The sequence below is a fragment of the Halorubrum distributum JCM 13561 genome (assembly GCF_000337395.1).
Lineage (GTDB): Archaea > Halobacteriota > Halobacteria > Halobacteriales > Haloferacaceae > Halorubrum > Halorubrum distributum.
The window spans coordinates 1-54412 of record NZ_AOJF01000019.1 but is presented as its reverse complement, the minus strand read 5'-3'; the positions used below and the strand labels follow the sequence as shown (position 1 = coordinate 54412).

The following is a 54412-nucleotide window of genomic DNA, read 5'->3' as shown; positions in this document are numbered from 1 at the left end:
GTGACGGAGTCAGCTGATTCCGAACCGAGAGAGGCCGGGGCAACCTATCAGTACTGAAACGGGGCGAGCCGGCTCAGTCGCCGGCGGCCGAGAGCGGTCCCTCGGCAGTCGCCGGCCGATCCTCGCGGATCAGGTCCGCCGCCCGCTCGGCGATCGCGATCGTCGGTGCGTTCGTGTTCCCGCCGACGAGCGTGGGCATCACGCTCGCGTCGACGACCCGGAGCCCCTCGACCCCGCGGACGCGGAGCTCGTCGTCCACCACCGCCGCCGGGTCGTCGCCCATCTTACACGTCCCGACGGGGTGGTACACGGTGTGACACTCCTCGCGGACGTGTCGAGCGATCTCCTCGTCGGTCTCGACGTCCCCGCCGGGCCACAGCTCGCGGCCGAGGTACTCCGAGAGGGCGTCCTGGTCGGCGATCTCGCGGGCGCGCTTGACGCCCTCGACGAGGGTTTCGAGGTCCGCACGTTCGTCGAGGTAGTTCGGATCGATGGCGGGCGCCTCGAACGGGTCGGCCGAGCTGAGCCTGACGCGGCCGCGGCTCTCCGGTCGGAGCTGCGTCGCGCCGATCGACAGCCCCCGCCCCTCCTCGGGGTTCGCGAGCCCGTGTTCCATGAAGTAGGAGGGCGCGAAGTGGAACTGGAGGTCCGGCCGGGGCTCGTCCGGGTCGGTGCGAACGAAGCCGCCGGCCTCGCCGACGTTGGAGGTGAGCTTCCCGCGCTTGCGGACGAACCAGTTGAACAGGTCCCGGAGGCTCCCGGCGTCGTCCAGCGTGCTGACGTCGTCGTCGGTCTCGTAGACGGTGAACGCGAACAGGTGGTCCTGGAGGTTCCGGCCGACGCCGGGCGAGGCCGCCTCCACGTCGACCCCGTGGTCCGCGAGGTGGTCGGGGTCGCCGATCCCCGAGAGCATGAGGATCTGCGGGGAGTTGACGGCGCCGGCGCTGACGAGGACCTCCTCGGTCGCGTCGACGGACCGGACCTCCCCGTCCCGACTGTACTTCACGCCCGTCGCTCGACCGTCTTCGACGGTGACCTCGGTCACCCGCGCGCCGGTCTCGGCGGTGAGGTTCGACCGATCGAGAGCCGGCTTGAGGTACGCGTCGGCCGCGCTGTGGCGTTTCCCGTTCTTCTGGGTGACGTGGTAGAGACCGACGCCGGCCTGCTCGGCCCCGTTGAAGTCGTCGTTGCGGTCGTGCCCGGCCTGCGCGGCCGCGCGGACGAACGCCTCGGAAGCGGGCCGCGGCGACGACTGGTCGGTGACGTTGAGCGGCCCCTCGTCGCCGTGGTAAGACGAGTCAGTCGGCTCGAAGGTCTCCGCGCGCCTGAAGTACTCCAGCATCGAGTCGTACCCCCACCCGTCGTTGCCCAGTTCGGCCCAGCCGTCGTAGTCCGAGGGGTGGCCCCGGATGTAGATCATCGCGTTGGTCGAGGAACATCCCCCGAGCGTCTTGCCGCGGGGCCAGTAGAGTTCCCGGCCGGCGCAGCCGTCCTGCGGCTCGGTGTAGTACTCCCAGTCCGCGTCGGTCTTGAACAGCTCCGGGAACGCCGCCGGGATCCGCATGTTCCGGTCGTCGTCGGGCGTGCCCGCCTCCAAGAGCAGGACGCTCGTCTCCCCGTCGGCGGTGAGTCGGTTCGCGAGGACGCAGCCCGCCGACCCGGCGCCGACCACGATATAATCGTATTCATCGCTTGTCATAGACAATCATGGGGTAGTGTAGCAATTAACTGCACTCATCCGTCGAAACACGAGAGGACACGCGGATCGACGCGCTCCGCCGGCGGGACGCCGTCCGACGACGTTTTCCCTCTCTGCCCGCGTTGGCACACGTGGAACCAAATTCCGTCCGAGAGTCGTGGGCGAACCGGGCGGGCGAATACTCGCCGGCGTACTACGCGCACTACGGACCGAACGAGACGAGCGAGCTGATCCGCGAGGCCCTCGACGCGCACCTCGACCGCGACGCGGCCGTCCTCGAACTGGGGTGCGGCTCGGGCCGGCACCTCGAACACCTCGCCGCCCACGGGTTCGAGGACCTCTCCGGGGTCGACATCAACGCGGAGGCGTTCGAGACGATGCGAGACGCCTACCCCGAACTCGCCGCGGACGGGACGTTCTACTGCGGCGCGATCGAGGACCTCCTGGAGGAGTTCGACGACGGCGCGTTCGACGCGGTGTACTCGGTCGAGACGCTGCAACACCTCCATCCGGACGTCGAGTCGGCCTTCGCGGAGATCGCGCGGATCACCGACGACGTCCTCGTCACGGCCGAGATCGAGGACCCGACGCGCGAGTCGGCGGCGGCGGACCCGGACGTGAACTACGTCGACGACGAGACGCCGCTGTACTACCGGGACTGGGGCGAGATATTCACCTCGCTGGGCCTCGTCGAGGTCGACGTCGTCCGCGGCGACAGGGACACGACGCGGACCTTCCGCGTCTCCGACTGATCGGCGGCCCCGGCGGAGCGGTACGGACCGGGGCGACCCGGCCTCCGCCCTCCCGCGCGACTTTTACCCGCGAGCGGACTACCCCGACCACATGGCGACTCGCGAGGCCCTCTGGGGGTACCGGAACCGGTTCGGCGACGCCTTCGGGCGCACCTACTTCCGTCGCTTCGGACCGGGCGTCGTCTCCAGCGTCGGGATCGGGACGTACCTCGGCGAGCCGACACCCGAAGTCGACGACGCCTCGCGCGAGTCGATCGGACTGGCGCTCCGGTCGGGGGTGAACCACGTCGACACCGCCGCGAACTACCGCTGCGGCCGCGCCGAGCGCGTCGTCGGCGAGGCGCTCCGGGACGCCCCCGTCGACCGCGAGTCGGTGGTCGTCGCGACGAAGGGGGGCTTCCTCCCGTTCGACGGCGAGCGCCCGGCCGACCCGAGCGCGTACGTCCGCGAGCGGTTCGTCGAACCCGGGATCGTCGAGCCCGACGACCTTGCGAACGGCGCGCACGCGATGACGCCGGCGTACCTGGAGTGGTCGCTGGACCGCTCGCTCGACCGGCTCGACCTCGATTCGGTCGACTGCTTCTACGTCCACAACCCCGAGACGCAGCTCGCCGCCCGGTCGCGAAACGAGGTGTACGACCAGATCGGCGCGGCCTTCGAGGCCCTCGAACGCCGGCGTGCGGCCGGAGATATCGGGGCGTACGGCGTCGCCACGTGGAGCGCGTTCCGGGTCCCGGCCGAGGCCGACGACCACCTCTCGCTCGGCGAGGTGCTCACGCGGGCCGAGGCCGCCGGCGAGGCGGTCGGCCCCGACGACGACCACGGGTTCGCGGCGATACAGCTCCCCTTCAACGTCGCGATGGCGGACGCGTTCACGCGGCGGAACCAGCCCGCGCCGCCGGGCGCCGACGCCGACGGCCCCGTCTCGACCCTCGAATTCGCCCACGAGGCCGGGCTCTCGGTGGTGACGAGCGCGAGCGTCGGACAGGGGGACCTGACCGCCGAGGGCGCGGTTCCCGCCGACGTCGACGCGACGCTCGCGGGGGAGACGCCGGCCCAGCGCGCGCTCAACTTCGCGCGGAGCGCGCCGGGGGTCACCTCGTCGCTCGTCGGGACGACCGACCCCGACCACGTCCGCGAGAACGTCGCGGCCGGCACCTTCGACCCGCTCGGCGCGTCGGCGTTCGACGCCGTCTTCGAGTGAGCCGGACGACGGCCGCGACGCCGCGGAGCCGGCACCAGCGGCCGGACCGGCGGCCACAAGACGTTTGTCGGGACCCGTCGAAACCCGTCACATGGCCCCCACGCGACGAGCCCTCCTCGGGAGCGCCGCTCTCGGCGTCGTCGGCGCGCTCGCGGGCTGTTCTGGCGCGAGCGACTCGGAAGCGGAGTCCGCCCGACCGCAGACGAGAGGCACGGAGACGGACCCGACGGTGGTAAAGCCGCGGAACCCGGCCGGCGAGAGCGTCCTCCTCGACGGGAGCGAAGCGACCGACGAGAACGAGCCAGCCCGGATCGGCCGCGAACTCGTCACGAGCGCGGACCGAGCTGACGAGCTGTTGGTCGCCGAGGGCGTCTCCGACGCGGACCGCGAGCGGGTCCGGTCGTTCCTCGACGAGACGGACTACGACGCGGAGACGGTGTACGTCTCGCCGGCCGGTATCCTGTCCTGCCAGCGGCTGGAGATCCACTCGGTCTCGTGGCAGCCCGGGCGCGTCGAGTACGAGTACTGCCGCGAGCTAAGGCCGCCCGATAAGGCGTGCGAGGCCGGCACCAGGGTCACGCTGGCCCTGATCTTCCGGCTTCCCGCGGTGCTCGACGACCGGCTCCGGGGGTCCGGCTCCAGCGGACGGTCGCCGTGTCGGACGACGGACACCGAGTACGCGGTGATCGACGGGAACGCGACCGTGACCGGGAACGCCACGGCCGCCGACGAGTGGGGTGACTTCTGATGCCGCGACGGCTCACCCGGCGCGACGTGCTCGCGGCCGCCGGCGCCGTCGCGCTCGGCTCGCTCGCCGGGTGCTCCGGCAGGGGGAGCGGGCCGCGGTTCTGGGACGACCCGCCGTCGCTCGACGTCGAGGGCGTCCCGCGGGAGTTCGACCGGCCCGTCCCCGACCCGCCGCGGATCGTCCCCGTCGACGTCGAGCCCGCGGTCGCGGCGGCGTTCGCCGACCGGGTCGACCGGCTTCTCTCCTCGATTCCGGAGCCGCTGACCGGGGGGACGCTCCCGAACGGCGCGATCCGCGAGCAGATCGAGACGGAGCGGGCGGGGGCCCGCGAGGCGCTCCCGGAGTCCGACGAGGCGCTCCCGCCGTTGGAGGCGGCGGAGCGGTACGCTACCGCGCGGGACCGCGCCGCGACCGCCGCCGGCACGTGGGCGGCCGTGACCGTCGAGGGCGACCCGGAAGCGGTGACCGCCGGCATCGGGACGGTTCGGAACCGGGCGTTCGAGACGCTGGAGGAGCTGCCTGGCCCGGCGGCCGACCCAGTGGCGGGCGCCGCCGTCTACGGCCCGATCGAGCGCTGGTACGACGAGGCACGGCGACGGACGCTGGTCGGCAGCGGCCCGGCCGACCAGGCGAACCCGCTCCGGACCGGGGACGCGGCCGGCGAGGTCGAGCGCGTCCAGTCGCTGGTCGAGTCGGGGCGGTACCTCCGGGACCGGTACGCGGCGTCGCTCGCCGACCCGGAAGCGGTCGCCGAGCCGCTGCGTCGCGAGATGAACCGGCTCGGCCGCACGGTGGGCGACCGGCTCCGCGAGCTCCACGGCGAGGGCGTCGAGGACCTCCGACAGAACCCGGGCACGGATGCGTTCGTCGACGACCGGGCGGTCGCGCGCGGCGCGCCGAGCGCCGCCCTGCTGTCGAGCGCCGTCTACCGGAGCTTCGACGACATGTGGTTCGACCCGGTCGCGTTCGACGACTACGAGCCCGACGACCCGGCGACCGGGCTGACGCGGACCGCGCTCGCGTGGACGCGGCTCCGGGCGCTCGGCGACGTCGCCGACCGGGTCGAGGCGGGCGAGACGATGTTCCCCGAGGACGCGGCCGCGGTCGGCGCGGCGCGGACCGCGGCGGTCGAGTCGGCGGCGGCGCTCGCGGGGAGCGAGAACCCGCTGGCCCGGTGGCTGGCGACGCAGTTCCTCCCGCTGTTCGCGGAGCCGGACGGGGCGCTCGCGGCGGGCGACCGGAACGCGCGGTCGACGGTCGAGGCGTACACCCGGTACCGGTGGATCGAGACCGTCACGGGCGAGGCGCGGACGGTGGCGGCGTCGGTCGAGGACTCGTTCGAGGCGAATTGAGCGCGGCCGACCAGCGACGAATCGACCGCGACGGAAGAGAGGAGAGAGGGCGACGACGGGGGGTGACGGCGTCAGCGAAGCTCCTTGAACCGCGCGCCGCACTCCGGACAGATGCGGACCGAGAACACCTCGTCGGGGTCGTTCTCCTTTTTCAGCACCTGCTCGCAGTCGGCGCAGTTCAGCCGCTCGTAGGTGTCCTTCATCAGGTCGCCGTCGCGGAGCCCCTTGCGCGTGGATTTCATACCCGGGGTTTGTCGCCGGGGCGCATAAAAACCCTGTACGACATCGGTCTGACGAGTTCGCCGAAAGCGACGCCAAGAAGGGCGAGATGGGCGTCGACGGCGGCGGGCGGAGTGTCGAGTCACTGCCACGCCGCTTTCGCAACGCTTGTGTCCGGGCGCGCGGAATCGCCGCCGTGTCACGGACCAGGCTGTTCGGATCGCTTTGCGCGCTGGTCTTCCTCGTCAACTTCGCTCGCGTCGTGTTCGCCCCCCTCGTGGGCGAGTTCATCGACGCGTTCGGGATCCGCGAGGGGACCGCCGGGCTCATCGTCACGCTCGCGTGGCTCGGCTCGGCCGCCCCGCGCCTCCCGGCCGGCTGGGCGCTCACGCGCTTCACGCGGCGCAGCGTGATCGTCGTCTCCGGCGCGATGCTGACCGCGGGCGCGCTCGGCGTCGCCCTCGCGCCGAGCGTGCTCGCGCTGATGGTCGCCGCCTTCGCGGTCGGCCTGGCCTCCGGCGTCTACTTCGTCGCCGCGAACCCGTTCATCTCGGAGCTGTTCCCGCAGCGCGTCGGGCGCGTGATGGGCGTCCACGGCATGGCCAGCCAGCTCTCCGCGGTGATCGCCGCGCCCGCGGTCACCGTCGCGCTGTGGTACGACTGGCGGTACGCCTTCTACGCGCTGGCGCTCGCGGCGGCGGCCAGCACGATCCTCTTCGTCGCGCTCGCGAAGCGGACCGACCTCCCCGACGCCGGCGCGAGCGACACGGACTTCCTCGCGGCCGCCCGCGGCGAGTGGAAGCTGATCCTCGCCGGCGTCGTGCTGATGGGGCTCACGAGCTTCGTCTGGCAGGGCCTGTTCAACTTCTACGAGCTGTACATGATCGACAAGGGACTGGGACGGGCGACCGCGCGGAACCTCCTGACCGTGATCTTCGCGGCGGGCGTGCCCGCGTTCCTCGTGTCCGGTGACCTCGCGGACCGGCTCCCCCACGTGCCGTACCTGCTCGGCATCGTCACGGCGTTCGTCGGCGGGGTCGTCCTCGTCGTCGTCGCGGAGGGGCTGGCGGCGGTGATCGCCGCGAGCGTCGTCGTCGGCTTCGCCATTCACATGCTGTTCCCGGCCGGCGACACGTACCTGCTGGCGTCGCTGCCAGACGAGTCGCGCGCGTCGGCGTACGCGATGTTCTCGGCCGGAATGATGTCCACGCAGGCGGCCGGCTCGTGGGTCGTCGGGGAGGCCATCGAGGCGGGCGCGGGGTACGACGCCGTCTTCCTCGCGCTCGCGGGCGGCTTAGTGGTCCTCGTCGCCGCGTACGCGGCCCTGTACCGCCTCGGGCGCGTCCCCGGCGGTGCGGCGGGGGCGACGCGAGCGGCGTGACGCGGGAACGGTGACGGACCCGGGGAGCGTTGGACCCGAGGAGCGTTGGACCCGGGAAGCGAGGACTCGCGAGGGGCGTCCCGATCCGGTTGGTGGTACCGCACCTGTTTTGGGCGTCGCTCCCGTGTGATCGGTAAATGGAGTACGTTCAGGAGCGCGTGACGACCCTCCACGCGTTGACCGACCACCGGCCCGACGCCCCCACGGACCGCGCGGCGGTCGTCGTGCCGATGACCGAGCGCGAGTACGGGACGCTCGCGGCCGAGCGCGTGCTCTCGACGCTGGAGACGGTCGACCCGGCCCGCGTGATCGTGCCGCTGCGGGCCGCCGCCGACCGCGCGGGCCCGTTCGCGGAGTGGCTGGACGGGTTCGACCTCGACGTCGAGACGCTGTGGTGCGACGGCCCCCGGCTCGCCTCGCTGCTGGAGGCGCGGGGGCTCGACGGCGAGCGGGGCAAGGGCCGCGACGTGTGGCTCGCCCTGGGCCGCGCGCTCGACGAGGAGTTCGTCGTCGTCCACGACGCCGACACGAAGACCTACTCGCCGGCGTTCGTCAACCGACTCTTGTTCCCGCTGGGACAGGGGTACCGGTTCTCGAAGGGGTACTACGCCCGCGTCGAGGACGGGGCGCTGTACGGGCGGCTGTTCCGGCTGTTCTTTCGCCCGCTGGTCCGCGCGCTCGGCGACGCCGCGCCCGGTCGGATGCCAGACGTCCTGGAGTACCTCTCCGCGTTCCGCTACGCGCTCGCCGGCGAGTTCGCGGCGACGAGCGACCTCGTCTCCCGGCTCCGCGTCCAGCGCGGCTGGGGGCTGGAGGTCGGGACGCTCGGCGAGGCGTTCGGCCACGCCGGCTTCGCGGACAGCGCGCAGGTCGACCTGGGCCGGTACGAGCACGACCACCGCTCCGTCGAGGGGCCGACCGGCCTCGCCGACATGAGCCGGGCGGTCGGCGATGCGACGCTGCGGGCGGTCGAAGACGCCGGCGTCGACGTCGACTACGACGGCCTCGCCGAGCGGTACCGCGACGCCGCGGAGACGCTGACCGACGGCTACGCCGCCGACGCGGCGTTCAACGGGCTCTCGTACGACGCGGACGACGAGCGCTCGCAGGTGGCCACGTACGCCGAGGCGCTCGGCGAACCCGGCCCCGACACGCGGCTCCCGGCGTGGGAGGACGCTCCGGTCGACCCCGACGAGGTCCACGAGGCGGCGCGCGAGGATCTCGACGCGGTCCGCGGAGACGGGGCGACCGGCAGCGTCGACGCCGTCGGCGCCCGGCCGACCGACGACGGACAGGCGGAGCCCGCCCCGGGGGAGGACTGAGATGGCGGACGGAAGCGGGCCGAGCGTCGCCGCGCGCGACGACCTCGCCGGCGTCGTCGACCTCTTCGGGTGGCTCACCCGCGCCGAGCTCTCGAACGCGCTCTCGGAGCTGGCGTTCAAACAGCGGGCCGAGGTCGACGAGGACGCCATCGACGCCGCCATCGACCTCGCGGTCGCCGAGTACGCGCTCGTGCCGGCGCCGAGCGGGGCGCTCACCGGTGACGCGCCCGACGACGACGATGCCGCAGCGGACGGCGAGGCGGACCCCACCGCGGAATCGACCGCCCTCGCGGTCGGGCCGGCCGCGTTCCCGACGCTCCCGGAGGGGGCGGAAGACCTCCCGCACATCCTCGACGTGCCGGACCGCGAGGTCGACCGCGAGCCGCTCGCGGACGCGGTGCTCGACCGGCTCCGCGAGGAGGCGGTCGAGGCGATAAACAGAGGCGACGACGACCGCCTGGAGACGCTCGCGGACGTGACCTACGACGTGGAGGCGTGGGCGCCGGTCGACGTCGACCCGATCCGGACGCGGATCCTCGCGGAAGTCGACGAGTGACGGAGCGGGACCCCGCCCCTATCCGGAGAACTCCGACTCGCTCACGCGGACGACGACGGTCTCGTCGACGTCGCGGAGGTCGTATTCGGGCGTCTCGCCCTGTCGCCGTCGGACGAAGAGTGGCTCGACCGGCCGGCCGTCGACGAGCCCGAACACCTTCAGGCGCTGGTCGGTCTCCTCGGGTGGCACGTCGCCGTCGCGGACCTCGCGGGCGAGGTCCCGGGAGAGCCACTCGTCGGTCGCGACGGACGGCTCCAAGACGAGCGCCTCCTCGACGAAGCGGGCGAGGTACCAGTCGAGGTCGTTGAGGAGGGAGACGGCGGCGCCGAGGCTCACGGTGTCGACGGCGACGCTGTTCTCGAACGGCTCCTCGATGTCGTAGGTCGCGAGCGCGTCGCGAGCCGTCTCGCGAGAGAGCAGCTCGTAGGAGAGCTCCACGTCGGGGTCGCCGAGGAGACACACCCGCGTCACACCTCGGCGGTCACGGGGAGCGGTGAAATCGGTTGCGGTCGGTGACTACCAAGAGACCCGCTCGCGGTCCTTCCAGAGGTGTCCCGCGGGGCTCCCGGGCGCGAACCGCGCCAGCCAGACCGGCGTTTCGGCGCCCTTCGACGGCGGTCGCGGCGCCCCGTCGCCGCCCATGTCGGTCCGGACCCACCCGGGCGAGACGGCGTTCGCGATCAGGCCCCGATCGCCGTACTCGCCGTGTAAGTAGGCCGTCAGCCCGCCGACGCCGACCTTCGAGAGCCGGTAGGCCGGGTAGTCGCCGTCCATCTGTCCGCCGGTGAACCGCCCGAGTCCCGACGAGAGGGTCACGACGCGACCGCCGGGCCCGTCCAGGAGGAGCGGCAGCGCGTGCTTGGTCAGGACGACCGGACCGCGGAGGTTCACGGCCATCGTGCGGTCGAAGTCCGCGGTGTCCATCTCGTGGAGGGGGCCGGACCGAGCGAACACGCCCGCGTTGTTCACGAGGACGTCGAGCGAGCCCTGCTCGCGTTCGATTCGGTCGACCGCGGCGCGGACCTCCTCGTCGTCGGTCACGTCCAACCGGACCGCGTGCTGGTCCGCCGCGGTCACGTCGTCGGGGTCGCGCGCCCCGGCGTAGACGGTCGCGCCCAGGTCGGCGAGCTCCGCGGCGATTTCGGCGCCGATACCGCGCGTCGCGCCCGTGACGAGTGCCACGTCGTCGGTTAGGTCGGTCTTCAGGTCGACGTGCGTCGGGGTGTCAGCCGGAGCGTCTGCCATGCTGACCGGTACGGCGTCTCGGCAGTAGAAACCCGGGGGCGGTCCTCCTCGAACCGGCCGGCCGTTCCGACTATTCTGCGCTCAGAACGTCGAGACGTCGCCCTCGATGACGCTGCGGGTCACGTCCGTCACGTCAGCGAGCTCGCGGTCGACGATCTCGAGGACGTCCGCCTCGATGTCGTCGAGCGCGACGCCCTCCTCCGTGACGATCTGCGCGTCAGCGACGTGCGGCTCGTCGATCGGGCGGCCGATCTGGGAGAGCAGGCGGACCTGGAGGTCGCGGATGCCGTCGACCTCGCTCGTGACGGACTCGGCGACGCGGGTCGAGAGGAGATTGTAGATCTTCCCGATGTGGTTGACGGGGTTCTTCCCGGAGGTCGCCTCCATCGACATCGGGCGGTTCGGAGTGATGAGCCCGTTCGCGCGGTTGCCGCGGCCGACCGAGCCGTCGTCGCCCTGCTCGGCGGAGGTGCCGGTGACGGTGAGGTAGACGGAGCCCTCGTCGTAGTCGTCGGCGGTGTTGACGTCGACGTGGACCTCGCGGTCGGTGTACTCGCGGGCCAGGTCGTCCACGTACTCGCGGACGGACGCGACCGCGTCGTCGTACTCGTCGAGGCCGTCGACGTACGCGTCGACCATCGCGGCGGCGACGGTGATGTCGATCCGGTCGCCCTCGCGTTTGCCCATGATCTTCACGTCGGGGCCGAGCTCGGGGTGGTCGTCGTGGTACGTAGTGTTGAGCGCGCGCTCGGCCTCGTACACGATGGTCTCCGTCTCGGTGAGCGGGGCGTGACCGACGCCGAAGGAGGTGTCGTTGGCCATCGGGACCTCCTGGGTCTCCTCGCCGAAGACGTCCTGGAGGTCGCCGGAGCCCTCGCCGAGTTTCACGTCGACGACGACGTCAGTGCCGTACTCCAGCTCCGGGATCGCCTCGGAGAGGTAGTCGCGGGCGGCCGCGAGCGCGGTCGAATCGACGGGGAGCTGCTCGCCGTCGTACTCCTTCGTGGCGCGGCCGACGATGAGGATGTAGATGGGCTCGACGACCTCGCCGCCGCCGAACGCGGGGGCCGCGCGGCCGGCGACCAGCTGCGTCTCGTCGGTGTTGTAGTGGAGCACCTTGCCGACGCGGTCCAGGTAGAGCTGGGAGAGCGCCCGCGAGACGGACTCCGCGACCCCGTCGCAGATAGAGTCGGGGTGACCGATCCCCTTTCGCTCGACGATCTCGACCTCCTGGTCCTCGACCGCCTGCCGGTCGAGGCGGCTGACCTGTATGTTCCGGTCCATTACCGCCGGATACTCCGCGGGCGACGGTATAACTTGCGGAAACTCTTCGCCGACATCGAATAACCAATAGTAATCAATAACCCCGTCGGCGGACCCGCTCCGTCGGCGTCGGCCCCGGTGACTCAAGCCAGCGTTTGCGTCTCGGCAATACCTTTCAGTCGCCTGTCTGTACGGTCCGTATGGACCAACTCGCACCCTCTCGCCGTCGACTCCTCGCCGGCGCGCTCGCGGGCGGAATCGGCGCCGCCGCCGGCTGTCTCGGAACCGGAAGCGACGGCGACGCGGGCGACGGCGGCGGACCGGAGCTCAGGCTCTCGCTCTCGCGGGTCGACGGGTCGCTGCGCGACCGCTACGTTCGCAGCCGCGACGACCCGCCCGAGGAGTGGGACGAGGCGGCCCTCGACGCGGTTCTGGCCGGCGAGTCGTACGCGACCCAGCACCGGAGACCGTTCTTCGCGGGCCCCGACGACCCGGCGTACGTCCTCCGTGACGGCACCTACTACGAGCTCGGTTCCGTCGTCGTCGACGAGGTCGCCGAGACCTATCCGGTCCTCCGGCTCTTCGAGGTCGACGAGGGGTCCGGGAGCGACGACGGCGGGGAGTCGGCGGCCGACGCCGGCGACGAGGGGGACCTGCCGCAGGCCGACCAGCGTGCGGTCCACATCGCCCACTTTGCGGCCCGGGCCCGCGGGGACGTGGGCGGGTACCCCGTGGGGCTGGTCCAGCGGGGCGGCTACGCGTACCGTAACGGGACCGCCCGTGCGGAGAGCGCGCTGCTCGACGACGACGGCCCTGACCGCGTCACTTACAGAGACACCACCTACCGGGTCGAAATCGAACGAGAGCGGTTCCACGAGGCGGTGTACCGGCCGATCGCGGAGGCGGTCGCCGAGAGCCCGGAGCGGATGGAGACGATCCTCCGGGCGACGTTCGTCGGACCCAGAGTCGAGCGGGACGAGCTCTCCGACGAGGCCGACCGAATTCTCCGACGGGCGGTCGGAAACGAGTACGCCGAGACGCACCCGTACTCCGACGCGTACGTCGAGTTGCTCCGCGCCATCGACGCGCGGCCCTTCATCGACGGGAACGTTCGGAAAGACGCCGGCGTCCGCGAGAGCGAGGAGGATATGATCCGGTACGGGGACGAGTACTACGAGCGCTATCTCCGGATTTTGGACGAAGAGGAGAACTGAGGCACCAGGCGTTTCGAGCCCGCGTCAGCGGACCGCCTCGTACGCTTCGCCCATCACGTCGAGCGCCTCGCGGAGCTCGTCCTCGTCGGTCGCGTACGAGATCCGCGCGTGGCCGGCGCCGCCCTCGCCGAACGCCTCGCCGGGGACGACGACGACGCCGCGGTCGAGACACTCGTCGACGAACCCCTCCGGGACGCGCGGCATCGCGTAGAACGCTCCCTGCGGCGTCGGGCAGTCGATGCCGATGTCGTCGAAGCCGTCCAGCAGGATGTCGCGGCGGCGCTCGAAGGAGGCGGTCATCTCGTCGACGACGTCGCGGTCGCCGCGCAGCGCGGCCTCGGCGGCGTACTGCGCCGGCGCCGAGGCGCACGCCTGCGCGTACTGGTGGACGCGCAGCATGCGCTCGACGCGCTCCTCGGCGCCGTACACCCAGCCGAGCCGCCAGCCGGTCATCGAGAACAGCTTCGAGGCGGAGTTGACGACGACGACGTTGTCCGTCTCGGCGAACTCGATCGGCGAGCGGTGCTCGCCGTCGAACACCGTGTACTCGTACACCTCGTCCGAGATACAGAGTACGTCGTGCTCGTCGGCGATGCGCGCCAACTCGCGCACGTCCGCCTCGGAGGAGACCGCGCCCGTGGGGTTGCCCGGCGAGTTCACGACGAACGCCGCCGTGTCCTCGGTGATGGCGTCCTCGACCGCGGCCGGGTCGATGGTGAGGTCGTCGCGCAACGGCACGGGGACCGGCTCGCCGCCGGTCAGCTTCGTCAGGGCGTCGTAGGAGACGAACCCGGGGTCGGGAATCAGCACCTCGTCGCCGGCGTCGACGTGGGCCTCGAGGGCGACGTGAAGCGCCTCGCTGCCGCCCGCGGTCGCGATGACGTTCCCGGGGTCGAGGTCGATCCCCTGGTCGGCGCGATGCTTCTCAGCGATGGCCTCCCGAAGCGACCGGGTTCCCTTGTTCTCGGTGTAGGCGTCGGCCTTCCCGGACTCGATGGCGTCGACCGCGGCCCGCCGGGCGTGGTCCGGCGTCGGGAAGTCGGGCTGGCCGAGCCCGAGGTTGATCGCGTCGTCGCCGGCCGCCTCGAACACCTCGCGGATCCCGCTTATCGAGATCCGCTCGACCCTGTCGGAGAACGTCGTCATACCTGTGAGGGAGCGCCGCCGCGAGTTAGTTCTTGTCACCACCGACGCCGCTCCCAGACCGGCCGCCGCCCCTCGCGGCTCGCGTCGTCTCGGATCCGCCCGTCGGCGTCGGTCGGCAGCGCGAACCGCCCACGGAGGACGCTCGGCACCTCCTCGGCGCGGGCGCGCAACAGCGCGTCGTCGACCGCGCGGAGGCGGAGCATCGGCCGCCCCGGCCCCATCGGCACCTTGATCGACTCGATCAGCTCCCGACCGACGAGGGCCTGCCGGTCGCCGGTGAACTCCTGTGCCGGGGCGATCCCGACGCCGTCGGTCCCGACCCACGTCCGCAGATCCCGGAAGAGGTGGTCGTGTCGCGCCGCGAGCGCGACGAGGAGCGTCCGGTCCGACACCTCCGTCGTGCGGCCGAACTCGCCGGGGTCGAGCGACGCCAGCAGGGCCGCCAGGTCGTCCGCGAACCGGTCGTCGAGGACCTCGCGCGCGTCGGCGAGCAGCCGAGTCCTCGAGGGCATCTCGACGGGCGCCGCCGACGCCGCGTCGAACCGCGACTCGGCGGTCGCGCGGGCGCCGTCGACCGCCTCCGCATCCGTGTCGGTCGCCTCCGGATCGGTATCCGTCGCCGTCGTCGCGAGCGTCCGGTCCCCGCAGGGGCCGACGACGGCGTCGACGCGCTCGGGGCTCGCGAACAGCGTCCCGCCCGTCCCGTGCCCGAGCGGCTCGCCGGTCCGGATCCGGATTTCGCCGTTCTCGACCGCCTCGGCGACCGCGGTGCCGAGGACGAGCGCCCGTGAGAGCGCGTCGACGACGCCGGGGCGGCACGCGATCCGCCACGGCGGGCCCGAGGAGCGCTCGCGAGCGGCGAGCACCGCGGGGAGCAGCCGGATCGGCACGCCGACCGCGACGACGGCCGACCGCCCCGCCAGCGCTGTCTCGACCGCATCGGCGAGCGCGTCGGCGGGACGCGGGAGGACGTCCGCGACCTCGGAGGCCTCGCCGAAGCCGTCGCTCGCGCCGTCGGCGTCGGTCCCGATACCGACGTCGTCCGCGGTCACACCGATCGGTGACTGCCGCGATCCGAAAGAGCGTTGCGCCGGTCTCGGCAGCCGTTTCGGGAAAATCGGTAGCGGCGCCGAACTCAGGGCGCCCGCGCGAACACGAGGTACCCCGTGTGGCCCACGCCGGCGGTGGAGGGGCGCGAGCCGCGGTCGGAGAAGTCCATCTCGCGCTGGATCGTCTCCAGCGTCTCGACCTCGTCGAATCCGGCGTCGCGGGCCGCGAGGGCGGCCTCGCGGGTCCCCTCGACGAACGGGGAGTAGACGGCGAGGCGGCCGCCGGGCGCGAGCAGGTCGTCCGCGCGCTCGACCACGGCCGGCGCGTCGCCGGTGTCGAGCGTCAGGGCGTCGAACGGCTCGCCCTCCGCGAGCGCGTCGAGCTCCTCGGTGAGGTCGCCGGTCCGGACCTCGACGCGGTCGGCGACGCCCGCGGTCCGCATGTTGTCGCGGGCGACCTCGGCGAACTCGGCGTCGACCTCGTAGGTGGTCACGTCGGCGCCGGCCCGGCCGAGGTACGCGGCGAGGATGCCCGTGCCGGTGCCGGCGTCGAGGACGCGGTCGCCGCCGGACGCGCCGGTGTGACCCATCACGAGCCCCACGTCGCGCGGCATCATCGGCGCGCCGGTGCGTTCGAGGTGGTTGAACAGGTCGGGGCCGCGGAGCGCGCGGACCTCGAAGACGGTGCCGAGGTGGGTCTCGACCTCGTCGCCGGCCGCGACATCCTCGGGGACCTCGATCACGCCGAGGTCGGTGCCGAACTCCTCGCCGGGCTCCAGCAGGTACTCGCGGTCCTCGTGGACGAGCAGGTACGCGGCGTCCGTCACTGCAGGTCCGAGATCGCTCGCGCGGGCTCGCCGTTGGCCGCCTCCAGCGCCTCGCGGGCGGCCTCCTTCGAGACGCCCGCCTGCTGGGCGACCAGTTTCACGTCCTCCTCCGGGATGCCGTCGTCGCCGTCGTCGCTCGCGTCGTCGAGCGCGGGGTCGTCCGCGTCGCCGCCCTCGACCGCGGCAGCGCCGCCGGCGCCCGCGTCGGCCACCTCGTCGGGAGAGCCGACGATCTGGTAGGTCTCCTGGCCCTGGGCGTCCATCTTGGTCACCTGGGCGCCGTCGAAGACGAGGTCGTCGCCGTCGGCCGTCTCGATGACGACCCGCTCGGCGTCGAGCTCCTCGACGTCGATCCCCATCTGTTTCATCATCTGTTTCATCTTCCGCGGGTTCATGCCGCCGCCTCCGAACATGGTCCTCGGTTCGGCCGGACGACACAAAAAGGGTGTCGACACGGGGCGCAGGGCCGGCGCGGCGACGAGGCGCGGCGCGCTCGATCCCGGCGGCGCCCGCCCACCCGATCCCGGCGAGCCCGACCGAGACGACGGGGTTGATACGTGTCGCGCGCGAGGCGGAGGTATGTACTTCGCGGACCACACCTGGCCGGAGTTGGGCGACGCGCTGTCCCCCGGTTCCGTCGCGCTCGTCCCGCTCGGCTCGACCGAACAGCACGGCCCGCACCTCCCGCTCGCGACCGATCACCTGATCGCCGAGGGGCTCGCGACGGCGGCCGCCGAGCGGTCGGACGCGTTCCGAACGCCGACGATCAACGTCGGCGTCAGCCCGCACCACCGGCAGTTCCCGGGGACGATGTGGGTCGACCCGCCCGAGTTCCGCGACTACGTGGAGTCGTTCTCGCGGAACCTCGCGTACCACGGCATCGACCGCGTGGTGTTCGTCAACGCCCACGGCGGCAACGTCCAGCACCTCCGGGAGGTCGGCCGCCGCCTCCACGAGGACGAGATCGCCTACGCCGTCGAGTGGATGTGGGACGAGTCGATCCCGGAGCTGGTCGACGACCTCTTCGAGCGCAACGGCCCCCACGCCGGGCCGAAGGAGACCGCGATGGTCACCCACCTCGCGCCCGACCTCGTCCGCGAGGACCGGCTCGAAGACGCCCGCGACGGCGGCCTCGTCGACCTCGAGAGCGCCGACACGATGGTCCACGGCGCGCGGACGTTCTACGACGCGGTCGAGAACTCCGCGAACGGCGCGTTCGGCGACCCGACCGACGTGACTCCGGAGAAGAGCGAGCGGCTGTTCGAGGCCGCCGCGGACCAGCTCGTCCAGCTGGCGGAGTGGATCGGCGAGCGCGACGAGGCGGAGCTGTTCCCGGAACCCCGGGTCGAGCGGGAGTCGACTTAGTCGTCGAACCGGTCACCGAGGGCTTCTCGAAGCGCGGCGTCGACCGCCTCGCGCCGACCGTCGAGGACCGCGAACGCCTCGCCGCGGCGGCGTTCGAGCCAGCGCAGCAGGCGGCCGGCCCAGTCGAGCTTTCGGGCCTTCATCGGGTCGACATCGGGGTCGTCGAAGTTCCACCCGGGGAAGATTAGTTCGCCGGCCCCGACGTGGTCGGCGAGGAACGCGGCGCGGTCACCGTCGGTGAACCCGCCGGTGTTCCGGACCGGGCCGACGGGAGCCGCCTGCGTCGTCGCCAGCGTCCACTCGTCGGCGAACCGGGGGAGCCAGTCGCGGACCGCCGGAATGTTGTCGCCGTGGGCGTGGGCGACGACGGGCACGCCCTCGCGAGTCAGCTCCGCTGCTGTCTCCGGGTTCTTGTCGAGGTCGGTCACCATACAGTCGACGGCGACGCCGCGGTCGGCGAGGACGTCGGCGGCGGTCGAGGCCGCGACGACGACGTCGGCGTCGCGGGCGAGCGAGACCTCGTCGGCGAGACAGGGCGCCGCGCCCGCGACGGCGACCGTCGCGCCCGACCAGTCGCCGAGGCGGTCGAGCGGGAACGGCGTCGCGAGGTCGGCGGCGACGTCGCGGGCGCGCTCGTCGGCCGCGCGGTCGAACCCGAAGTCGGCGAGGATCGCCTCGTAGACGGGCTCGAAGGTGTCGAAGTTCACGGGCGGACCACGCTCCGGGAACCCGTCGCGCCGGGCGCAGAACAGCGCCGCCGCTCGCCGGGCGAATTATGGTATGGACCGGAGTGGCACAGAGTACCCCTACCCGCGTGCCCCTCCGGCGTCCGGTCGATCGGTTGTCTACACGAGGGCATAAACTTTCTCTTAACTCACGTGGTGGTCGATACCCGCGAGCGCGGCGTCGAGCGGGTCGGAAACGTCAGATACGGCCTCTCGGACCGACTCGATCGCGGCGGGCGTCCCGATCAGGAGTCCGCGGCGGTCTCCGCCGGGTTCCTCCCCTCCGGTGCCGCCGTCGGTCGCCGACGGGGGCGACGGCGACGCAGCGCGGTTGGGATCGCCCAGCGCGAACGCGGCGCCGCTCGCGTCGCCGCCGACCGTCGCGGCGCGCAGGGCGCCGACCGCCGCGTCGCCGAGGCCGGAGAGCTCGTAGGTGCGGACGACCGCGTTGCCGGCCGCGTCGCGGTCGCCCTGCGTCGCTTCCGCCGCGCCGATCCGGTCGAGGTGCCGTTCGGCCTCGCGGACCGTCGTCACGTCGAGCTCCTCGACGGCGACGGCGCCCGAGTCCCCGCCGGAGTGGCGGTCGCGGGCGAACTCGGCGCCGACGAGCGCGGCGTCGCGCGTCTCCGCCACGTCGTGGGTACGGATCACGTGGGCGCCGCGCTCGACCGCCATCGACGTGGCGGCGAGCGAGACCGGGAGCGCCTCCTCGGTGCTGCGACCGGCGATGGTCTTGAGGAAGCTCTTGCGGTTGATCGAGACGAGTAGCGGGCGGCCGTAGCCGCGGAACTCGCGCAGGCGGTGAAACGTCTCCCGGTCGTCGTCGTGGGTCTTCGCCGCGGACCAGCCGCCGAACGCGGGGTCGAGGATGGTCTTGTCGGTGAAGCCGTTCATCGAGAGCGCCTCGTAGATGTCGTCCACGTCCTCGATCGCTCCCGGCCGCTCCAAGTCGGGCGGCGAGGCCATCTTCGAGACGGCGACGTCGTGCTCGCGGCAGACGCGGGGCATCTCCGGGTCCGCGAACCCGCAGATGTCGTTGACCATGTCGAAGCCGCGCGAGAGCGCCTCGTCGGCGACCTCGTGGTAGCGCGTCTCGATCGACCAGACGGCGTCGCCCGAGGTGGATTCGAGGGTCTCGATCGCGGTGTCGAGCCGATCGAGCTCCTGTTCGGCGGAGAGCACGTCGAGGTCCTTGTTGGCCGATTCGAGGCCAACGTCGACGATGTCGGCGCCCTCGCCGATCAGTTCCTCGTCGACGTACGCGGCGGCCTCGCCGGGGTCGTCGTACACGCTGGGGTCGTACGGCGACTCCTCGGAGACGTTGAGCACGCCCATAATCCGGGGCGGGTGATCGTCGCCGATTCCCAGCCCCGCAGCGTCCACGTTTCGCATACGATTACCACGGGCGCGAGCGACATAAACGGGGCGAGTACCCGACGCGCTCGCCGGGGAACGAGTCGCATATCTATTTATAAATGATCGGCGGTGCGGTGGCGCGTGCCGATGAGCGCCCGACAGGGCGCGAGTCGCACGCGCGAGGGAGTCGGGCGCTCCGAGGGCGACCGAAGAGAGCCCGAAGGACGCGTCCGACGAGGCTGGGGAGGTGTGAGGTGCGGTTGCTGTGCGGTCGGGCGGGACTCAAAGGGGCAGCCGCGAGGACGGCGCAGACGACGTAAGCACCGCAGGAACGAGCGCAGCGAGTGACGAGGAGCGCAACGAGTGTGCGCCNCAAAGGGGCAGCCGCGAGGACGGCGCAGACGACGTAAGCACCGCAGGAACGAGCGCAGCGAGTGACGAGGAGCGCAACGAGTGTGCGCCGTCCTCGCGGCTGGGGCTTTGAAGGTATTCGCCGTCGATCCGTCACCAGCCATTTATATACAAGCGGCTGGGCTTTGGCGGTGCTCGCCGTCGATCCGTTACCAGCTATTTATAAACAAGCGGCCGGAGGTGTGACTGCGTTCGCCGTCGATCCACACACCGGGGAGTTCATTTATAAATCGAACCGGAGCGAGTCGCCGACTTCGACGCCGTGGCGGTCGGTCCACTCGTAGGGGACCTCGAGCACGTACTGGCCGGATCCGTCATACTGTTGCTCCTCGCCGTCCTCGTTCGGTCCCGGTTCGGGCGCGTTGTGGATCCGGACGATCTCCCGGTCGCCGTCGACGAAGACGATGTCGATGCCGAAGCTCATCCGACGCATCACGTACGTCAGGCTCCCTCGGGGCGCGTCGTAGACGAACAGCATCCCGCCGTCCTCGGGCAGCGCCTCGGCGTCGCTGAGCCCGAGGAGACGCTCGTCGCCGTCGTCCGCGATCGCCGCGGTCACCGAGCCCCGCTCCTCGCCCTCGGGACTCTCGACGGTCACGGTCGTCGTCTCGTAGTCGGCGTACGTCCCAGACGGCCACTCGATGTCGGCGCCGCCGGTCCCGTCGCCCGTGTCGCCGCCCCCGAGGCAGCCCGCCGCGGCACCCGCGGTCGCGACGGCAGCCAGTCCGAGCAGCCGACGGCGTCTCATGCTCGCACCGAGGCGGTTCGTGGAGTTAAAGGACCGGCTCCTCGCGTGACGTCGCGGCCGTCCTCGTGCCGGGAAGGACGCGCTTTTATCGCCGCCGGAGCGTAGCCTACGACATGGCGAAAGTGAGCATCGGCCTCCGCGGATGGCGCTTCGAGGAGGACGAGATATTCACCGACGACGAGGAACTGAAGCCCCTCGACGAGATTCCGGAGGATCCCCGGGAGCGACTCGTGCGGCTCGTCAGCCTCGTCGAGGAGCCCTGCGACGTCTGTTACCTCGACTACGGCGAGGAGGAGATCAACCGCTGTAACCAGGCGGAGATCGTGTACGGTGAGCCGGAGGGCGAGGTGCTCCTCTGTCCCGAACACGAGCCGGATCTGCTCTACTGGTTCCGCGAGGAAGGCGGCAGCGAGTACAAGGGGTCGGTCGAGTTCGCCGACCGCTTCCACGAGTGGGTCGCCGCCGGCAACGAGGCCCCCGAGGGGTACGCCTCCGTCGAGCACGTCGAGGAGGACCCGGCCGGGCTCCCGGACCTCCCCGACCAGCAGGAGGTCCAAGAGCGGCTCGAAGCCGACTTCGAGGGCGAGCGGATCGACATCCTCGAACTCGCCGGCCAGGAGGAGCGCGACGGCGAGGAGATCACCGAAGCGGAGCTCGCGGACTCCGACCTCGACCTCTCGGCCGACTACCCGTCGGACCGATGAGCGGCGGCGAAGCGGACGGCACGGCGGAGACCGACGCGGCCGAGGGTCGGACCGAGGACGCCGCGAGCGGGCGGCAAAAGCCCGTGGTCGTCGTCGTCGAGCCCGAGACGCCGGGCAACGTCGGCACCATCGCGCGAGCGATGAAGAACTTCGGGCTCTCCGACCTCAAGCTCGTGGATCCCCCCGAACTGGAGGAGGACGGCGAGGCGTACGGCTTCGCCGGTCACGCCCGCGAAGACGTGCTCCCGAACGCCGAGGAGGTCACCTTCGACGAGGTCGTCGCGAACTACCACACGGTCGGCACCACCGCGATCACCGGCGAGGACGACCGCAGCCACGAGCGCTTTCCGTTCAAGACGCCCGCCGAACTCCGCGAGTCGCTGAAGACGGTGGACGCGCCCACCGCCATCGTCTTCGGCCGTGAGGGACGCGGGCTCAACAACGAGGAGCTCTCGCGGCTCGACGAGGTGTGTTCGATCCCGGCCGACGACGACTACCCCGTCCTGAACCTCGGGCAGGCCGCGACCGTGCTCCTCTACGAGCTCCGCGACCTCACCGTCGACGAGACGCAGCTGCCCGACACCGAGGTGACTCGCGCCCCGGAGGCCGACGTCGAGCGCTTCCACGAGTTCTTCGACGAGTTCCTCGCGGCGACGGGCCAGCGCGACCACGTCCGCGAGAAGAACGCGCTGCTGATGCGTCGGCTGCTCGGCCGCGCGCACCCGACGGAACGCGAGGTCCACTCGCTGCTCGGCACCTTCCGGAAGGCGAACGCGAAGCTGGAGCACGCCGACCACCTCGCGGCGAAGTACGACGAGCCGCCGTATCCGACGGAGCAGTAACCGTGCGCGGCCCCGCCCTCGACGAGGACCTGCTGGCCGGCGTGCGCGACGTGTCGCCGCTACTACTCGGCGTCGCTCCGTTCGCGCTCGTCGCCGGTATCGCGACGGTCGACGCCGGGCTCGGGCTGGCCGAGGCGGTCGGGATGTCAGTGATCGTGTTCGCGGGCGCCTCCCAGCTCGCCGCGCTGGAGCTGCTCGGCGAGAACGCGCCCCTCGCGGTCGTCGTCGGCACGGCCGTCGTGATCAACCTCCGAATGCTGATGTACTCGGCCTCCATCGCGCCGCACTTCGCGGAGTACGGGCGCCGACTCCGCGCGGGGCTCGCGTACCTGCTCACCGACCAGGCGTACGCGCTCTCCGTCGCCGAGTTCGACGAGAACCCGGACCGCAGCCGGTGGCGCTACTACCTCGGCGCGGCCGCGTCGCTGTGGATCGTCTGGCAGGTCGGGACGGTCGCGGGCGTCGTTCTCGGCGCCGGCGTCCCCGACGCGTGGGGGCTCACCTTCGCGGTGCCGCTCGTGTTCCTCGCGCTCCTCGTCCCCGCGATGAAGGACCGGCCCACCACCGTCGCGGGCGGCGCGGGCGGCGCGGTCGCCGTCGTCGCCGCCGGGCTCCCGCTCAACCTCGGACTGCTCGTCGGCGCGCTGTGCGGGATCGCGGCCGGCCTGGTGACGGAGGTGACGGCGTCGTGACGGACGGTCCGCCCCCGGCGGCCGTCCCCGACGCGGGGGTGACGGCGTCGTGACCGACGCGCTCGCCGGGCTTGTCGCCTCGCCGCGCGCCTGGGTCGCCATCGTCGTCATCGGCGTCCTCACCTACGGGATCCGGCTCTCCTTCATCCACCTGTTCGGCCGGATCGACGGGGTCCCGACGCGCCTCCAGCGGCCACTTCGGTACGTCCCGCCGGCCGTCCTCGCGGCGCTCGTCCTCCCCGATCTGGTGACGCTCGGGCCGTCAGTCACCGCGACCCTCCTCGACGAGCGGCTGATCGCGGGCGCCGTCGCCGGCGCGGTCGCGTGGCGGACGGAGAACGTGTTCGCGACCATCGCGACCGGAATGGTCACGCTGTGGCTGTTCCGGTTCGTCGTGTTCGCGTGAGCGGTGCGAGGTGCGCGGCGCTCGGGGCGTCCAGTCAGTCGAACCGGTCCGGCCGTCGCCTCGCCAGCGCGAAGGCGACGACGCCGACGAGGAGGGCCACGGCGAGCGCGCGCTCGACGCTCACGACTCCGCGGACCGACGAAATCGCGTACGAGGCGGCCGCGAGGGCGACGACGGCGTAGCCGGCCGCGGCGACGCCGAGCAGCGCGGGGCGAGCGCCCGGATTCTTCCAGAGGCGGAGCCACGTCGCCGCCGCGGACGCGGCGCCGACGAGGACCCCGACCGGGAGCCCGACGAGCGCGGAAAACTCGATCGAGGCCGCGAGCAGTCCCGTGACGCCGGCGGCCGCGAGGAGGAACGCGGTCACGCCGACGCCGAGGGTCGCGACGAGTCGCCAGTTCATACTCCCGAGTCGCTGCGAGGGGGCTTAAACGGATCCGGCGGCCGGAGCGGCTTCGTCAGCGCTCCCGTTCGGTCGCGCGCTCCGCGGGAGCCTCGCGCGAGTCTGAAGCGTCGCGGTCGACGGGGCGGTCGAACCGGGAGCGGTCCTCGGCCTCGCGCTCGCGGGCGGCGGCGATCCGCTGGGCACCGTCGGCCAGCGAATCGAGCGCCGCGAGCAGGCGGTACGAGAGGTACGGACCGACCGAGAGCACGAGGACGACCCAGACGCCGAACAGGATCTGACCGACGATCACGAGGGAGTAGACGAACACGAACAGGCTCAGGGCCGCGAGAACGGCGCCGACCGGCGTGCGGAGGGCTTCGGAGGGCGAAAGCGGGTCGTGCGACATGGCCGGTGCTTCCGACGCGAGACACTTAAAAATAAACGGAGAGCCGTCGGCCGGAAAGGCCCTCAGTCGTCGGCCGGAGCCGCGGAGTCGCCGGCGGAGACGCCGGTGCCGGGCCCGATGTCGATGCCGAGCGCCTCAAGCTTCTCGTCGGGGACGACGCCGTCGACCCAGTCGCGGGTCTCGTAGTACTCGGCCTTCAGCTGGTCGAGTTCGACGAGCTCGCCCTCGCTGGCGCCCGTGCCGGGGATGGCGTCCGGGTGCCCCTCGATGAACCGGTTCGGCAGCGTGTCGTCCGCGCCGTCGAAGCCGGCGAGGTTGTTGAAGTAGCGCTCGAGGTTGTACACGCGCTCGCCGGCCTCGAACAGCTCGTCCTCCGAGAGGTCGCGGCCGGTCATGCCGTTGTACTGGAGCACGTACTCCTCGATCCCCTCCGCGAACGCGCTGAACTTGCAGATGTCGAACGAGTCCGACACCGCGTGTAGGTCCTGGAAGGTGGCGGTGAGCTCGCCTTTGCCCTCCCACTCGTACGGGTCGACCTTCTCCGGGATGCCGAGGATCTCGGCGGCCGGCGTGTACCCGCGCAGGTGGCAGGCGCCGCGGTTGGAGGTCGCGTACGCGATCCCCATGCCCTTCATGCAGCGCGGGTCGTAGGCGGCCATCGTCTGGCCCTTTACGGAGAGCTTGTTGCCGTGCGCGTCCTTCGCGTCGGCGACGCGCTCGGGGCCCTCCGCGAGGAGGTCGCCGAGGTCGCTGGAGCGGTGGCCGATCTCCTCGATGAGGTCGATCATCGTCTCGGAGTCGCCCCAGTCGAGGTGGCCGACGCCCTCGAGTTTGCCCTCCTCGCTCATCTCCATCGCCATCGCCATCATGTTGCCGGCCTCGATGGTGTCGATGCCGAGGTCGTTACACCGGTCGAGCATGACCGCGATCTCGTCGCGGTCGTCGTGCCCGGAGTTCGGGCCGAGCGCCCACGCGGACTCGTACTCGTACGACTCCATGCGGACGTTCAGGTCCTCGCCCTTGTGGGTCACGTCGACCTCGACCTCCTTCTTGCACGCCACCGGACAGGAGTGACACGTCGGCTCGTCGACGAGGATGTTCTCGCGGACGTTCTCGCCGGAGACGCGCTCGGCCTGAACGTCGACGCCGTCGGTCTCGCTGTACGCCTCCGTCGAGGTGTGTTTCGCGTTCTTCGTCGGGAGCCCGTCCATCTCCTCGGTCGCGTTCATCAGGACGTTCGTCCCGTACATCGAGAGCCCGCCCTCGTTGGGCGCGGTGACGTCGGACTCGCGGATGACCTCCATCGCCTGCTGGTAGCCCTCCTGGAACGTCTCCGGGTCGGCGGGCTTGGGCATGTCGGTGCCCGATTTCACCACGACCGCCTTCACGTTCTTCGAGCCCATCACGGCGCCGGTGCCGCCGCGGCCCGAGGCGCGGTCGTCCTCGTTGATGACGCAGCCGTAGCGCACCTCGTTCTCGCCGCCCTGGCCGATCGCCATCACGGAGACGTCGCGGCCGACCTTCCCGTCGACCTCCTCGCCGAGCTGGTCGATGGTGTCGTGGACGCCCTGTCCCCAGAGGTGGGAGGCGTCGCGTACCTCGACGTCGCCGTCCTCGACGAACAGGTAAACCGGCTCGTCGCTCGCGCCGTCGAGCAGGATGCCGTCGAGCCCGGCCCACTTGAGCCGCGCGCCGGACCAGCCGCCGTGGTGCGAGTCGGTGACGGTCCCCGTCAGCGGGGACTTCGTCACCAGGGCGATCCGACCGCTCATCACGGTCTGGGTGCCCGTGAGCGGACCCGTCATGAACGCCAGTCGGTTCTCCGGTCCGAGCGGGTCCACGTCGGGACCCTTGTCGAAGACGTACTTGACGCCGAGCCCGCGCGCGCCGATGTACTTCTCCGCGTCGTCGTCGTCGATCCCGCGGTAGCTGACCTCGCCACCGCCGAGATCGACCTGTGCCACACGGTCTCTGTAGCCGCCCATTTCAGTCATGTAATGCTCGTTCATTATAGAGGGACCACAGCGTGTTAGTTGTTCACCTCTGAACGCAACTGGTACCGGTTACTAAACGGGGCGTGTCGTCCGCTCGATGTTTATAACCAGGACGCCCGTCCGACGCGGAAATACTCGGAGACAGCGGCGGGGTGCGAACGGCTCACAGCGCCCGGCAGCGGCGTGGTGTGAACGACCGGTTTCGGTCGGTATCGCGGGTCAGCCGCCGAATCTCCCGTAGTCGCAGCCCATAATTGGCGGCGAGACAAAGCGCGACCGTGACCGACCGAGACGGGCGGCCGCGGGCGCCCGGGAGCGGTCCGGAGCCGACCGGCCGCGACCGGACGAGGGCCCTCGGGTTCGCGGTCGTCGTGTTCGTCGGATCGATGGTGCCGGTTCCGTCGTCGTCCGGCGGGGACAGCGACGCGCTTGGCGGCGCGCTCGGCGCTCTCCTCGACGTCCTCCCCGCCGGGATCGGTCTCACGGGTCCGTTTCACCTCGTCGGCTACGCCGTGCTCGCCGCCCTGCTCGTTCCGGTGACTCGGGAGTTCCGATTTGGCCCGCTCCTCGCGGCGGCCGCCGCGGTCGCGTTCGGGTTCGGGATCGAACTCGTCCAAGCCCCGATCCCGTGGCGCTCGTTCGCGTGGGGCGACGCCGCCGTCAACGCGGGCGGCGCGGTGATCGGAGCGGCGGTCGCGGTCGTTCGCGGCCGCGGGCCGGCGTCGGCGAGCGATCGCGAGGTCGAGCGTTGACCCCTCCGGCGTCGGCGAGCCGGGAGTGTCGCCGAACCGGGCGCGTCGCCGGCGTCAGCGTCCCGGCGGACCGGCGCGACCGCGACCGCGACCGCGGCGCCGCACGGTCGCCGTCACGTCGGCGTTCAGCCGCGAACGCTCGAAGTAGATCTGCTCGTACTCGCTGGACTCGTACTCGGCGTAGAGGTTCAGCGGGACCTCGTCGCCGTCGTCGGCGTCCTCGATAGTGTCCGCCAAGTCGCCGTCGTCGACCCGGACGACGAGAGTCTCGTCCTCCTCGTCGAAGACGACCTTCTCCGCGTCGAGGTGCTCACCGTCGGTCGTCCACACGGCGACGGTGTCCTCGGCGACCGACTCGACGTCGTCGGGCGCGTCGAACTGCGCGACCACCTTGCCGTTCCCGTCGACGGTGACGGCGGCGTCGGGGAGGTCGCGGTCGACGCGCTGCATGCGTCCCTCGACGGTCGGGGCGATGGTATCTTTCTCCTCTAAGTAGTTCACGACCGTCGTCGCCTGGAGTTCGCCGGTGTCCTCGACGGGCTTGTCGTCGAGCGGGTAGCCGCTCCCGCCGTTCGCGATGTAGCTGTTGACGGCCACCTCGTAGGTCTCGTCGGGGTCGAGCGGCTCGCCGCCGACGTACACGTCGCGGACCAGTTCGTCGGCGTCCTCGTGGGGGACCCACTCGAAGCGCACGCCGCTGGTCTGCTGGGAGATCTCCTCGCCGAAGTTCTGTCCGGTCTCGCTCTCCAGCGTGACGACCTGGCTCTCCAGCGTCTCGACGAGCTCCTCGCCCGTGAGCTCGAGCGAGACAACCGTGTTCGGGAACGGAAGCGTGTTGAAGATGTCTCCGCCGGTGATCTCGCCGGGGCCGTACACCGAGTCGGAGCGGATTCCGCCGGCGTTCGTGATCGCGACGTCGGCGTCGACGCGCTCGCGCATCGCGTCGGTGACCACGTTTCCGTAGTTCGTCTCGCGGTGGTAATTCGACCCGAACGTGGCGTCGAGCGGCGTCTCCGTCTCCACCACCGGCGAGTCGAGGCTCACCTCTCCGCGGTACTCGGCGATGATGTCGGACGCGGTGGGGTCCTTCTCGATGTCCTCGGTGACCTCGATCAGCTGCCCGTCGAACGCGGTGACCTCGCCGCCTTCGATCGTCAGTTCGATCTCGCTGAGGTAGAGCGCGCGCGCTCGCGCCTCCGAGACGATCGACCCGTCGACCGCCTCGGGCGGATAGAACTGCTCGTCGTCGCCGACGACGACCACGTCGATGTCGTCGTCCGTGTCGGCCTCGGCGAGGGCCTCGGCGTCGCCGATGCCGGTGTGCGCGAGCGCGACGACGACGTCGACGCCCTCCTCATCCTTGAGTCGCTTCGCCTCCGCGGGGCCGGTTTCGGTGTAGTCTTCGAGGGTGATGCCCTCCGCCTCGAAGTCGATGTTCGTCTTCCCGTACGTCGCGCCGTCGTCGACGAGCCCGATGATCCCGACGCTGACGCCGCCGCGCTCGACGATATTGGTGGATTCCGTGCCGTCGAACGCCTCGCCCGTCTCGCTGTCGACGAGGTTCGTGGCGAGCCACGGGAACTCGGAATCGGCCGTCACCTCCGAGATTGGGTCGAGCCCGTAGTCGAACTCGTGGTTCCCGATCACGTCGGCGTCCGGTCCGACCTCGTTGAGCACGTCCACCGGCGCGCGCCACTGCGAGATCGGGCTGAGCGCGTGCGGTCCCACCTCGTCGCCGCCGCCGACCACGACGACCGGGCCGTCGGCCGCCGCCCGGCGCTGTTCGATGAGCGTCACCAGCCGCGGGAAGTTCTTGTCCTCCGCTGCGGCAGTCTGGATGTCATTGTAGGACAGAAGGGTCAGCGTCGTCGACCCGTCGCCGTCAGCGGCCGTCGCCGACCCGGAAACGAGCGACCCGCCGAGTACGATTCCACCCGCTCGCAGCACGTCACGCCGTCCGTAGTCACGGTCCCGTGACATCGATTTCTTCCACTTAGCGGTGTTTATAAAATCTTTCTATAAACTGGTATATATTTATCATGATAGGACCTCTTGGGAAGGGTTCTCGAACGATCGGCCGGGACCGCGACCAGAGGCGATGACGAGGCGGTAATCCGAGACGACGGGCCGGCGGTATCGGTACGTCCCCCGATGACGACACCGCTTTACGCGCTCGCCCGCTTCCCCCGACAATGAGCAAGCCGAGCCCCGACGCGTACGAGCAGGGGCGCGGGATGGACGCGCACAACGCCGTGATGCGCGACATCCGCGCCGAGCGCTCGGAGACGTACGACCCGACGGAGCCCACCCGCGTCTGGATCGACGAGGACAACACGCCCGACGGCGTGGTGAACTCCCTCACGATCATCTTAAACACCGGCGGCTGCCGGTGGGCCCGCGCCGGCGGCTGCACGATGTGCGGCTACGTCGCCGAGTCCGTCGAAGGCGGCAGCGTCGCCCACGAGGACCTCATGACGCAGATCGACGCGTGCCTCGACCACGAGTCGGAGGAGGCGGACGAGCCGGCCGAGCTGATCAAGATCTACACCTCCGGCTCCTTCCTCGACGAGCGCGAGGTGCCGGCGGAGACCCGGCGAGCGATCGCCGAGACGTTCGCGGACCGGGACCGGATCGTCGTCGAGTCGCTGCCGGACTTCGTCGACCGCGAGAAGATCGCCGACTTCGCGGACCACGGCATCGCAACCGACGTGGCGGTCGGGCTGGAGACCGCGACGGACCGCGTCCGCCACGACTGCGTGAACAAGTACTTCGACTTCGCCGACTTCGAGGACGCCTGCGCCGAGGCGGCCGCGGCCGACGGCGAGTTCGCCGCGGACGTGGGGATCAAGGCGTACCTCCTGCTGAAGCCGCCCTTCCTCGCGGAGCCGGAGGCGGCCGCCGACATGATCGACTCGATCCGGCGCTGCGCCGACGTCGACGGCTGTCACACCGTCTCGATGAACCCGACCAACGTCCAGCGGTACACGATGGTCGACGAGCTGTTCTTCGAGGGCGGGTACCGCCCGCCGTGGCTCTGGTCGGTCGCGCACGTGCTGGAGGAGACCGCCGACGTCGACGCCATCGTCGTCTCCGACCCCGTCGGCCACGGCTCCGACCGCGGGGCGCACAACTGCGGCGAGTGCGACGACCGCGTCCAGACCGCGATCAAGGACTTCGACAAGCGGCAGGACCCGAGCGTCTTCGACCAGGTGTCCTGCGAGTGCGAGGCCACCTGGGAGTACGTGATGGCCGAAGAGACGAGCTACAACATGCCGCTCGCGCGGTAGTTCGAGGAACGGGCGGACGCCTCGCCGGGCGGTCAGGTCGGGGCGAGCGATGGGATACCGCCGAACGATGGTGACGTTTCCCGATCAGTATTTTTCTGAGTTGGAGAATGATCGATCTATTATCCCCGATAACGCGTGACAGTCGCGTTTGGTAATCCCGATCATACTGAACGATCAGGTCGAAAAAGACCCTTATAGCTTCGGGCCCTGTACCCTAGCATGAACGCAGACGCCAGCGGTTCCCCGCCCTCCCGCGGGAAGTCGGTCCTCTTCTGCCCGGAGTGTCGCTTCGAGAGCGCCCTGTCGGACGGATGGCTCATCGTCAGCGACGGCGACGAGCGCACCGTCGTCTGTCCGAAGTGCGGCCACGTCGCCGACAACCGAACCGAGCGGTCCGCGCCGACGCCGCAGCACGCGGACTGATCACTTCTCTTCCGGCGCCCGTTCCGCGAGGACGGGGATTTCCGACAGCTTCTCGGCGCCGAGCGCGTCCCAGTCGACCCCGTCCGGACGCGGGTACGGCGTGTCGGTCCGGACCGTCCGCTCCGGCGTCACGACGAGGTCGAGCGGAACGTCGTGCGCGTCGGGAGCGGGGAGGTCAGCGTCCGCGCCGGCCGCCGACTCGGGCCCGTCGAGGACGGAAAGCTCGTGGACGGTCGTCGCGACCGTCGTGTCCGCATCGACCGCGCCGAGCTCGCGGAGGACGGCCCACTCCAGGTCGCTGTACCCCTCGCCCTTGCCGATCCGGGCGCCGTCGGTCGTGACCCCGACCGAGCCGGCGGCGATCAGGTCGACGTGGTCGACGTCTTCGGGAGCGGTCGGGGTCCCGTACTCGCCGATTCCGGAGACGGTCGTCGCGTCGTCGATCTCCGCGGGCGGAATCTCGGCGGGGTCGAGCCGGAGGAACGGGTCCGGGTCGCGGAGCCGCGGCTGCGCGACGTAGACGGTCTTGCCGGCGCGCAGCGCGGCCCGGCGGACGGGGAGCTGCGGCGCGTCGGGGTTGGCCTTGAGCGTCGCGGCCGACTCCCACGCCTCGGTTTCCGCGAGCCGCTCCGCCGCGGCGTCGGCGCCGGCGAAGTTGGGGATCCGGTCGTGGGGCGGGAACGGGAACCGCGCCTGGTCGCCTGCGTCGAAGGCGTCCCACACCGCCTCGCGGACGGCCTGTTTGTCCATATCGGAACGAGCGGGGCGGGCGACAAGTAGTCGGCGGAAAGCGGGTTCAGTGCCACCGCGTCCTTGTCCGCTACCAGACACGGCCGGTGTCACACCGGCGACAGTGTCGGTGTTTTTATATATCAGATCGGTGTTCCGTTCGGACATGATCGAAGACGGACTGTCGTATCCCGCGCGTGGCGACTGGGTCGGACGGATCATCATCGGCGGCGTGCTGGGGCTGCTCTCGGTGTTCGTTATCCCGGCGTTCGCGATCTTCGGCTACCTCGTCCGAGTGCTGGAGCGGACCGTGGCGGGCGACGACGTGCCCCCGGCGTTCGACGACTGGGGAGACCTGCTGGCGAAGGGCGTCGTCGCGACGGTCATCGCGCTCGTGTACTCGATCGTCCCGGTCGTCGTGTACGGGATCGTCGTCTCGGCGGTCGCCGGAGTCGGGTCGGGCATCGGCGGCGACGTGGGCGCGCTGCTCGGAATCACCGGCGCGCTGCTCGCGCTGGCGTTCGTCCCCGTGCTGCTGTTCATTTACTACGCGGTTCCCGCGGCGCTCACGGCGTACGCGGCCCGCGGCGAAGTGCGGGCGGCCTTCGACCCGGAGATCCTCAAGCCGACGCTGTTCAGCGTCGAGTACCTCCTCGCCGTGCTGATGCCGCTTCTGATCTCGACCGGCGTGTTCGTCGTTTCGGTGGTGCTCATCCTGACCGTCGTCGGCGCGGTGTTCGTCCCGTTCGTCCAGTTCTACAGTCAGGTCGCCGTCTTCCGGATGTTCGGCACCGCGTTCGCGGACCAGAGCGACTACATCGAGGCCGGGTCGGGCGGGCCCGACGACGGGACGACCGTCGCCGCCTGACGACGACGCCGCGACGCGCCTTTTAACCCGTTCAGGCGCGCACGGTCGGGTATGTTCGAAGACCGGCCGGACCGCGACGCCGAGGTCGTCCTCGTGGGGCGCTCGAACGTCGGCAAGTCCACGCTGATGCGCGAGCTGACGGGCCACGACTTCTCGACCGGCGGCAAGCCGGGCGTCACCCGCCAGCCGAACCACTTCGACTGGGCCAGCGAGAGTTTCATGTTCACGGACCTCCCCGGATTCGGGTTCATGTCCGGCGTCGAGGACGAGCACCGCGAGCAGATCAAGACGAACATCGTGCGCTACTTGGAGGAGAACGCCGACTCGATCCTCGCGGGCGTCGTCGTGATGGACGGCAAGGCCGCCGTCGACATCATCGACCGCCACGCGGAGCGCGGGAACATTCCGCACGACGTGGAGATGTTCGGGTTCTTGGAGGACGTGGGCGTCGAGCCCATCGTCGCCGTCAACAAGACCGACAAGATCGACGACGTCGACGAGCGGCTCGACGCGATCTGTGACCGACTGGGGCTGTACCCGCCGTGGCAGCAGTGGTCCGACCGCGTGGCGCCCATCTGCGCGAAGCGCGGCGATATCGAGGCGCTGGAGGAGTGCCTCCGGACGCGCTTCCACGACCACAACCGCGACGACCTGCTGAAGTTCGTTTCGTAAGTAGTCGTGTTTGCTGTTGTGGTCGATTGGTCCGTGGATTCGGCCGTCTATTTATAAGTGATCGCGTTCGGATCGATCGGGAACACCGCCAAAGCACCAGCCGCTCACTTATAAATGGACGACTGTGGATCGTCGGCGAACACCGCCAAAGCACCAGCCGCGAAGACGCCGTACGCTCGCTGCGCTCCTCACTCGGTCGCCACCGCTCCCTCGTTGCGGTGCTTACGTCGCCTACGGCGTCTTCGCGGCTGCCCCTTTGAGTCCCGCCCAACCGCACAGCAGCCTCACGCCTCCCCAGCCTCGCGGTTCGCGCTCTCCGAGCGCTCACCGCGTCCCTCGCGCGTGCTGTCTCGCGGCCGCCGGTGGCGGCCGCTCGCAGGCACGCGCCACCACAGTTGTTATTTATAAATCGTTGACCTCGGCAGTCGGCTGACTCACGCCTTTTTAGAACTCGAAGCCGACCGCGTCGCGGCTCGGGCGGAGCGGGCTCTTCGGATACGGCGGCTCGCCGTCGGGGTCGTTGTACGCTCGCGGCGCCACGTCGTTCGGGCCGTCCGGGTAACAGAGCGCGGCGAGCGTCTGGATCGCCGTGCGGCCGCTCGCGAGCTCGAACTGGCCGCCGCCGTACAGCTCGATCCCGTTCCGCTCGCAGTACGAGATCGTCTCGAACAGGGATTCGAGCGTGCCGAACCGCGAGGGCTTGACGTTACACCACCCCGGCTCGACCGGGAGCGACTTCAGGCTCTCGACGCCGTCGATCGGGTAGTCGAAGGAGAGCCGGTCGGCCTGCGGCTCGACGAGCGCGCTCGTCGCCGGCGTGAACGCCGGGTCCTCGACGACCGCGCCCGGGAACGCCGCGAACACGTCGCGGTACAGCTCCGGGTCCGGCTCGACGTCGACCTCCGTCCCCTCGTACCACCCTTTTAAATCGAGGACGCGCACGGCGTCGGTTTCCCGGAGGGTCTCGAACGCCGCTTCCGGCCACTCCGGCGTGGGGTCGAGCTTGAACTCCAAGTCAGGGTTGCGCGCGAGCAGCGCCTCGACGCGCTCGGTCGAGGGCGGGTCGCCGAGCCGCGTCGAGACGACGAAGCGGACCGGCTCCGGGTCGACGCCGAGGCGCTCGCCGAGCGACTCCTCCTGCTGTCGGAGCGCCAAGTCGAGCGCCGCGCTCTCGACCGCCCAGCGGCGATAGTTGCGCGCGGCCTCGTTCTCCGGCGGGTTCCCGTGAAAGAGGTCGATCTCGTCGAGCCGGTCCGACAGCTCGTCGATCGTCCACTCCCCCTCGACGTCGATCGGGTCGGTCCCGGCGAGCGCGTCGTGGTCGGCGGTCTCGTAGGTCACGTCCTCGCCGCGACCGACGAGGCCGTCGCCGGAGAGCCGGTACTCCGTGGTCGTCCGCTCGAACCCGCTCGTCGTGTCCGCCGTTCGTCGCCGTCTGGCGACCGACTCGATCGTCACCGAGAGGTCGGCGATCCGCTCGTAGTGGCTCATGGCCGATCCGACGCCGCCCGGTCACTTAAATCGGTGAGCGCGCGGCGACCGGGGCCGGACGATCCCCGGACCCGGATACGCCTCGGCCCCGACTACGCTCCGGCGTCGCTCGCGCGGTCTCGGAGCGTCGCGATCCGCGTCCCGAGCGCCCAGAACAGCGGGACCACGGTGAGCGCGACCGCGCCCGCGGCCGCGACCTGAAGGACCGTCGTGGTGAACCACGGCGCGCCGTCGGCGTACGGCAGCGAGGTGTGGGTCACGTCGCCGATCACGGGCACGAAGTAGTCCATCAGCAGGTCGACGGTGTACCACGCGGTCGCGATCGCGACCGCGCGGAGCGGGAAGTCGGTGATCCGGTGGAGGACGAACGCCTGGACGACCATCGCGAGGTGGCTAAAGAGGAGGAACGCGTACAGCGCCGGGCCGTTGAGCGCGAGGAACTCCGGGAAGAAGACGACGAGGACGTACGGCGTCCACAGCCCGAGCTTGATATTGCCGAAGAAGGCGAGCGCGGCGAGCGTGTCGCTCGACCGCCCGAGCGCCCACGCGCCGAGCGCGAGCGCGATGAGCAGCGTCGCTCCGGGGCTGTCCGGGATGAAGATCCACATCTCGGTCGGGAGCTCCTGAAACTGGAACCGGTAGTACCAGAAGCCGAAGGCGGTCCCGACGAGGTTGATCGCGACGATGACCCACGCGAACCGGAAGGCGACGTCCTCCAGCCGTTTCGGGAGCGGCGCGACCCACCGCGGGAGCGACTCGCGGTCGGGCGGGTCGCGGCCGAGCGCGCCGACGATGTCCATACCGCCGGCTCGGACCGGGCGGGCAAAGCCGTGGCGGTCGCGGCGGGCGCGACCGGCTGGCGCGGGGAGGAACCGACCGCCCCGTCCCGCCCGACTCCGCACCGCTCGACCCCCGACCGACCCGCGGCCGCGACGAAAAGGGCTATGGGCGCCCGGCGGAAAGGCGGGGGTATGCGCCCGCGAACGCTGCTCGCGCTGCTCCTCGTCGTCCCCCTCGTGGACGCGCTGTTCCTGATCGTGGTCGCGACGCGGCTCGGGTGGCCCGCGACGGTCGCCTTGGTCGTGTTGACGGCCGTCCTCGGGATGCTCCTGTTGCGCGCCGAGGGGCGGGCGACGCTCGCTCGGATCCAACGCAAGGTGGCGCGCGGAGCGCCGCCGACCGACGAACTGCTCGACGGCGGGCTGCTCATCGCCGCGGGCGCGTTCCTGCTCACGCCGGGGCTCGTCACCGACGCGGTCGGCTTCCTGCTCGCGCTCCCGCTCTCGCGAGTCCCCATCCGCGTGGCCCTGAAGAAGTACGTCGTCGTCCCCTACATCGAGCGCGAGACGGACGGCTTCTTCTCGGGCAACGTCTACATCGGCGGCTTCCCCGACGACGGCGAGGGCGGCTTCACGATGGGCGGCGGCGGGTTCTCCGGCGGCGGTCCCGGTGGCGCCTCCGGTAGCGGCCCCGACGGATTCGACGGCGGTAACGGCGCCGACCCAGACGGGAGCGCCGGCGGCAACGCGGACGCCGGCGGCGCGTCGGCGGACGACGACGTCGTCGACGTGGATTTCACCGTCGAAGAGGAGGAGCGGAAGGGAACCGACTGACGGCGCGGGCGTCGTGAGTCCCCCGTGAAACCGCCACACGGCGGCCGGCTGCCGAAAGGAAACCCTTAAAATCCTACCCGCGCAACGACTGAATGCGCTCACCTGGGCCAATAGCTCAGTCAGGTTGAGCGCTCGGCTGATAACCGGGAGGTCCACGGTTCAAATCCGTGTTGGCCCACCTTGATTCAACTCGGGCTTCGCCCGAGTAAATTGGTGGGCTGGGACTCCCCAGCCACCCAATTTCGTCGTTTCACTCCTCTAGAGGCGCCGCTGTCGCGTCTCGTCCGGGCTTAAATTACGCCGGTAGTCACTGCTGTCCCTCGATCTGCGTTAGTCGACCGATATCCTCGCTCGGTCTCCCGTGGCCAGTCATTTGTACACCGCCCGCGAGGGTGGGGTATGGAGCAGCTGGCGTGTTACGACTGCGGCGAGACGTACGCGTTCGGCGACGCGGCCCGCTGTCGCTGCGGCGAACCGCTCTGGGTCGAGACCGACACGACCGGGTTCGACTGGCCCGACGCGAGCGAAACGGCGGGGGGCGGGAGCTCGCTCGGACGGGACACGCTCTGGCGCTACGAGTCCGTGCTTCCCGCGACCGCGCCGACCGGGCTCGCCGCCGCCGCGGGCGGGACGCCGCTGTTCCGCGCGCCGTCGATCGAACCGACGGACGGGCCGCGGATCCACCTCAAGGTGGAGGGCGTCAACCCGACGGGGAGCTTCAAAGACCGGGGGACGGCCGTCGGGATCTGTCGGGTGGACGGCCCGGTCGGAACCGTCTCGCACGGCAACATGGCGCTGAGCGTCGCCGCCCACGCCGCCGCGGCAGATCGGGAGGCGATCATCCTCGTGGCCGAGGACACCCCCGACTCGCGGCTCGCGATGATCGCCCAACACGACCCGCACCTGTTCCGGGTCCGCGGCGACTACGGGCGGCTCTACGACGACACCCTCGACGGCGACCTCGGCGTCGCGTTCCTCAACTCGGACGCCCCGCTCCGGGTGGCCGGCCAGAAGACGGTCGCGTACGAGATCTGCGAGGCGTTCGCGCCCGACGCCCCCGACGCGATCGTCTTGCCGGTCAGCAGCGGCGGGCAGGCGAGCGGGGTCTGGAAGGCGCTCCGGGAACTGGACGCGGCGGGACTGCTCTCGACGGTGCCGCGGATCTACCTCGCGCAGGCCGCGCGGTGTGACCCGATCGCGCAGGCGTACCGACGCGGGAACTCCCGCGTCGAGCCCGTCGAGGGCGAACCGACGGCGGCCGTCTCGATCAACAACGCCGACCCGCCGAGCGGGAACCGAGCGCTGGCCGCCGTTCGAGCGACGGACGGCGGCGTCGCCTCCATCGGAGAGGAGGCGATGCTGGCCGAAACGGAGCGGCTCGCGGCCGACGCAGGCGTCTCCGTCGAGCCGTCCTGTGCGGTGGCGACAGCCGCCGTGCGGGAGCTCTCCGCGGCCGGCGAGCTCGGTTCCGACGACGACGTCGCCGTGATACTGACCGGGTCGGGGTACAAGTACGGTGCGTCCGACCCGGATACCTCGTCTGTTCGAGAGGTCGACCGGACGGATGTCCCCGCCGCGGTCCGTGACGCGGTGTTATGACTCGTCGAGAGACCGGTCGACTCCCGTCGGCGCGTCGGCCCTCAGTAGCCCGCCAGCGTCTCGTCGGTTGTTCCGGCGAGGTAGTCTCTGATCTCCCCCTCGCGCCAACCGACCGGGGCCAGCACGCTCTCGACGGCGCGCACGGCGGCGTCCTCGTACCACGCGACGTCGTAGCGGGCGGTCTCTTCGAACGCCAGCCGGACGCGCGCCGGGCCGCGTGCGTCCGCCTCGACGACGACGTACCGAACCGTCTGTCCGGGAGCCAGTCCGGCGCCCTCCATCTCCGCGCGTTTCAGGGCGGCCACGGTGAGCGTCTCCCGCGAGTAGTCCGTCACGTCCTTCGACACGCGGTTGTCGACGACGAGGTCCGCGGGATCCACCGCGCCGTCGCGTAACTCGCGGAGTTGGCGCCGGAGCGCGTCACACACCGCCTCCGGCGAGCGCGTCTCGTCGAAGGCGCGGAGCGCTTCGGTCTGGACGTCCTCGACCCACGCCGGCGTCGAGCGCTGCCGGCCCTCGATCCCGCGGGTCTTGACCGCGTCGCCGAGCCCGGTCTCGGGGTAGGCCGCCCCGCGTCGCCGCCCGAAGTAGCGCGTTAGCGCGCCCGACTGCGAATTCCGGGTCGGACAGAACGCCACCCAGTCGAACGCGCACTCGTACTCCAGCTCGACGCCGACCTCTCGACTGATCTCCTTTGCGACCGCGGTCAGCGGGCGCTGTTCGCGGTCCTCGGCGGGCGTCACCCAGATGGAGTCGACGATGCCGTGGAGGACGCGCCAGCCGGCCGCCTCCAAGGCGCTCTTCGCGTCGAGGAGGAGTTCGCGGGCGTAGGCGTTGATCGCCTCGTGACACTCGATGCGGCCGAACTTCGCGTTGCTGAACCCCTGGTAGCCGAAACAGGAGACGAGGATCCACTTGATCGCCGACGAGGCGGCTTCCAGCCGCTCCCGCTCGTCGCCGCCGTCGTCGGGGGAGTCCGCGGTATCGGCGAGGTCCGCTTTGATCTCGCTGCGCGCGTCGATGAGCGGTCCCAACACGTCCGGCAGGTAGCCGTCGCGGTCGCAGACCGAGTAGCCGAGTCCGGGGACGTCGTCGGTGTCGCAACACCCGCACCGGACGGTCTCGGGCGAGAGGTTGCGCGTCCGGATGATGTTCGGGTACAGCGACGCGAAGTCGAGCTCGTGGACGTCCTCGTGGACGCCGACCTCGGGGGCGAGCGTCGTCCCGCCGCGGTCGGCGTCGTCGAGCGTCGCCGCCGACTTGAACAGCTCCGGGCGCCACGCCCGCCAGGGGACGACCACGTCGCGGCGCCGCGCCTCGCGGATCTGCATCGCCGTCAGCACCCGACCGATGGAGGCCCAGCCGAGCTCCTGGAGGGGTAGCCCGGAGCGTTCGACGAGGTCGAGACACCCCTCGAGCCCCGACTCGTGGTAGAAGAAGGAGTTGGACTCGTCGACGACGACGCGACCGGGCACCGCGTACCGCGCCGGCGAGTGGCCCACCCGCCCGTAGGAGGCGTACGTCGACTCGCCGGCGAGCTTCGCGTACCCCGGTCGCCGGCCGAGTTCGAGGTCGACGCCGACGGCGTCGGCCGCCTCGAACAGCAGCGGAACGAGGTCGGCGGTCGAGACGACCAGCACGTCGGGGTCGCGGTCGTCGAGGACCGCTCGGACGCCCGCGACGACCTCGCCCGGCGACGAGCCGACCCGCTCGCCGTCGACCGTGAGGTGAGGGAGCGACTCGACGCCCGACTCGTGACGGGGGCGCTCGAAGCGAAGCGTCCGAAGGTCGCGGACCGACCGATCGGGCGCGGCCGGCGTGCCCGTTTCGAGGCAGTAGCGTAGCTCCCGCGTGAGGTCGACGTCGTAGCAGGTGTACGCGTCCGGCCGGTCGAACTCCCGCACCCGCCTCGCGATCGTGCGGACGGCGTCGATCGACGCCGCGTCGATGCGGAGGAGCGGGCGGGCAGTCGTCCGGAACGTCTGACGGTGCGACTCGACGCCGAGGCCGGCCACCGCCGCCTGCCCGTCGAGGAACGACCGGAGGGAACACAGCGCGTCAGAGAGCCCGTCGCGGGCGGGCGGCGTCGGGTCGGGCCCGCCCGCGCGGCCGTAGAGGTCGTCGACCGGGTCGCCGACGAACAGCGTCGGGCGGTAGTCCTCGCGGACCTCGCGATCGGCGCCGTCCGGCGCGATGTGCCACTCGGCGACGCGACCGTCGTCGAGGAAGTCGACCGTGTGGACCACGGTTACGCGTCGGCGAGGGCGTCGACCCGCGACTCCAGCTCGGCGATGCGGCGCTCCTGTTCGAGCGCGATCCCCATCCACACCGGCGCCAGCGGGTCGGCGTGGTTGAGGTGGCCGGCGGCGTCCGCGCGGTCGCGAGCGTAGGCGAACAGCCGGTCGAACCGCCGCTGGTCCCCGCGGCGCAGCGCGCGGCGGAACGGCCCCCACTCGTCTTCGAGCGCGGTCAGCCGGTCCCGGTAGGTGGGGGTCGTCCGGCCCATCAGCGCACCCCCGTCGCGGCGGCCGGGCGGCCGAGCGCCGCCGAGTCGTGCATCCGGGCGCGGTGTTCGAGCACCTCGCGCCAGTACGCGAGCGTCGTCTGCGTCCAGCCGTCGGCCCCGCGGTAGACGAGCGTCTCCGCCTCGCCCGCGGCGTCCTCGAAGCGCGGGCCGAACGGCGTCGCCCGGCAGGTGAGGCGCGTCGCGGCGGCGCGGCGGAGCGGGCGCGAGAACGCGTCGTCCCGGCAGCGCGTCACGAGGACGGGGGCGTCGTGGACGCGGGCGACGCGCGCGACCGACGCGACCGCGCGGACGAACATGTCTCCGGCCAGTTCGCGGTCGACATCGGCGGCGCGGTAGCGCGCGTCGAGGCCGGTCGCGAGGACGACCGACGGCGACGCCCGGGCCGCGAGCCGGCCGGCCAGTCGGTCGAGCAGCGCCGTGTGCTGGTGGGCCGTGAACCCGCGGGCGACCTCGACGCGGTCGAGCACGCGGTCGGCCGGGGCGAGCTCGCGGAGGCGCGTCGTGTTCGCTCGGTTCGCGCCGTCGACCCAGAACGCCGGGCCGTCGCTCCCGAGCACGCGGTCGAGCAGCAGCGCCTGGACGGGCGTGACGCCGAGGTCGTCGTCGACGTCGACGAGCGTGACCCCCGACGAGAGCTCCGGGAGGTCCGCGGTCGGTCGGTCGGAACGAGTGGACATGTGCGTCTCGACGGGGAGACGGCAAAAAGGGGTGAGCCATACCCGGGGAGTGAAAGTGGAAGTGGCGAGGGGTGGGAGAGTCGCACCGGATATGAGGGAGTGCCTGCCGGTCGGAGAGATGTAGCGATAGTCGAGAGTAGTGTGAGCGCACACTACATTTATGAAAGCGGCCACGTACGTACACGCGTGAGCAGCGAGCGCGTCGACTCCGAGAGCACGGTCTCGGGAAATCAGGCGAACATTCCGGCCCACATCCGTCGAGAGCTGGACATCGACGACGGGGACACGCTCCGCTGGCGGATCGAGGACGACGGCACGCTTCGCGTGCGGGTCGTTCAGCAGCGCAGCGGGACGTTCGGCGAGTTCGACGGGTACGACGGCGACCGGGAGACCGACGTCGAGACCGAGCACGACGCATGGGGCGTCGACCCCGAGTAGATGCCCCGGGCGCTCGTCGACACGACCGTGCTCTTCGCGGCGGCGTACCGTCGGGACGGCGCGCACGAGGACGCGCTCCCGATCCTCAGAGGGATCGACGCCGGGGAGCTCCCGGAGGCGGTGATCTTGGACTACGTGCTCGCGGAGACGCTCAACGGCCTGACGACGCACGCGGGCCACGACGCCGCCGTCGACTTCCTCGACCGGGTGGAGACGAACGCGCGGCTCCACGTCGAGTCGCTGACGGCGGACGCGTTCGCGACGGCGAAGGGGCTCTTCCGGCGACACGAGGGGTTCTCGCTCGTCGACGCCTGTCTCGTCGCGTACATGCGCGTCGAGGGGCTCGACTACTGCTACGCGTTCGACGACGACTTCGACGCCGCCGAGGGCGTCTCCCGCCTCGGCGTCGCGACGAATCCGTATCAGCCGGAGTGAGCGTGAGGCGGTGGATATCACTCGCTCGCGGTCGTTAGCGTGGACGCGAACGACCGCTATCGGTCCGCCCGCGGGTCGGCGTCGTCGTATCGCCGGACCAGCGCACCGACGTACCAGAACTTTAGTCCCATCGCGAGCGCTCCCGCGAGGCCGGCCCGGAGGGGTCGCCGGCGGTACGCGGCGACGAACGCGTAGGCCGAGACGGGGACGTTGAGCAGGTTGAGCCAGTTCGGATACGCGAGGTCAAAGACGCCCGCCTTCCGTTCGCGCGTCCACCAGCGTTCGGCCAGCACCACGCGGGTCATCCAGGCGTCGTCGTCGTCCGGCGGGGAGAACAGGATCGGGTTCACCGCGGTGAACAGGAGCGCGGCGCCCGCGAGTCGCGGCTTCCGGTGATAGACGGCGAAGAGGAGCGCCGGCAGCAGGACCGTGCGACTCCAGCCGCTCTTCGGATTGGAGTGGCGGCGCCAGAACCTCTCCTCGAAGTCGTCCGGCAGGGTGAGGGCCATGCGTGAGCGTTTCTCCGAGCGAGCAAATAGCTTCGCTGGGGCAGGCTGTCGACGCGTGTGGTGGTTCTCCGCTGAGCCGGCGTCTTCGAGAAATGTGACAGCGAGGACACCGTGTTTTGCTGTGTCTCGGCGCACGTTGGTTGCGAGGACCTCGTGGACACAATCGACAATGAGGCGCTCGTCGACGGGCCCGCAGGACTGGAGGGCGATTGGCTCTGCTCGTACGAGTACTTGCCGGGGACGTTCGAGAACGTGTACGTGCTCGACCGCGACGAGAAGCGGTTCATCAACAGTGAGAAGCGTGGCGAGGCGAAGGACGCGACAGAGCGGCCGGTGATGAACTTCGATCCGGAGAGAGTTTACTGAGAACGAATGAATTCACAGGTTCAAAGGGTCTAGTCCCAGATCCGAGCAACGAAGTGTCTCCAAATGGCGCGTAAGCTGTCAATAAATCCATATCCTAAGTCGGACGTATCTACGTCGTAGCTTTTCCCTTTATTCTCAGTTGTTCCTCCATCATCGCTCTTACTCCTACCTCTACTGGATTTTGCCGTTTCAAGATCACTCCGGAGCCGACGGACACGTCTGCGTTGGGGTCCTCGGTAATCAGTTAAGTACCGAACCAACTGTCTACGGGTTTTCTCACTTAGACGGGCAGAGACACCCTTGTGTTTGAACGCTTTGTAAACATTTGCGCTCTTACTTTTTGTTTTCGTAGAACCACTTGTGGATACTAAGCCCACATCGTACATCGCCCAGACGAGTTTTGTCGGTACCGTGTCAGCATCCCTATATCCATTATCTTTGAATATACGAGCGGCTAAATCAGACACCTGAAGCGTTATTGGCGCACCTGCGCCGACATTGGCTTGTATATAGAAGCCATTCTTATCAGAACTAGATACATACCGGCGTAGTGTTGGCACAACGTCCCGGAGATTATCGAAGGATATATTCCTACCGGAAAGATGACAGGACAGGTTCAGACAGCGTCAATAGGTTCACCAAGTATAGGGCGCGGCCGATCCTATAATTTTTATCCGATTTTGATAGTAGTCACGTCTGTTCCGGTAATTCTACTCTCACACTAGCTACGAGATATTGCGGTTCATATCTCTTCAGTAAATACCTCCAGTTCAGGCCTGTCGTACTCGTACTTCGTCATCACCTGATCGACCTTCCGAACGCAGTCGTTCGCGGAGAAGTTGGTTTCGAGGTATAGATTGGTATCCGGAATCTGTCGGGGCTTGACGAGTTCGGACTGTTGGCCCCCTCGACGAAGTAAGTCCGTTTGAGGCCAGAGACCCCTTTGATTCGCTCCTGGTCCTCCACATCGCGAAGGATCGCCACCACGGCCACCGGTCAGCGCGTCCGCCCAGCTGTCCACGTCGCGTCGCGAGCGGTCCCGTTTCCGGTCGTTTCTGCGGGGCTCGTCGTTACCGTGCTGGCAGTTTTGGTGTTACTGCTGTTTCCGGCGGCACTGGTGGAGGGCGGGACGTTTACGAATATTGTGGGCTATGAAGTTGGGCTAGTGACTGGCGGTGTACTGTGTACTGCTTTTTTGATCTGAGGAATTTTCAAGAAACTCAGCCTTCCGACTGAACGCTTCCTGTGATGTAGTTCCAAACCCGGTAAAGAGCCATCTCCAGAACTCTTCCAACGATGCCGAGAACAAGGGAGAGGGACGCAGTAACTGTGATTGCTCCGGTTAGGAACACTAAGTTTCCAGCGGAGAATCCGAGTACAGAATTAGAAGGGAAGTACGAAACAACAATCGCAGAGAGGGCGGTTACGATACCAACAAAGAACAGTATGACAAACAGGATTGTCGGGAGATACGCGCCACCAAGGCGATCTATGGTCAGAAGCGGGCGCAGTTCGCTGCCTGCGCTCCACATTTGAGAGGGGATTATTTGTCTTAGCCAATAGCCGAATCCTCCTGCTCCACGACCATTCCACTGAACGTAGCTTTGACCGTCTTCCTTCTTTTTTTGAATGAACTCATCTTCATACAGATGTTCAACATGGCGAGATACACCGCTCTCGTCAATGTCAAAATAATCTACAAGAGTCTGTCGGGGAATCCATTGAGCGGGTCTCTCGTAGATGAACCTACCAATATCTCGTTTTACCTGTTGATCCCCGCGTGAGTAGGTTTCTTGGAGTTTTTCTAAGGTTTTTGTCATTGCGCCGATTTGCCCTGGGTGCTTCTACAGGCCTGTCTGTAAAGACAATTCCCGGGAAAACGCGTGTTACAGAGGTGGCTGCGAATCATATTTTTTGTGAAAGTTCTTCCCCATTTATCATTGTCGGGCTTCTGTGATCCGACTACCATGTCCAGATGTGGAGATACGATATGGTCTGACGAATCAGGATCCAAGAGATCAGTCAGATCGGTCACTACCACTGGCTATACACGCAGTAGCGATAAAATCACTTTGGAGGTGTTATTATGACAGATTTATTTTTTGTGTTTATTCTAGGACCTGTGTTCTTCCTTCCTAGGCTCCTGAGCTTCTCTATTGGCTCAATTTCAGAACTTTACATATTCATAGCATCGGGACTCGGTACTACAGTCTGGGCAATGGTGCTCGGTGCGATCGTGGGACTGGTAAAATAATGCGCAACCAGAGTATTCGATATTTTATTGGGAGTCTACTCAGCCGTCAGGCACTCTACGCCTACGCAATGGCAGGAGGTCTAACAACGGGTGTGCAAGTGTTGATGATATCTGGGGAGATCCCCCGCGCAGCTCTTCGTACAGAGCAACTGCCGGTGGTTGTAGAATTATATATTGACAGTCTGATTCCACTCTGGATTCCACCAATCACCTCATTGGATATCGTTGTAGTTCTAATCAACGTAATAATCACAGTATGGATACTGCTGTATTGGACGATCCGTTACGAACAGTCAATTTAAATCTCAGGTGAAATAGTCATCAGTTGTCGGTATCAGGCAGAGATACTGGTAGTCAATCGCGACGAATCGGCCAATTCTCTGGCGTCTAACTCCCCAGCAAGGTACTCCTTCCCCAGATTCGTAATTTCGTAGTAGCCACATCTTGGGCTCTCTGTCAGCCATAGTCAGTGAGATCAGAAAGTCACCGACTGACGTGAGTCCGTGATTTGTCGATATCCTCGGCGAACACTGCCGGCGTGAGTCGAAGTCCACCCTCGAGAGCTTTGAGGATACGGTCCTCAGTAGGTATCTACATCCACTCCGCCGGCTTCCGCATGGCCGACGTTCCGAGACATCGCCCGGACCACGCTCCGCGAGCACCGAGCCCGAACCACCGGATTCTTTTATGAGTCGACAGCCATCGAAAGACGCCCTCAAACCATGCTTGACGAGATAGTCGAACTCGTCTTCGACGTTATTCTGGAACTGGTCCCCACCGTCATCCTGAAAATCCTCCTCCTGCTCGGCGGCCTCGCGGCGGTGGCGGTCGGCGTCCCGCTGCTCGCCGACTCGCCGCTCGTCGGCGGCGCGCTGACCGTCCTCGGCGCGGCGGCGGTGCTCGGCGTCCTCGCCAGTTGGCTTCTGTGATAGCTGATCGGGAACGTTGGGGACCTCGGCGACGCGGGCCGCCTACGGCGCCGCCTGCTTCGTCGAGACCAGCTCGATCACGTCGCGGTGTGAGAGCTCGCTGTCGGCGCCGACCTGTCGGCCGCTCCGGCAGTCGGTGCCGTGGAGGAGCCCCTCGCCGATGTCCGAGTGGATGTGGTACGCGAAGTCCTCGGTGGTCGACCCCTCCGGGAGGATGAAGCAGTCGCGGAAGACGCCCTTCTCGTCTTTGCTCCCGTTCGCGGAGCCGGGGAAGACGGCGATACAGCCCAGCACGTCGAAGACGGCGGCCTCGAGCGCGCCCTGGACGCCCGTGCCGTCGTACTCGGCGACGAACTCGCCGATCTGGTCGAGGCCGGCCTTCTGCTCGCCGGAGACGTCGCCGACGACCTCGAACGCGTCGTCGCCGGGCGTGTAGTCGACGACGCCGGCGTCGTCCGCGTTCTTGAGGGCTTTCTCCGCGTGGGCGCTCGCGGGGACGAAGGAGAGGTGGTCGTAGTCGGGGTCGGTCGTTATCTCCGCCCAGTTCGCCTGCGCCTCGGGCGTGTCCATCTTGTTGGCGGCGATCACCATCGGCTTCGTCCGCTTGCGGATCTCGCGGGCCAGCTCGATCCGATCCGTCTCGTCCCACGTCTCCGGGTCGAGTTCGAGCCCCTCGGCGAGGATGACGCGCTTCATCCGGTCCTTGTCGATGCCGAACGCCGACATCTGGTCGGCGAGCTCCTCCTCGATGGCGGCGTCCGCGCCGTGGTAGCGCGTCTCGAACTTCTCGAGCCCCTTCTCCAGCACGTCGAGGTACCACGCGTCGAGTTCCTCCTCCAGGAAGTCGATGTCGTCGCGCGGGTCGTGGCCCTCGGTCGCCTCGCCTTCGATGTCCGTCTTGCCCGAGAAGTCGACGACGTGGATCAGCACGTCGGTCTCGTTGAGGTCGGTGAGGAACTGGTTGCCGAGCCCGCGCCCTTCGTGGGCGCCCGGGACGAGCCCGGCGACGTCGACGAGCTTCACGGGGACGAACCGCGTCCCCTCGCGGCAGACGCCGACGCTCGGCGTGCACGTCTCGTCGAACTCGGGGGCTGCGCAGTCGACGCGGACGTACGCCTCGCCGACGGTCGGGTCGATGGTGGTGAACGGGTACGCGCCCTCGGGCACGTCGTTCATGGTCGCGGCGTTGAAGAACGTCGACTTCCCCACGGAGGGCTTGCCGACGAGACCGATCCGGTAGCTCATTACCACCAGTGCGCGATCCGCGGTAAAAAGCGATGCGAGACGCGCCGTGGCGTGGGGAGCGGTGACGAGGTGCGCGGGATCGAGGTCCGCGCGGGCGTCGCCGTCGGGCCGCTCAGGCGTCGCCGTCGGGCCGCTCAGGCGTCCCCGTCGGACTGCCCCGGCTCGCCGAGCGCCTCGATGGGGAGGACGTTCTGGAGCGCGGTCTGCGCGTCGGCGGCGCTCGCGAACGTCTCCTGGTCGACGTCGGCGAGCAGGTCGCCGAGGTCGGCGTCGCCGTCGGCGAACAGCACCGTCGTGCCCGCGAACGACTCGGCGAGCGCCTCGCGATCGGCGGGGTACTCGTGGCCTTCGAGCGTCGGTTCGAGCCGGGAGAGGTTGATCTCGTCGGACATACCGTCCTCTCGTCGGGATAGGGCATAAACGCGCGCCTTGGTGCGGCTTCGACCGACGACGGCGAGAAACCGGCAAGAATCGCAAAGGGTTATCAGTCGTCGGTGACACGGTACATGTGAACATGCCCCTATACGACCGGATTCTGGTTCCGACCGACGGCTCCTCGGAGGGGGAGCTGGCGGTGTGCCACGCGCTCGACCTCGCCGCGGTCCACGGGGCCTCGGTCCGCGCGATCTACGTGGTCGACACCGCGCGGTACGCCGGGATGCCGATGGAGACGACCTGGGAGGGCGTCGGCGACCTGCTGTACGACGACGCGGAGACGGCGCTCGAAACGGTGCGGGAACTGGCCGCGGACCGCGACGTCGACGTGGAGACTGCCGTCGTCGAGGGGTCGCCGAGCCGCGAGATAATCACCCAGGCCGAGGAGGCGGACTGCGAGCTCGTCGTGATGGGGACCCACGGGCGCGGCGGGATCGACCGACTGCTCCTCGGCAGCGTCGCGGAGAAGGTCGTCCGCGGCTCGTCGGTCCCGGTGTTGACCGTTCGGATCGGCGACGGGGAGGAGCCGCCGAGCGCGGCCGAGTCCGCGGGCGCGACCGACTCCGCGGGAGCCGAGGAGTCCGCGACCGCGGGCGGGACGAGCGCGGGCGAGACGGGCGCTACCGGGACCGACCCGGACGGGTCGGTCTCCGACGCGACGGAAACCGGATAGGAACGCAGCGGTCCGCGCCTCGTCCGCCCCGAGTCACTCCGCGTCGCGGAGGTGCTCGCAGTCGCCCGCGTGGACGCGCCGCCGACCCTCGTCGGTGTCGACCACGAGCGCGCCCGGCTCCGCCACGTCGACCGCGGTCCCCTCCACTACCCCGTCCGCGGTGTCGACGCGGACGCGCCGCCCGAGCGTGCTCGCCCGGTCGCGCCACGCCGGGAGGACCCCGTCGAGCGCCCCGGGCGAGGCCGTCAGCTCCGCGTACCGTTCGAGCAGCGTCGCCGCGAAGCGCCGCCGGTCGATCGGGGCGCCCCGCTGGGCCGACAGCGACGTCGCGCCCGCGGGCAGCGTCTCGGGGTCGATGTTGGCGTTGACCCCGACGCCGACGACGAGCCAGCCGACGCGGTCGGCCTCGCCCTCCATCTCCGTGAGGATCCCCGCCAGCTTCCGACCGCCGCGGCCGGTCGGATCGGCGTTATCCGCGTCCGATTCGTCCGCCTCGTCCGCCTCGTCGCCGACGAGCACGTCGTTCGGCCACTTGATCCGCGCGTCGACGCCGGCCTGACGCGCGGCGTCGGTCGTCGCCACCGCGGCCGCGAGGGTGAAGAGCGGCGCCCGCGCGGTCGGCACGTCGGGGCGCGTCAGGACCGACAGCCAGACGCCGCCGCTGGGCGCCACCCACTCGCGGTCGAGCCGTCCCCGGCTCCCGGTCTGTTCGTCGGCGACCACGGCGACGTCGCTTTTCCCGTCCCCCGCGAGCTCGCGGGCCCGCTCGTTCGTCGATCCGATCCGGTCGCGGTACTCCACCGAGTACGGGGCGTCGAGCCCGAAGGCGATGCCCGGTCCGGAGTAACCCGGATCGTCGGGGGCGACGTACCCCTCCGGCGTCGACTCGACCGCGAACCCCTCCTCGCGGAGCCCCTCGACGGCCTTCCAGACGGCCGCCCGCGAGACGCCGAGCGACTCGGCGAGGGCGGGGCCGGAGACGGGGCTGTCGTCGGCCGCGAGGGCGTCCAGCAGCGCGCGCCGCGTGTCCATACCGCCCGTTCCGTCGGCCGCGCCGAAAGCCGTTCCGGGTCTCGAACGCCCGGCCGGGCCCGGGACGCTTCCGGTCAGGTCCGGCACGCTTCCGGTCGGGTCCGGCACGCTTTGTGTCCGGCGCGCGAAGGACAGCCGATGAGCGACGACGACGACCGCGGCGGTGGCGGCGACGGCGGCGACCGGTCCGAAACGGTCCCCCTCGTCGTCGTCGACGGGGACGAGCGGTTCGAACTCGACGTCGAACGCGGCCGGAATCTGCGTCGCGTCCTGCTCGACGCCGGGCTGTCGCCGTACGCGCCCGCGACCCGCCGGCTCAACTGCGGCGGGCGGGGCCTCTGCGCCACCTGCGGCGTCCGCGTCCGCGAGGGACCGCCGGCCGACCACTGGCACGACCGCCTCGCCGACCGGTTCGGCTACCCGCGGCTCTCCTGTCAGATCTCGGTCGATCGCCCGATGACAGTCGCGCTCGTCGACAAGCGCTTGTGGGGTGGGCGGCAGTCCGACGGACGGGGCGAAGGGGAGAGCCCGGATACCGGCCGCTGAGTGGCGCGGACCGACGACCCCACACCTCGTTTCCGGTGAAACGGCGAACGGTACCGCGTCACACGCGACCGCGCGGCGGCCGCGCGACGACCGCCGACGCGAAGGTCGTCCGCGGCACAAAAGCCAAGTCCGCGGGCCCGAACCGTCCGGTATGCAACCCTCCAAGGAGCGCGAGTCGTCCGACGAGGACCCGATGGACGACCTCGACGACCTCCTCGACGACGACCTCGCCGGCGGTGAGGGGGCGTCCGACACCGATTCCGGCGACGCCGCGGCGGCCGACCGTGGCACCGAGAGCGCGCGGAGCGCCGGGAACGCCGGCGGCTCCGGCAGAATCGGCGTCTCGGGTCGGTGGTTCTCGGCGAAGGCGTTCGGACTCGCGCTCGTCACCGTCGCGGTCGGCGTGTTCGTCGGGAGTCTGATCCCGCTCATTGGCGGAACGGTCGGGACCGCGGGCGGCGTGTTCCTCGCCGCGTTCCTCCTCGGGCTCGTCCTCTCGACGCGCCGGTACGTCGAGACGGGGATCGCCGGCGGCGCGGCGGGCGCGGCGAGCGCGGTGACGAGCGTCCTCGGCGTCGGCTTCCTCCCGATCGGGATCGACTACCTCTCGCAGTGGGGGCTCCCGCTCGTCGCGGTCGGCGGCGGGGTCGGGCTCGTGCTCGCGCTGCTCGGCCACTACTTCGGCCGCGACCTGCGCGCGGGACTGAGTCAGGACATCGGCGGGTGAAAGAACCGAAACCGTCGGAGGCGACCGTCTCAGTGCGCCCGGTGCGCGTCCTCGACGCCGACGTAGGCGGCGATCTCGTGGCGCTCCAAGACGAGGAAGCCGGCGAGGATCGCGACGAAGCCGAGGATCGCCTCCGCCTCGATCAGGCTGCCGAGCAGGAGCCAGCTGCCGACCGCGGCGACGACCGGCTCCGCGTACCCGACGAGGTGGAGTTGGGTCGGCCCGACCTCGTCGAGCAGCGCGAAGTAGATCAGGAACGCGACGACGCCCGACAGCAGCGTGAGGTACGACAGCGACGCGATCGACGTCGCGTTCCAGACGATCGCCCCGGGGGACTCGCCGAGCAGGGCAGCACCGACGAACAGGAGCCCGGCGCCGGAGACCATCGCCCACCCCTGTAGCGCGGCGACCGGGAGGTCCGTCCGGAGCGGGCGTAGCAGCACGGCGCCCAGCGAGAAGGCGACCGCGCCGGCGAACGCGAGCGCGACCCCGAACAGGGCGGCGCTCCCGAGTCCGGCTTCCATCGGGTCGGCGATCACGATCACGCCGAGGATACCGAGGGCGAACCCGCCGATCTCGAAGGGACCGAGGCGCTCGTTCGGGAGGAGGAGGGCGGCGAACGTCGCGGTCAACACCGGCGCGAGGCTCACGACCACGGCGGCGACCCCGCCCGAGATGCGGAGCTCCGCGACGTAGAGGAGCCCGTGGTACGCGGCGATCACGAAAGCGCCGGCGACGGCGACGCCGAGCCACTCGTCGCGACCTCGGGGGACCGTCCTGCCGGCGGCGACCGCGGCGACGCCCAACACGACCGCGCCGGCGATCGCGTAGCGGACGCCGGCGAACAACAGCGGCGGGAAGTAGTGTAACCCGGCCTCGATGGCGACGAAGGAGGTTCCCCACAGGGTCGCGAGGAGGACGAACGCCGCGAGGATCGATTCGGGAGTGGAAAGTAGATTCCGAAGTTGCATTGACTACCGATTCAACATTGGCGTAGATAGTTAAACTCGTCTCCCGAATTCGACGATATCGGAGGTGAACAATCACACATACGAATTACGTGCGATACGGTTCCGAAATGAGAGCGAATCTTGAACTCGACTCCAACCGTATCGGCCGTAATATATAACAGACCATCACGGGAAGGGATCGTATGGACGAGCGCGACGTGCGGCTGTTGAAGGCGATCGCCGATCTGGGCACCGGGAGCCCGGAGCGGCTCCACGAGGAGACGGGGATTCCGGTGTCGACGATCCACTACCGGCTGAACAACCTCCGCGAGGACGGCGTCATCGAGAACGACCTGTACGACCTCGACCACGAGGCGCTCGGCCTCGGCGTCACCGTCATCGTCGAGGTGCTCGCCAGCTACGAGGGCCCCTACGAGGAGTTCGCGGACGAGCTGCTGGCGGTCGAGGGCGTCACGGAGGCGTTCTTCACGATGGGCGAGACGGACTTCGTCGTCCTCGCGCGGCTCTCCTCCTCGGACACCGTCGAGCGGCTCATCAGCGACTTCGAGGCGATCCCCGAGGTCGAGCGTACGAACTCGACGTTCACCATCGCGACGCTGCGCGACGAATCGCGCGCGCCGGCGACGTACGACCTCGACACGCTGATCGAGGAGCTGACGGACTGAGGCGGGGCGCTCAGACTACTGTCGGGGGCGCGTACCGCCCCTCACTCGGCTAGCAGCGAGGAGCCGACCGAGCGCTCGACGAACAGCAGCGCCACGAGGCCGCCGATGATGATGGTGTACGACACCGCGGCGAACAGCGCGTCCTGCGTCGTCGGGTACTCCGTGGTGCGGAAGATGATCACCTTCCGGACCATCGCGATGACGCCGGTGTAGATCACCAGCCTGACGATCCGGCGGGTGTCGCTCTGTTCGATGTAGGCGACGACGGTCTCGTACACCTCGACGATGATGAGCAAGAGCAGCCCGGTCTCGATGAAGCCGATGACCGTGTTCGGGTCGGTGATCGCGCCGGTGGGAACGGACTCGGCGATCTGGATCGCGAGGTCGATGACGCCGATGCCGAACAGGAGCGCGAACAGCGCCGCCGCGGCCAGCTCGACGCCGTGGATGAACCGGTTCGTCGCGTCTGAGACCCGGTCGCCGCGCGTTCGGGCGGTCGCCGGGTCGGGCGTGCTGTCCGGCGCGGACGGATCGTCCGGAGGCGAGTCTGCCATCTGTCTCTCTCGAGTTTACCGACGGTCCCCTGACACGTAAAAAACGTGCCTAACGGACGCGAGTCGCTACGACCGCTTCCCGATCTCCTCGCGCAGCACGTCGGAGACGACCTCGCCGTCGGCCTTCCCGCGGAGCGCGCCCATCGCCTCGCCCATCAGCCCGGAGAACGCGCCCATCCCCTCGTTCTCGATCTGGTCGGCGTTGCGCTCGACGACCTCCACGACCGCCTCGCGGACCTCGTCCTCGCTCACGCCCGAGAGCCCGGCCGCCTCGACGGCCTCGGCCGCGGACAGCGACGGATTCTCCGCGAGCGTCGTCAGCACCTCGGGGACGCCCTCCTTCGCGAGGTCGCCGTCCTCCACGAGGTCGAACAGCGCGAGGAAGTGGTCGTCGGAGAGGTTCTCGACGGGCGCGCCGTCGCGCCGTATCTCGGTCGTCGTCGACGCCAGCGTCGACGCCGCGAAGGTCGGGTCGACGCCGCGCTCGACCGCGGCCTCGAACAGCGGGAAGCGCTGGCCGAACGCGACCTGCTCGGCGAGGCCGGCGTCGAGGCCGAACTCCTCGGCGTAGCGCTCCGCCTTCTCGTCGAGCAGCTCGGGTGTCTCCACGTCGGAGGGGTCCGGCTCGACCGGCGGCACGTCCGTCTCGGGGTACATCCGCGCGGCGCCGGGCAGCGGCCGGAGGTAGCGCGTGGTCCCGTCGTCGTTCGCGCCGCGGGTCTCCTCGGGGACGCCCTCGATCGCGGTCTCCGCGCGCTCGGCGGCCGCCTCGATCGCGAGGTCGGCGGTCTCGGGATCGGCCGCGACGAGGGCGACCGCGTCGCCCTCGCCCGCGCCGACCGCGTCGCGGAGCGCGTCGACCTCCTCGGCCGTGACGCCGTAGGCCGGCAGCTCGTCGGTGTGGAAGACCCCGCCCGCGCCGTGGCGCTTCGCGTGGTCCGAGAGCTCAGTGCCGAGCCGCCGGTCCGTCTGGATCTCGCGGCCCACGAGCCCGTCGAAGCCGAACAGCGGGACCGCGGTGACCTTCCCGCCCGAGTCGAGCGCGCCGCGGATGACCCCCGACTCGGTGTCGGCGAAGACGTCGGTCACGTCGGCGACGTCGCCGACGCTCGCGTCGCGGTCGCGGAGCTCGTCGCGGATTTCGAGCAGCTCGGCCTGTCGTCCGACCTCGCCGCGGACGATGTCCTCGATCCCCTGGAGGTCCTGAACGCCCTTCACCTCGACGCGGGCGCCGTCGGCGATGGAGACGTTCACGTCCTGGCGGATCGTTCCGAGCCCTCGCTTGACCGCGCCAGTCGAGCGCAGCAGCATCCCGATGCGCTCGGCCGCCTGCCGCGCGCCCTCGGGGCTCCGGATGTCCGGGCCCGTGCCGATTTCGACGAGGGGCACCCCCAACCGGTCGAGCGAGTAGACGACGCCGTCGTCGGTCTCCTCGACGCGCTTCGCGGACTCCTCTTCGAGCATGAGGTCGACGACCGACACCGACCCGGACTCCGTCTCGATCTCGCCGTCCTGCCCGAGGAGGATCGAGCGCTGGAACCCGGAGGTGTTCGAGCCGTCGATGACGAGCTTCCGCATCACGTGGGCCTGGTCGACGACGGAGAGGTCGAGCAGGTCGGCGATCTGGAGCGCCACCGAGAGCGCATCGGCGTCGACGCGGCGGGGCGGCTCGTCGTCCTCCTCGACGAGGCAGGTGGTGTCGTACGCGAGATACGTGAACTCGCGGTCGACGCGGCTCTCCTCCATCGCGGCGTCGTCGAGCTCGCCCAGCTCGCTCTTCGTCGGGTGGAGCTGCCGGGTGATCGACCGCTCGGCGTCGTCCGGGTCGCGCTCGACGGTCGGGGAGTCGCAGAACAGCTTCGTCTCGGTGTCGAGCTGCTGGTGGATCTCCAGCCCGGCGACGAGCCCCAGCGCCTCGTAGTCGTACTCGGGGGTCGCGTCCGTACTCATTACGCCTCACTCCGACGGCGCGCGACTAAAAGGG

General features: G+C 69.7%; 58 protein-coding genes and 1 tRNA gene. 29 read left to right on the top strand and 30 right to left on the bottom strand.

The window, feature by feature from the left end:
* Window positions 1-73 precede the first annotated feature (73 nt).
* Window positions 74-1699, bottom strand: a complete 1626-nt coding sequence (locus C470_RS01025) for a GMC family oxidoreductase (protein ID WP_082226630.1) — start codon at window positions 1697-1699, stop codon at window positions 74-76.
* Window positions 1700-1830: 131 nt separating this feature from the next.
* Between C470_RS01025 and C470_RS01020 the strand changes: the two genes are divergently transcribed.
* The 4 genes from C470_RS01020 to C470_RS01005 all read left to right on the top strand — a co-directional run bounded on the left by C470_RS01020 (window position 1831) and on the right by C470_RS01005 (window position 5755).
* Window positions 1831-2451 (top strand): class I SAM-dependent methyltransferase, encoded by a 621-nt coding sequence (locus tag C470_RS01020; RefSeq protein ID WP_008364592.1) that lies wholly within the window; start codon window positions 1831-1833, stop codon window positions 2449-2451.
* A 91-nt stretch (window positions 2452-2542) separates the two neighbouring features.
* The gene (locus tag C470_RS01015) at window positions 2543-3655 is read left to right on the top strand and encodes an aldo/keto reductase (protein WP_008364591.1); all 1113 of its coding nucleotides are present in this window, start codon (window positions 2543-2545) and stop codon (window positions 3653-3655) included.
* A gap of 91 nt (window positions 3656-3746) precedes the next feature.
* A complete protein-coding gene (locus tag C470_RS01010; RefSeq protein ID WP_004595619.1) occupies window positions 3747-4403 on the top strand; it encodes a hypothetical protein in 657 nt (218 codons plus the stop codon).
* Window positions 4403-5755: a hypothetical protein gene (locus C470_RS01005; protein WP_008364588.1), complete on the top strand. Its 1353-nt coding sequence runs from the start codon at window positions 4403-4405 to the stop codon at window positions 5753-5755. The genes C470_RS01010 and C470_RS01005 overlap by 1 nt, the downstream gene beginning before the upstream one ends.
* A gap of 71 nt (window positions 5756-5826) precedes the next feature.
* Here C470_RS01005 and C470_RS15985 read toward each other — a convergent pair whose 3' ends face one another.
* A complete protein-coding gene (locus C470_RS15985; RefSeq protein ID WP_004595617.1) occupies window positions 5827-5997 on the bottom strand; it encodes an HVO_0758 family zinc finger protein in 171 nt (56 codons plus the stop codon).
* 173 nt (window positions 5998-6170) lie between these two features.
* Here C470_RS15985 and C470_RS01000 point away from each other — a divergent pair, with 173 nt between their 5' ends.
* The 3 genes from C470_RS01000 to C470_RS00990 all read left to right on the top strand — a co-directional run bounded on the left by C470_RS01000 (window position 6171) and on the right by C470_RS00990 (window position 9233).
* Window positions 6171-7355: an MFS transporter gene (locus tag C470_RS01000; RefSeq protein WP_008364586.1), complete on the top strand. Its 1185-nt coding sequence runs from the start codon at window positions 6171-6173 to the stop codon at window positions 7353-7355.
* A 137-nt stretch (window positions 7356-7492) separates the two neighbouring features.
* Window positions 7493-8677, top strand: a complete 1185-nt coding sequence (locus C470_RS00995) for a glycosyltransferase-like protein (RefSeq protein ID WP_008364584.1) — start codon at window positions 7493-7495, stop codon at window positions 8675-8677.
* Window position 8678: 1 nt separating this feature from the next.
* Window positions 8679-9233, top strand: a complete 555-nt coding sequence (locus C470_RS00990; protein ID WP_008364583.1) for a DUF7109 family protein — start codon at window positions 8679-8681, stop codon at window positions 9231-9233.
* 18 nt (window positions 9234-9251) lie between these two features.
* On the opposite strand, the gene C470_RS00985 is transcribed toward C470_RS00990, so the two are convergent.
* From C470_RS00985 to C470_RS00975, 3 genes are all read right to left on the bottom strand, one after another.
* Window positions 9252-9704 (bottom strand): DUF5804 family protein, encoded by a 453-nt coding sequence (locus C470_RS00985; RefSeq protein WP_007993020.1) that lies wholly within the window; start codon window positions 9702-9704, stop codon window positions 9252-9254.
* A 45-nt stretch (window positions 9705-9749) separates the two neighbouring features.
* A complete protein-coding gene (locus tag C470_RS00980; protein WP_008364581.1) occupies window positions 9750-10478 on the bottom strand; it encodes an SDR family NAD(P)-dependent oxidoreductase in 729 nt (242 codons plus the stop codon).
* An 81-nt stretch (window positions 10479-10559) separates the two neighbouring features.
* A complete protein-coding gene (locus C470_RS00975) occupies window positions 10560-11762 on the bottom strand; it encodes a methionine adenosyltransferase (RefSeq protein WP_008364579.1) in 1203 nt (400 codons plus the stop codon).
* 179 nt (window positions 11763-11941) lie between these two features.
* Here C470_RS00975 and C470_RS00970 point away from each other — a divergent pair, with 179 nt between their 5' ends.
* Window positions 11942-12955: a hypothetical protein gene (locus C470_RS00970; RefSeq protein WP_008364577.1), complete on the top strand. Its 1014-nt coding sequence runs from the start codon at window positions 11942-11944 to the stop codon at window positions 12953-12955.
* Window positions 12956-12979: 24 nt separating this feature from the next.
* Here the strand turns inward: C470_RS00970 and C470_RS00965 are convergent, their stop codons facing one another.
* From C470_RS00965 to C470_RS00950, 4 genes are all read right to left on the bottom strand, one after another.
* Window positions 12980-14101 (bottom strand): pyridoxal phosphate-dependent aminotransferase, encoded by a 1122-nt coding sequence (locus C470_RS00965; protein WP_008364575.1) that lies wholly within the window; start codon window positions 14099-14101, stop codon window positions 12980-12982.
* A gap of 35 nt (window positions 14102-14136) precedes the next feature.
* Window positions 14137-15153, bottom strand: a complete 1017-nt coding sequence (locus C470_RS00960) for a transcriptional regulator TbsP domain-containing protein (protein WP_004595608.1) — start codon at window positions 15151-15153, stop codon at window positions 14137-14139.
* An 83-nt stretch (window positions 15154-15236) separates the two neighbouring features.
* Window positions 15237-15977: a tRNA (adenine-N1)-methyltransferase gene (locus tag C470_RS00955; RefSeq protein ID WP_004595607.1), complete on the bottom strand. Its 741-nt coding sequence runs from the start codon at window positions 15975-15977 to the stop codon at window positions 15237-15239.
* Complete coding sequence (locus C470_RS00950) at window positions 15974-16390, bottom strand: nascent polypeptide-associated complex protein (RefSeq protein ID WP_004595606.1); 417 nt, start codon at window positions 16388-16390, stop codon at window positions 15974-15976. Before C470_RS00950 ends, C470_RS00955 begins: the two co-directional genes overlap by 4 nt.
* Before the next feature lie 166 nt (window positions 16391-16556).
* On the opposite strand from C470_RS00950, the gene C470_RS00945 reads away from it, so the two are divergent.
* Entirely contained in the window at window positions 16557-17342 is a 786-nt protein-coding gene (locus C470_RS00945) for a creatininase family protein (protein WP_008364574.1), read from the top strand.
* On the opposite strand, the gene C470_RS00940 is transcribed toward C470_RS00945, so the two are convergent.
* The 3 genes from C470_RS00940 to C470_RS00930 form a co-directional block, all read right to left on the bottom strand.
* Window positions 17339-18049, bottom strand: a complete 711-nt coding sequence (locus C470_RS00940; protein WP_008364573.1) for a 6-hydroxymethylpterin diphosphokinase MptE-like protein — start codon at window positions 18047-18049, stop codon at window positions 17339-17341. The genes C470_RS00945 and C470_RS00940 overlap by 4 nt on opposite strands.
* A gap of 162 nt (window positions 18050-18211) precedes the next feature.
* Window positions 18212-19459 (bottom strand): dihydropteroate synthase, encoded by a 1248-nt coding sequence (folP, locus tag C470_RS00935; RefSeq protein WP_193365825.1) that lies wholly within the window; start codon window positions 19457-19459, stop codon window positions 18212-18214.
* Window positions 19460-20057: 598 nt separating this feature from the next.
* Window positions 20058-20582, bottom strand: a complete 525-nt coding sequence (locus C470_RS00930) for a DUF192 domain-containing protein (protein ID WP_008364571.1) — start codon at window positions 20580-20582, stop codon at window positions 20058-20060.
* A 113-nt stretch (window positions 20583-20695) separates the two neighbouring features.
* On the opposite strand from C470_RS00930, the gene C470_RS00925 reads away from it, so the two are divergent.
* From C470_RS00925 to C470_RS00910, 4 genes are read left to right on the top strand one after another with little or no spacing between them, the layout of a single operon-like run.
* Window positions 20696-21286: a hypothetical protein gene (locus C470_RS00925; protein WP_008364570.1), complete on the top strand. Its 591-nt coding sequence runs from the start codon at window positions 20696-20698 to the stop codon at window positions 21284-21286.
* On the top strand, window positions 21283-22128 hold the full coding sequence (locus tag C470_RS00920; RefSeq protein ID WP_008364569.1) for an RNA methyltransferase: 846 nt from the start codon (window positions 21283-21285) through the stop codon (window positions 22126-22128). Before C470_RS00925 ends, C470_RS00920 begins: the two co-directional genes overlap by 4 nt.
* A gap of 2 nt (window positions 22129-22130) precedes the next feature.
* Window positions 22131-22820, top strand: a complete 690-nt coding sequence (locus tag C470_RS00915; RefSeq protein ID WP_008364568.1) for an AzlC family ABC transporter permease — start codon at window positions 22131-22133, stop codon at window positions 22818-22820.
* A gap of 49 nt (window positions 22821-22869) precedes the next feature.
* Window positions 22870-23226, top strand: a complete 357-nt coding sequence (locus tag C470_RS00910) for an AzlD domain-containing protein (protein ID WP_007344694.1) — start codon at window positions 22870-22872, stop codon at window positions 23224-23226.
* Window positions 23227-23260: 34 nt separating this feature from the next.
* Here C470_RS00910 and C470_RS00905 read toward each other — a convergent pair whose 3' ends face one another.
* From C470_RS00905 to C470_RS00895, 3 genes are all read right to left on the bottom strand, one after another.
* Window positions 23261-23629 (bottom strand): hypothetical protein, encoded by a 369-nt coding sequence (locus C470_RS00905; RefSeq protein ID WP_008364567.1) that lies wholly within the window; start codon window positions 23627-23629, stop codon window positions 23261-23263.
* Between the two features lie 55 nt (window positions 23630-23684).
* Complete coding sequence (locus tag C470_RS00900; RefSeq protein WP_007993003.1) at window positions 23685-24017, bottom strand: hypothetical protein; 333 nt, start codon at window positions 24015-24017, stop codon at window positions 23685-23687.
* A 62-nt stretch (window positions 24018-24079) separates the two neighbouring features.
* On the bottom strand, window positions 24080-26011 hold the full coding sequence (locus C470_RS00895; protein ID WP_004595595.1) for an aldehyde ferredoxin oxidoreductase family protein: 1932 nt from the start codon (window positions 26009-26011) through the stop codon (window positions 24080-24082).
* Between the two features lie 278 nt (window positions 26012-26289).
* On the opposite strand from C470_RS00895, the gene C470_RS00890 reads away from it, so the two are divergent.
* Entirely contained in the window at window positions 26290-26763 is a 474-nt protein-coding gene (locus C470_RS00890; protein ID WP_008364566.1) for a hypothetical protein, read from the top strand.
* A 54-nt stretch (window positions 26764-26817) separates the two neighbouring features.
* On the opposite strand, the gene C470_RS00885 is transcribed toward C470_RS00890, so the two are convergent.
* On the bottom strand, window positions 26818-28710 hold the full coding sequence (locus tag C470_RS00885) for a bifunctional metallophosphatase/5'-nucleotidase (RefSeq protein ID WP_008364565.1): 1893 nt from the start codon (window positions 28708-28710) through the stop codon (window positions 26818-26820).
* A gap of 245 nt (window positions 28711-28955) precedes the next feature.
* On the opposite strand from C470_RS00885, the gene C470_RS00880 reads away from it, so the two are divergent.
* Window positions 28956-30050: an archaeosine biosynthesis radical SAM protein RaSEA gene (locus C470_RS00880; protein ID WP_004595592.1), complete on the top strand. Its 1095-nt coding sequence runs from the start codon at window positions 28956-28958 to the stop codon at window positions 30048-30050.
* 219 nt (window positions 30051-30269) lie between these two features.
* Window positions 30270-30473 (top strand): hypothetical protein, encoded by a 204-nt coding sequence (locus C470_RS00875; RefSeq protein WP_004595591.1) that lies wholly within the window; start codon window positions 30270-30272, stop codon window positions 30471-30473.
* On the opposite strand, the gene C470_RS00870 is transcribed toward C470_RS00875, so the two are convergent.
* Window positions 30474-31223 (bottom strand): 5-formyltetrahydrofolate cyclo-ligase, encoded by a 750-nt coding sequence (locus C470_RS00870; protein ID WP_004595590.1) that lies wholly within the window; start codon window positions 31221-31223, stop codon window positions 30474-30476.
* Window positions 31224-31368: 145 nt separating this feature from the next.
* Between C470_RS00870 and C470_RS00865 the strand changes: the two genes are divergently transcribed.
* Window positions 31369-32070, top strand: coding sequence for a DUF4013 domain-containing protein (locus C470_RS00865; protein ID WP_008364563.1), 702 nt, complete (start codon window positions 31369-31371; stop codon window positions 32068-32070).
* 51 nt (window positions 32071-32121) lie between these two features.
* The gene (gene engB, locus C470_RS00860; RefSeq protein ID WP_007344688.1) at window positions 32122-32742 is read left to right on the top strand and encodes a GTP-binding protein EngB; all 621 of its coding nucleotides are present in this window, start codon (window positions 32122-32124) and stop codon (window positions 32740-32742) included.
* A gap of 444 nt (window positions 32743-33186) precedes the next feature.
* Here the strand turns inward: engB and C470_RS00855 are convergent, their stop codons facing one another.
* The gene (locus tag C470_RS00855; RefSeq protein ID WP_008364562.1) at window positions 33187-34233 is read right to left on the bottom strand and encodes a hypothetical protein; all 1047 of its coding nucleotides are present in this window, start codon (window positions 34231-34233) and stop codon (window positions 33187-33189) included.
* Between the two features lie 92 nt (window positions 34234-34325).
* On the bottom strand, window positions 34326-35033 hold the full coding sequence (locus tag C470_RS00850; protein ID WP_004595586.1) for a DUF1405 domain-containing protein: 708 nt from the start codon (window positions 35031-35033) through the stop codon (window positions 34326-34328).
* 171 nt (window positions 35034-35204) lie between these two features.
* On the opposite strand from C470_RS00850, the gene C470_RS00845 reads away from it, so the two are divergent.
* The 3 genes from C470_RS00845 to C470_RS00835 all read left to right on the top strand — a co-directional run bounded on the left by C470_RS00845 (window position 35205) and on the right by C470_RS00835 (window position 37445).
* Window positions 35205-35846, top strand: coding sequence for an FxsA family protein (locus C470_RS00845; RefSeq protein ID WP_008364561.1), 642 nt, complete (start codon window positions 35205-35207; stop codon window positions 35844-35846).
* Between the two features lie 104 nt (window positions 35847-35950).
* Window positions 35951-36024 (top strand) — tRNA-Ile (locus C470_RS00840).
* A 221-nt stretch (window positions 36025-36245) separates the two neighbouring features.
* The gene (locus tag C470_RS00835) at window positions 36246-37445 is read left to right on the top strand and encodes a threonine synthase (RefSeq protein ID WP_008364560.1); all 1200 of its coding nucleotides are present in this window, start codon (window positions 36246-36248) and stop codon (window positions 37443-37445) included.
* 41 nt (window positions 37446-37486) lie between these two features.
* On the opposite strand, the gene C470_RS00830 is transcribed toward C470_RS00835, so the two are convergent.
* The 3 genes from C470_RS00830 to C470_RS00820 are packed head-to-tail and all read right to left on the bottom strand — an operon-like array spanning window position 37487 to window position 40649.
* Window positions 37487-39691, bottom strand: coding sequence for a type B DNA-directed DNA polymerase (locus C470_RS00830; protein ID WP_008364559.1), 2205 nt, complete (start codon window positions 39689-39691; stop codon window positions 37487-37489).
* A gap of 2 nt (window positions 39692-39693) precedes the next feature.
* The gene (locus C470_RS00825) at window positions 39694-39951 is read right to left on the bottom strand and encodes a hypothetical protein (protein WP_004595582.1); all 258 of its coding nucleotides are present in this window, start codon (window positions 39949-39951) and stop codon (window positions 39694-39696) included.
* Window positions 39951-40649: a hypothetical protein gene (locus C470_RS00820; protein WP_007344664.1), complete on the bottom strand. Its 699-nt coding sequence runs from the start codon at window positions 40647-40649 to the stop codon at window positions 39951-39953. Before C470_RS00820 ends, C470_RS00825 begins: the two co-directional genes overlap by 1 nt.
* Window positions 40650-40835: 186 nt before the next feature.
* Here C470_RS00820 and C470_RS00815 point away from each other — a divergent pair, with 186 nt between their 5' ends.
* Window positions 40836-41087 carry an AbrB/MazE/SpoVT family DNA-binding domain-containing protein gene (locus C470_RS00815; protein ID WP_008364558.1) on the top strand — a complete coding sequence of 84 codons (252 nt, stop codon included), beginning with the start codon at window positions 40836-40838 and terminating at the stop codon, window positions 41085-41087.
* Window positions 41088-41522 carry a PIN domain-containing protein gene (locus C470_RS00810; protein WP_008364557.1) on the top strand — a complete coding sequence of 145 codons (435 nt, stop codon included), beginning with the start codon at window positions 41088-41090 and terminating at the stop codon, window positions 41520-41522.
* A gap of 56 nt (window positions 41523-41578) precedes the next feature.
* Here C470_RS00810 and C470_RS00805 read toward each other — a convergent pair whose 3' ends face one another.
* Window positions 41579-42031 (bottom strand): DUF6653 family protein, encoded by a 453-nt coding sequence (locus tag C470_RS00805; protein WP_008364555.1) that lies wholly within the window; start codon window positions 42029-42031, stop codon window positions 41579-41581.
* A 153-nt stretch (window positions 42032-42184) separates the two neighbouring features.
* Between C470_RS00805 and C470_RS00800 the strand changes: the two genes are divergently transcribed.
* Entirely contained in the window at window positions 42185-42397 is a 213-nt protein-coding gene (locus tag C470_RS00800; protein ID WP_007344660.1) for a hypothetical protein, read from the top strand.
* Between the two features lie 1220 nt (window positions 42398-43617).
* On the opposite strand, the gene C470_RS15520 is transcribed toward C470_RS00800, so the two are convergent.
* Entirely contained in the window at window positions 43618-44217 is a 600-nt protein-coding gene (locus tag C470_RS15520) for a hypothetical protein (protein WP_152418621.1), read from the bottom strand.
* A 1156-nt stretch (window positions 44218-45373) separates the two neighbouring features.
* Here C470_RS15520 and C470_RS00795 point away from each other — a divergent pair.
* Window positions 45374-45580 (top strand): hypothetical protein, encoded by a 207-nt coding sequence (locus C470_RS00795; protein WP_007344659.1) that lies wholly within the window; start codon window positions 45374-45376, stop codon window positions 45578-45580.
* 42 nt (window positions 45581-45622) lie between these two features.
* On the opposite strand, the gene C470_RS00790 is transcribed toward C470_RS00795, so the two are convergent.
* Together C470_RS00790 and C470_RS00785 are read right to left on the bottom strand one after the other, a co-directional pair.
* On the bottom strand, window positions 45623-46825 hold the full coding sequence (locus C470_RS00790) for a redox-regulated ATPase YchF (RefSeq protein WP_008364554.1): 1203 nt from the start codon (window positions 46823-46825) through the stop codon (window positions 45623-45625).
* A 134-nt stretch (window positions 46826-46959) separates the two neighbouring features.
* Window positions 46960-47217: a DUF5789 family protein gene (locus tag C470_RS00785; protein ID WP_008364553.1), complete on the bottom strand. Its 258-nt coding sequence runs from the start codon at window positions 47215-47217 to the stop codon at window positions 46960-46962.
* A gap of 122 nt (window positions 47218-47339) precedes the next feature.
* Here C470_RS00785 and C470_RS00780 point away from each other — a divergent pair, with 122 nt between their 5' ends.
* Window positions 47340-47933 (top strand): universal stress protein, encoded by a 594-nt coding sequence (locus tag C470_RS00780; RefSeq protein ID WP_008364552.1) that lies wholly within the window; start codon window positions 47340-47342, stop codon window positions 47931-47933.
* Window positions 47934-47966: 33 nt separating this feature from the next.
* Here the strand turns inward: C470_RS00780 and C470_RS00775 are convergent, their stop codons facing one another.
* Window positions 47967-48965, bottom strand: coding sequence for a biotin--[acetyl-CoA-carboxylase] ligase (locus C470_RS00775; RefSeq protein ID WP_008364551.1), 999 nt, complete (start codon window positions 48963-48965; stop codon window positions 47967-47969).
* Window positions 48966-49103: 138 nt separating this feature from the next.
* On the opposite strand from C470_RS00775, the gene C470_RS00770 reads away from it, so the two are divergent.
* Both C470_RS00770 and C470_RS00765 read left to right on the top strand, forming a co-directional pair.
* A complete protein-coding gene (locus C470_RS00770) occupies window positions 49104-49511 on the top strand; it encodes a 2Fe-2S iron-sulfur cluster-binding protein (protein ID WP_008364550.1) in 408 nt (135 codons plus the stop codon).
* 151 nt (window positions 49512-49662) lie between these two features.
* On the top strand, window positions 49663-50238 hold the full coding sequence (locus tag C470_RS00765) for a hypothetical protein (RefSeq protein ID WP_008364548.1): 576 nt from the start codon (window positions 49663-49665) through the stop codon (window positions 50236-50238).
* Between the two features lie 29 nt (window positions 50239-50267).
* On the opposite strand, the gene C470_RS00760 is transcribed toward C470_RS00765, so the two are convergent.
* Window positions 50268-51209 (bottom strand): DMT family transporter, encoded by a 942-nt coding sequence (locus tag C470_RS00760; RefSeq protein ID WP_004598597.1) that lies wholly within the window; start codon window positions 51207-51209, stop codon window positions 50268-50270.
* A gap of 182 nt (window positions 51210-51391) precedes the next feature.
* On the opposite strand from C470_RS00760, the gene C470_RS00755 reads away from it, so the two are divergent.
* Complete coding sequence (locus C470_RS00755) at window positions 51392-51874, top strand: Lrp/AsnC family transcriptional regulator (protein WP_007344653.1); 483 nt, start codon at window positions 51392-51394, stop codon at window positions 51872-51874.
* 41 nt (window positions 51875-51915) lie between these two features.
* Here C470_RS00755 and C470_RS00750 read toward each other — a convergent pair whose 3' ends face one another.
* Together C470_RS00750 and gatE are read right to left on the bottom strand one after the other, a co-directional pair.
* Window positions 51916-52428: a phosphate-starvation-inducible PsiE family protein gene (locus C470_RS00750; RefSeq protein WP_004598593.1), complete on the bottom strand. Its 513-nt coding sequence runs from the start codon at window positions 52426-52428 to the stop codon at window positions 51916-51918.
* Window positions 52429-52494: 66 nt separating this feature from the next.
* On the bottom strand, window positions 52495-54378 hold the full coding sequence (gatE, locus tag C470_RS00745; protein WP_008364547.1) for a Glu-tRNA(Gln) amidotransferase subunit GatE: 1884 nt from the start codon (window positions 54376-54378) through the stop codon (window positions 52495-52497).
* Between the last annotated feature and the right edge of the window lie 34 nt (window positions 54379-54412).

Excerpts from the sequence above, each read along its gene's own strand:
- gatE (WP_008364547.1), bottom strand. The coding sequence starts at position 54,378 with ATGAGTACGGACGCGACCCCCGAGTACGACTACGAGGCGCTGGGGCTC.
- C470_RS00765 (WP_008364548.1), top strand. The coding sequence starts at position 49,663 with ATGCAACCCTCCAAGGAGCGCGAGTCGTCCGACGAGGACCCGATGGAC.
- C470_RS01015 (WP_008364591.1), top strand. The coding sequence starts at position 2,543 with ATGGCGACTCGCGAGGCCCTCTGGGGGTACCGGAACCGGTTCGGCGAC.
- C470_RS00755 (WP_007344653.1), top strand. The coding sequence starts at position 51,392 with ATGGACGAGCGCGACGTGCGGCTGTTGAAGGCGATCGCCGATCTGGGC.
- C470_RS00785 (WP_008364553.1), bottom strand. The coding sequence starts at position 47,217 with ATGTCCGACGAGATCAACCTCTCCCGGCTCGAACCGACGCTCGAAGGC.
- C470_RS00975 (WP_008364579.1), bottom strand. The coding sequence starts at position 11,762 with ATGGACCGGAACATACAGGTCAGCCGCCTCGACCGGCAGGCGGTCGAG.
- C470_RS00950 (WP_004595606.1), bottom strand. The coding sequence starts at position 16,390 with ATGTTCGGAGGCGGCGGCATGAACCCGCGGAAGATGAAACAGATGATG.
- C470_RS00775 (WP_008364551.1), bottom strand. The coding sequence starts at position 48,965 with ATGGACACGCGGCGCGCGCTGCTGGACGCCCTCGCGGCCGACGACAGC.
- C470_RS01010 (WP_004595619.1), top strand. The coding sequence starts at position 3,747 with ATGGCCCCCACGCGACGAGCCCTCCTCGGGAGCGCCGCTCTCGGCGTC.
- folP (WP_193365825.1), bottom strand. The coding sequence starts at position 19,459 with ATGCGAAACGTGGACGCTGCGGGGCTGGGAATCGGCGACGATCACCCG.
- C470_RS00760 (WP_004598597.1), bottom strand. The coding sequence starts at position 51,209 with ATGCAACTTCGGAATCTACTTTCCACTCCCGAATCGATCCTCGCGGCG.
- C470_RS00770 (WP_008364550.1), top strand. The coding sequence starts at position 49,104 with ATGAGCGACGACGACGACCGCGGCGGTGGCGGCGACGGCGGCGACCGG.
- C470_RS00810 (WP_008364557.1), top strand. The coding sequence starts at position 41,088 with ATGCCCCGGGCGCTCGTCGACACGACCGTGCTCTTCGCGGCGGCGTAC.
- C470_RS00970 (WP_008364577.1), top strand. The coding sequence starts at position 11,942 with ATGGACCAACTCGCACCCTCTCGCCGTCGACTCCTCGCCGGCGCGCTC.
- C470_RS00880 (WP_004595592.1), top strand. The coding sequence starts at position 28,956 with ATGAGCAAGCCGAGCCCCGACGCGTACGAGCAGGGGCGCGGGATGGAC.
- C470_RS00995 (WP_008364584.1), top strand. The coding sequence starts at position 7,493 with ATGGAGTACGTTCAGGAGCGCGTGACGACCCTCCACGCGTTGACCGAC.
- C470_RS00795 (WP_007344659.1), top strand. The coding sequence starts at position 45,374 with ATGCTTGACGAGATAGTCGAACTCGTCTTCGACGTTATTCTGGAACTG.
- C470_RS00750 (WP_004598593.1), bottom strand. The coding sequence starts at position 52,428 with ATGGCAGACTCGCCTCCGGACGATCCGTCCGCGCCGGACAGCACGCCC.
- C470_RS00900 (WP_007993003.1), bottom strand. The coding sequence starts at position 24,017 with ATGTCGCACGACCCGCTTTCGCCCTCCGAAGCCCTCCGCACGCCGGTC.
- C470_RS00835 (WP_008364560.1), top strand. The coding sequence starts at position 36,246 with ATGGAGCAGCTGGCGTGTTACGACTGCGGCGAGACGTACGCGTTCGGC.
- C470_RS00945 (WP_008364574.1), top strand. The coding sequence starts at position 16,557 with ATGTACTTCGCGGACCACACCTGGCCGGAGTTGGGCGACGCGCTGTCC.
- engB (WP_007344688.1), top strand. The coding sequence starts at position 32,122 with ATGTTCGAAGACCGGCCGGACCGCGACGCCGAGGTCGTCCTCGTGGGG.
- C470_RS00805 (WP_008364555.1), bottom strand. The coding sequence starts at position 42,031 with ATGGCCCTCACCCTGCCGGACGACTTCGAGGAGAGGTTCTGGCGCCGC.
- C470_RS00895 (WP_004595595.1), bottom strand. The coding sequence starts at position 26,011 with ATGACTGAAATGGGCGGCTACAGAGACCGTGTGGCACAGGTCGATCTC.
- C470_RS00965 (WP_008364575.1), bottom strand. The coding sequence starts at position 14,101 with ATGACGACGTTCTCCGACAGGGTCGAGCGGATCTCGATAAGCGGGATC.
- C470_RS01025 (WP_082226630.1), bottom strand. The coding sequence starts at position 1,699 with ATGACAAGCGATGAATACGATTATATCGTGGTCGGCGCCGGGTCGGCG.
- C470_RS00870 (WP_004595590.1), bottom strand. The coding sequence starts at position 31,223 with ATGGACAAACAGGCCGTCCGCGAGGCGGTGTGGGACGCCTTCGACGCA.
- C470_RS00930 (WP_008364571.1), bottom strand. The coding sequence starts at position 20,582 with ATGAGACGCCGTCGGCTGCTCGGACTGGCTGCCGTCGCGACCGCGGGT.
- C470_RS01005 (WP_008364588.1), top strand. The coding sequence starts at position 4,403 with ATGCCGCGACGGCTCACCCGGCGCGACGTGCTCGCGGCCGCCGGCGCC.
- C470_RS15520 (WP_152418621.1), bottom strand. The coding sequence starts at position 44,217 with ATGACAAAAACCTTAGAAAAACTCCAAGAAACCTACTCACGCGGGGAT.
- C470_RS15985 (WP_004595617.1), bottom strand. The coding sequence starts at position 5,997 with ATGAAATCCACGCGCAAGGGGCTCCGCGACGGCGACCTGATGAAGGAC.
- C470_RS00790 (WP_008364554.1), bottom strand. The coding sequence starts at position 46,825 with ATGAGCTACCGGATCGGTCTCGTCGGCAAGCCCTCCGTGGGGAAGTCG.
- C470_RS00875 (WP_004595591.1), top strand. The coding sequence starts at position 30,270 with ATGAACGCAGACGCCAGCGGTTCCCCGCCCTCCCGCGGGAAGTCGGTC.
- C470_RS00820 (WP_007344664.1), bottom strand. The coding sequence starts at position 40,649 with ATGTCCACTCGTTCCGACCGACCGACCGCGGACCTCCCGGAGCTCTCG.
- C470_RS00845 (WP_008364561.1), top strand. The coding sequence starts at position 35,205 with ATGCGCCCGCGAACGCTGCTCGCGCTGCTCCTCGTCGTCCCCCTCGTG.
- C470_RS00855 (WP_008364562.1), bottom strand. The coding sequence starts at position 34,233 with ATGAGCCACTACGAGCGGATCGCCGACCTCTCGGTGACGATCGAGTCG.
- C470_RS00925 (WP_008364570.1), top strand. The coding sequence starts at position 20,696 with ATGGCGAAAGTGAGCATCGGCCTCCGCGGATGGCGCTTCGAGGAGGAC.
- C470_RS00905 (WP_008364567.1), bottom strand. The coding sequence starts at position 23,629 with ATGAACTGGCGACTCGTCGCGACCCTCGGCGTCGGCGTGACCGCGTTC.
- C470_RS00865 (WP_008364563.1), top strand. The coding sequence starts at position 31,369 with ATGATCGAAGACGGACTGTCGTATCCCGCGCGTGGCGACTGGGTCGGA.
- C470_RS00980 (WP_008364581.1), bottom strand. The coding sequence starts at position 10,478 with ATGGCAGACGCTCCGGCTGACACCCCGACGCACGTCGACCTGAAGACC.
- C470_RS00780 (WP_008364552.1), top strand. The coding sequence starts at position 47,340 with ATGCCCCTATACGACCGGATTCTGGTTCCGACCGACGGCTCCTCGGAG.
- C470_RS00850 (WP_004595586.1), bottom strand. The coding sequence starts at position 35,033 with ATGGACATCGTCGGCGCGCTCGGCCGCGACCCGCCCGACCGCGAGTCG.
- C470_RS00825 (WP_004595582.1), bottom strand. The coding sequence starts at position 39,951 with ATGGGCCGGACGACCCCCACCTACCGGGACCGGCTGACCGCGCTCGAA.
- C470_RS00990 (WP_008364583.1), top strand. The coding sequence starts at position 8,679 with ATGGCGGACGGAAGCGGGCCGAGCGTCGCCGCGCGCGACGACCTCGCC.
- C470_RS00920 (WP_008364569.1), top strand. The coding sequence starts at position 21,283 with ATGAGCGGCGGCGAAGCGGACGGCACGGCGGAGACCGACGCGGCCGAG.